We start from the raw sequence: 57671 nt of genomic DNA, 5'->3' as shown, positions 1-57671 counted from the left end.
GCAACGACAACGGGTCCGGGCCAGGCAGGTACGAGATGGACAGGCCGATCGACGCGGCGACGGCGACCGCCTCAGCGGTGCTCATGACTGAGGACGGACGCTCCACCTCCCAGCCCTCGACGGTGCTGCCGGTGCGCAGATCGCGGAAGGCGGTCACCAGGGTCTCCAGCACCGCCTCGTCCACCGTGTACGCGGCGCCGACCCGTTCCACGGCGGCGCGGGCCTGCCGGGTGACGAGGGCGACCTCGGCGTCGAAGTCGGCGATCGGAGGCACCACCTCGAAGTTGAGCCGCCGTTTCAACGCCGCGGACATCTCGGACACGCCCCGGTCCCGCAGGTTGGCCGTGGCGATGACGCAGAAGCCAGGAGCCGCGTAGGCGACGGAGTCGTCGGGGAGTTCGGGCAGGACCAACCGACGGTCGGACAGGATCGACACCAGCGCGTCCTGCACCTCGGGCAGGCAGCGGGTGATTTCCTCGACCCGGGCGACGGCACCGGTGGTCATCGCGGTGAGCACCGGCGAGGGCACCAGTGCCTCCCGGGACGGCCCCTTGGCCAGCAGGAGCGCGTAGTTCCAGCCGTAGCGCAGCTGTTCCTCGGTCGTGCCGGCCGTACCCTGCACGGCCAGGGCACTTGTGCCGCACACGGCGGCGGCGAGCAGCTCGGACAGCATCGACTTGGCGGTGCCCGGTTCGCCGACGAGCAGCAGGCCTCGCTCACCGGCCAGGGTCACGACACACCGCTCGATGAGGGCCCGCTCCCCCACGAACTTCGCCGCGATGGTGACCTGACGACCGTCGGGGCCTTGGACGGGGCGGCCGGCGGAGCCGGCGATGAACGTGACTACCGCCTGGGGGGTCAGCTTCCAGCCGGGCGGGCGGGGACCACGGTCGGCGGCAGTCAGGAACGCCAGCTCGTCGGCGTACAGGTGCTCCGGCGGGTCGATCTGTCGGACGTTCACGCCTTCTCCTGCAGGTCGAGGTAGCGAGGTTTGTCACCGGCGGTCACGCGATCCCAGGCGAGGCGGAACAGCTCCGGCGTCGCGTGGGTGACCAGGGTCAACCCGTTGAGGAACAGGTACAGCGGCCGCTTCCAGCTCTCCATGGGCGGGTTGGGGTTCTTCGCCGCAAGCCAGCCACCGGGCAGGAAGACGCCGCGGCCGGCGCGTTCCCGCTTGCCTGCCACCACCAGTCCGGAGTCGAGCAGCGCCGCCTGGGCGTGCTTGAGGGTGGCGGGCTTCCACGCGTTCCAGGTGCGCACGTTGACATCGGTGGGGTTCGGCAGGGCAAGCAGCTGCAGATAGTGGCTGGCCGAATCCCGGTCGAGGCCGGTGTGAGCTGCGACGGTGTCGACCAGGTCGGGTGCGCTGACCCGAGGGTCGCGGTGTTCGCCGCTGGCACCCTCAGGGGTGGACAGCACGGCGGCGATGTCCGGTGAGAGCACCAGCCGCAGCGTGTCCGCGACCGGGCCAGAGATGAAGCCGACCGCCGGGTCCTGCGGTCCGCTGAGCCGGGCAGGGGCGAGGTGGTGCGCGACCATGTCCCGGAAGGAATGCCCGACCACGAGCGCCGGTCCCACCTGGGGTGGCTCATCCACCTCGTGTCGTCCGGCGCCGATCAGCAGCCGCGGGTTACGCAACCGCTGCCGCAACAGCTCCAACGCCCGAGGCAGAGCATCGCGCATCGGTTCGCCCCACGGCAGCTGGTAGGCCAGCCACAGCAGTGCCACCGTGCATCCGTACAGGTGGTTGCCGTCGAACGGGGTTCCGTCAGTGGCGGTGGTCTCCAGTCGGCCCCAGTCACCGGGCTGGCTTTCCCCGTCGGTGGTCAACCAGTTTCCGGGTGCGGGGTCGGCGATCGTCTGCAGGATGTCGGCCGCTCGGTTTGTGGGCAGGATCCGGGTGGCGTCGGCGAGCAGTTGCTCGCCGATGACGACGCGGGCGCCGCGCAGTGCCAGCCAGGCCTTTGCGACACGGTCGACGTCCGGGCCTGTCCGCCACAGATCGGCCGGGTCCTGCGGCATCGCCGCGTCCACCAGCGCGATGCGGTGCCCGTATGACAGGGATTTCAACGCGTCGCGGGCGGTGCGCGCCTGGGTGCTGTTCACCCCGAGGATGCGCCGCTGGTCGGCGGTGAGGAAGTTCGCCTGCCAGTCGTCGATGCCGGGAAGACCGGCCAGCAGCAGGGCGGCCTCGGCTCGCGTCATGCCGGTGGGCTGCACCAGGTCGTCGACGCATTCCGCGCGCCACGGGGCCGGGCCCTGCTCGGTGAGCAGCCGGCAGAACGCGCTGATGCGATCGGCGCCCCGCCAGCCGCCCGCGACGGTCTCCGCCTCGACGGTGGCACCGGGCGGCGGGGTGAACCCTCCGTTCGGGGACCACTGCACGGCCGTGCGTCGCCACTGCTTGCCTCGCCCGGCGTACCAGGTGGGGCCGCTTTCTGGCAGCAACACCGTGACCTGGGCCCCGTCGCGCTGAATGACCCGGTGGCTTTCCAGGGGCGCCTCGTCCCACGTCGCGGTGATCACACGCACCGGCTGTGCCGGGTCTGTCAGAACGGTACCGGCCAGGGTGGACAGCAACTGGGTCAGCGCAAGGCGCTCCTGCTCAGTGGTGACCGGCGCGGCGGCGCGGACTGCCAGGGCGCCGAGTCCGCCGAGCGCGTCCACCCACGTCGGGCTGGCCTGCGGTACGTCCTCGATCGTCCCGGCCGTGAGGAGGTCGGCGACCGCGCTGATCTGGCGAAGGATCTCTCGCCGCGTCTGGGCGCTACCGCTGTAGTAGGTGAATCGTGCCGCCGGCAACAGCCCGGACCAGGCGGTGCGCAGTAGATCGTCGGCGACGGCGTTGACAGTGGTCTCGTCGACCGGTTCGGTCGCCAACAGCTGCGGCACCCCTTCCAGCCGCCGGCGTAGCCGTACCGCGCGCACCACCTTCTCTGCCAGGGCGGTACGGAGCACCGGGTCGGTCACCTCCGTCAGCACCTCGGTGACGAGGGCCAGCGCCACCGCGTTGATCTCGGTGGACTTCGTGACGGTGTCGTCGATTGCCATCAGCCGGGCCGCGTCGGCGGCGTCGATCCGCCGCAGCCGGGCCGAGCCCGGCACATCGCGCGGGGCCAGTGCGTGCCACCAGGCCAGCGGCGGAAGGTGCCGGGATGGTCGGCACCGGTCGACCGGTTCTCGGCCGTCGGCACTCCAGACGGTCAGCTCCAACTCGGCCCGGTGATGGGGCCGCCCGGTCACCGGTAGCACGGCGTCGCTGCCCGGTAGCCGGAGGCCGGCAACCAGCGCGTCGCCGTGGAACGGGTTGCGGCTGGCCCGGACCGCGCTCGAATGCCAGGACACCCGCCGTCCGTCAACGCCCTCCCCTACCTGCGTTCCGTCCGGCAGGCGGGTCACCCGCCACCCGACCAGCCCGTCGCGCCAGCCCAGTGGCGACGAGGCGAACTGTGCCGGCGCCGGCCGCAACTCGCACAAATCAGCGACGAGGGTCGTACCCGGGGGCAGATCGGCGGCGAAGAACGCGGGAAGGCTGTATCGGCCACCCTCGCCCGTCGCCGGGTCGTACTCCCGCCAGCGCCGCTCCACGGCCGTCGGGTCGGCGGGCTGTTCGCAGCGCCAGAACGAGACGCCGTCACCAGCGACCGGATACGTCGCGGCCGGACTGCCGGTGTCCCCGGCGTGCCAGGGCCGACTGCCCGTGGTCGTCGCGCCATTAGGCAACGGCATCGGCAGCGACCGGCGGCCCCACGGGGTGTGGTCGGTCGGTTGGCCGGGGTCGATCAGCTCGTCCGGGTCGGCCGACCAGTAGCCGACGAGCCGGCCGCCAGTGCTGTACCAGGTGACCAGGAGTTGTCCGTTGACCAGCCGGCAGGTGGTGTCGGCGTGGGAGTTGCGCGCGTACGGGCTGTCCGAGGGCGGATACCGGAAGATGTGTTCATTGGTCGGGACGTCGACGTCGACGACGTGTGCCGTCCGGTTGTCGTGCACCACCAGTTGGGGCCAACCGTCGCCGAAGCGTCGGCTGAGCTTGTCCTCGGCCACCTGCTCGTAGGCCGGCCAGGACAGCTCCGCGACCAGGCCGGCCCGCAGCGACCGGGCGAGTACCGCAGGCACGTCGACCTTCGCCAGGGCGGTGAATGCGTCCGGGGCCAACGCCACACCGGCGGGCGACCACACGGCCGCGAGCTGGGACAGCGCCTCGTCCAAGCCGATCAGGGTACCCTCCCGCACCCGGGCAGCCCGTTCGACGAGCAATTCGGCCAGCACCTCCCGCAGGCCGGCCGCTCCCAGCGTCTCAGTGACCAGCTGCGCCGGCAGTGGCCCCGACCCCTGCCTGCTGTGCAGCTCCGACAGTGCGTCGGCGGCCCCCCGCGTCAGCAGCACCCGACACCTGGAGTCGGCGGCCACGGCATGCAGGTCCCGCCGGCCGGGGCCGACGTCGTGCACCCAGGCAGACACGTTGAACGCACCGCTGTCGCTGTCAATCACCACCGGTACCCCGCCAGCCAGGCACACGTCAAGGACGTCCAGGTCGGCCCGGTGAGCGAAGCCGCTCCACAACGTCACCGGCCGGCCCTCCGCCCGCAGCCGCGGCACCAAGTCCGCCACGACGCGGATGAGCCGCTCACAACGACGCCGGCTGCGCCGTTCCCGCAGCGCCATCAGCCGCTCCAACCACCGCGCCGCGGACACCGTCGCCGCCTCGTCGCGCAGCAGATCGAGCGTGCCCGCCGCGTCCAGCAGCTCCAGCCAGAAGTCGGTGACATCCGTGGACCAACCGGGCGGCTCGGGAAAAATATCCACCAACCGCGAGCGCACCGCCGGGTCATCCTTGGCCAGCCGCATCAGGGATTTGCGGTACGCCTTCCACACCGCCTCGCTCGAGCGCGTCATCGCGGGGAACGCCAGCAACTGCCGGACCACCGCCTCGGCCTGCTCCTCAACGTCCACGCCGGCCGCCTTTGCCAGCCGCCGCAGATCCTCCGCCATCCCGGCGTACGGCGGCAGCCCGCCAGCGACGCGACGAATGGCAAGGGTCCGCACCAGCTCGTACGCCTCGGGTGCTGGCCGCCGCGTCGCGACCGCGCGGGAGTACTCGGTCAGCATCTTCGCCGTCAGCGCACCCGCGAAGGCGAACTCCAGATGCACCTCCCGCAGCCGCTCCTCGTCCACTGGCAGCCCGTGCACCTGCTCGGCCCGCCGGGCTTCGGCGAAGCAGCCGCCGGCCATCCGCGGGTTGTCGGCGGCGCGGAACGCCCGCCCGGCCTCCTCCCAGAACGTCGGCAGGAAATGCGGCGCCGCCGCACCCAACCGGGCGGCAAGCTGCTGGTAACCCTCGCGGGCGTTACCCGGCTTGGAGGCGGCGGTTCGCGCAAGCCGGGCCATGTCCTTGACCATTGCCAGCGCGTGCCGACCATTCGCCGGATCATTGATCAACGCCCAGGCCGGGAAGCCGAGCGACTGCCGCCGGGCCGTGCCCACCGGCGTCGGTTCGGCGGTACGGCTGAAGCCGAGGAACTCCATCGACAGGTCCTCGGCCTCGCCCAGCGTCGCCCCGGCCAGACGGACGACGGTCCGACCTGTGAGCGCCGGATGGGTGTAGCGACGCGCGGCCATCACGTCACGTCCGGTCTGCGCCTCACCGCCAGGCAGGATCGCCCCCGCCTCCAACAGCGTCTCACTCACGCACGCTCACCGTCCTCGTCGACAACCCGTCCGGCGTGAAGATTCGCCGCCATCCGCATCCCTTCCGACCACGCCACTGGCCCCACAGCCGCCAACGCCACCGCCTCCCCCTCCGGGTCGGTGAAATAGAGCGGGCCGGTCTCGGTTTCGTACAGCGGATCGCCCTCGCCGATCCACACCGACGCGACCATAGAGACGCCGTCCTCCCACACCCGCACCGACGCGGCGCCACCCTGCACGCGGTAGCCCGCCGACGTCGCCCGCGCCTGCACGTGGCGCAACTCCTTGTAGCGGGCCCCGGCGTATCGGGGCAGGTCACGCCGCCGGTCGTCGAGTGACTCCGGCAGCGCCCACACCTCCCGGAACAGCTGCAGCGTCTCCTGCCGCACCCCCAGGTCTGCGGCGAACTCCCGCAGATCTGCCAGATCAGGCAGACGAACCGGGTGCGGCAGAACAACCTGCACGGCGGTGATCCGGCCGCTCTCGCCGTCCAGGTCCACCACACCCAGACCCTTCTCGGGGTCCGCGTCACGCAGCAGCCCCGCGCGGTCGGTGTCCCATCGCCCCGCGCCGTCGATCGGCACCACGACCAGATCACGCAGCGACGTCCGCCATGCCTCGTCTGCCCATACCTCGCAGATGACGGTGGTCGGCACGGGCAGCGACCGCACCATCCACTGCTCGACCTCCCGCCGGCAGGAAACCTCGTGCCGCTTCAACCACTCCGAGAGCTGCCGCAAGCCGACGACCACGTCGGTGTCACGCAACGCCTTCGGTAGGCCTTTGAGCAGCCTGCCCTGGCGGTTACGCGCGATCACCTTCCCGCGTTCCAGGCTCACCTCGTAGTCGGCACCGGCCGTCAGCCAGCCCATGTTGATCTCCTCCCGCCGCGCAGTGAGCGGGATTCTGCCATCCGCGACCGACACTCGAGATCACCGTGCCCCGATGGGTGCAGCAGGAGTTCGCGTGCGCAGGTCACCGTCTTCGATGGCGGTAACGCCACCTTCTACGGATACATGCCGGCAGAGCATCTCCACAGTCTGATGGCCAACTGCTTCTCCCTCGACGGACGCTTGACTGGATGCTCGAAGAAGCCGAACGCACCGACGCGGTCGCGATCTATCGGACTGCCCCAACTTAATGACCAACCAGAACAATGCAGGGCAGGGCGACGGGTCACGGAACTGGCGGGCGGAGCTCGGGAAAACTCTTGAAGCTCGACGATCTGCGGCAGGACCTCGCAACCGAGTTCATCCGGTTAGTGAGCGGCTCGCCGTCGGCGGTCGGCAACACGAAGTTGCGCCCAGAAGAGCCGACCGCGGCACAGGCCGGGAACAATGTCCTGCCTGTCCGAAATCGCCTGCTGTTAAGGTCCAGCAGCGACCACAACGACGCCGATGCAGAACGCCTACCAGGCGATTCACTGCGGGGGCAACCAAGATCGGCTCGCAAAACCACCCGAGTTAAGGGTTCCAGCAGCGCCTTACACGCCATTTCATCGAGCCGCAACAATAAACTGAGGGTTTCCGCGAGTCACTGACCTGCGGAAACCCTCTTGCTGTCGGGACGGCCGGATTCGAACCGACGACCCCTTGACCCCCAGAGATCGGCAATGGGGTGTGGTTCGGCTCGCACGACTGGTCGACGGTTTGATGGTGGTTGCCGTGGTCCCACTCGGTGTCGTCGGTTGCTGTACTTCGCTGCTGTACAACCGAGCGGAGCCCAACGATCTTCAGAATGGCTCAGGAGGACGGCTTTCCAACTTTGCTGCAAGCTTAGAGCGCAGTTTGCGATGGAGGCGGTTGATTCGAATTGAGATGAACGCTCTTGGGTATCTGATTATCCTTGGGATTCGGAGGTAATCAGCTACGAGCGCTGGAGTGGAACGCGAAATCTGATCGAGGGTTAGATCCTCGTCTCGCGCCCTACGCGGACTCTGCAGCTTGAAGCGCCTCCACTGCGTCCCTGAACTGTCGGTGAACTGGATCTCGATGTCCGGAGGGCCATACCGTTCCATAACCTCATCCTCAGTCATGGGGCGGGGCATACGAGGGCTGTATGTGATGAATTCCCTCGAAGAGTTTCCACTCTGTATCGAAGGATCCGAAACAACCATCCATGAACTACGTTCCATCTCCGGACCGGCATAGAAATCCGCTTTGATTAAAACATTATAGATTGGGTCGGAACTTGCGTTATGGATAGTGACTACCTGCCCACGATAGCTGCCATGGTCATCCACAGCCGACCCCTTCGGTTCCGCCCAGACGAGGCGAGCCTGCCGAGCTTCGGTCTCGGCTCGCTCTTGTCGCCACCTCCGCAATTCGAGGACGAGTAGCAGACCTGTCACCAGAACGGCGATGGCCGATAGGACGGCGCTGGCGATGTTCCCCCATGCCTGCATCCAGTCGGTAACCTTCGGGGCCTCGGTCGCGAGCACCGAGTCAGGGTAGCGACCAGTGTCCAAAAAGTTGCCGATGCGCAGGTCGGCTCGCGGACGGCAACTTGGGTTTTCCCGGCTCGGCAACCCTCGTCGCTGCTAGCCATCCCGTCGGCCTTCGTCCGCACTCCGTGGAGTGGGTGGGGCCTGCCCGGTCAAGGTGGAGCACCCCACTGGCTGAACGACCTTGACCGGGCAGGCCCCACCTGCTCGGCTCTGTCCGGACGAAGGTTGTCGGGATGGGCGCCAACCATCCCAGAGCGCCCGAGCGCCCCGCCGGCGGCGTGTTCGACACGGATCGCTTCTATGCCTTGGCCCGTGATGTACGCGAAGCTGGTGGCGTGACAGCCTCCCACGAGCTTCTGGCCTTCCTGGATCAAGTTACGCAGGAAATGGAGGCCGAGTATCAGAGGATCTACAGGCGCTCTACAGAGGACCCTGGCACGGCAGGCGACGAGGGAGAGTCGAACTGGGCGGGTCTGCTCTCCGACTGGCTGCCCGCAGACCTGCACGTCGCAACCAAGGGAAGAATCCTGGCCGCAGATGGAACGGCTAGCCCACAAGTCGATGTTGTCGTCCTATCTGGGGATTATCCGCGCAAACTGCGCGACAAAAAGCTGTACCTCGCCCCTGGCGTGGTTGCGGCTTTCGAATGCAAGAACACGTTGAGAAGGTCCCATCTAAAGAAATTCTTTGCGAATGCCGCCGCAATAAGCAAGCTGACAAATGACTACAGAACAAATCTGTACGCCAATACGTGCAGTCCCATCCTTTACGGGCTACTAGCCCACAGCCATGAATGGGAGAGCAGCACCGAAGGGTTGGAGAAAATCGACTCCGAGATTCAGCGACAGCACCAGCTTGCTGGACATCCAAGAGATCTGCCTTCCCTTATATGCGTGAGCGACCTCCATACCTGGGAGAACCACATTCGCAGTCTTTCTATGAAGAAGATGCCGCGAGGCTTTCATGTAGATTCCAGGAGCATCGAATCACGCAACGTTGAGGCAGTTAGCCTCTTCATGCGCTGGAAGTCCGAGATCGGACGTCCAAACTCGCCCGCCACACCACCGATCCCAATAGGCGCGATGCTATTCTTCGTTTTGAGCCGCATGGCAGTCGTCAACCCACAAAACGCCTCTATGGCCGACTACTACTGGAAGGCCGGAATAAGCGCGTCACGGAGTGTCATTTCGGCTCACAGGTGGGACATCAACGACATATATAGCGAATATATGTTGCGCTCACTCAAGTCGGGCGACTGGGAGCTGAAGTCTGATCGCCGGAATAGCCCGCTGATCCCTTGACGCGTGTGCAGCGTCAGCTTGCAGCCAGCGACGCCCCGGAACTGCCATCGACCATGGCGGCCCGGGGCTTCTTCGCATGTCGCGCCGCCGGCGGGGCTGCAACCGTTCGGGGTGCGCCCGTGCGCTTGCGCTAAGGGCGCGGGCCCCCGATCGGCGACCGGTGTTGGTCGGCCCCTGGTCGGCGGCGCGAGCGGCCTGCGAAGCGGGCCGCCTTGATCTCGTACAGAAAGTTCTCACAACCAATGGGCCACAACAGGTGTCCTCCGTCGACTGATGTGCGACACATCTCCGCCGCGTGATGTGCGTCATGCCTTCAAGTTGGGCGCAGCAGGGCGCGGAACCCGCACCCACGGAGCTGCGTAGGTGAGTCAGTCGAGCCTGAGCTAGCGTTGCCGGTCATGAGCGGAGACGACTGGTTGACCGACACACGGACGTCCTACGACACGGTCGCCATCAGCTACGCCGACCAAGTGCGCGGGGCCATTGCCGAGCTCCGGTACCTACGTGCGGCTCTGACGCTGCTCGCAGACAGCGTGCGGGACGCCGGTGGCGGTCCGGTGGCGGATGTCGGCTGCGGTCCCGGACATGTCACCGCTTACCTGCGCGAACTTGGTGTCGATGCCTTCGGTGTCGACCTGTCTCCAGGAATGATCAACGTTGCCCGCCGCGACCACCCCCACGTGCGGTTTGAAGTGTGTTCGATGACGGACCTGGACCTTCCTGCCGGTTCATTGGCAGGCATCCTTGCCTGGCAGTCGTTGATCCACATTCCCGACGGCGACGTGCCCACCATATTGCAGCACTTTCACCGTGCCTTGCAGTCAGGCGGATCGCTGCAGCTGCTATTTCACGTGGGCGAGGAGTCGCAGCTGATGACTGAGGGCTACGGCGGTCACCCAATGAAGTTGTATGTCCACCGCCGGCAGCCGGAGCGCGTGGGCGCGTGGCTGCGTGACGCCGGGTTCGAAGTCGAGGCCCAGATGCTGCTCAAGCCGAACAGTCAGACCCCGCAAGCGTTTCTCTTCGCCCGCCGCTCGCCTTAACGGTAGGCCGGAGAAGATTCGGGCATATGCGCCGGTGTCGCAGATCAGCTGGCGGACGAGTGCCGCACATCAGTCGACCGAGGACAATGGGCCACAACAGGTGTCCTCCGTCGGCTGATGTGTGACACGCGTCCGCCAGATGATCTGCGAACGCCAGTGCACCGATCGCGAGACGCCAGAGCTGCCTGACTGCAGGCCTCCGCTACGAGGAAGCGCCGACAGAGGGAGAAGCTTCGTATCGGTATTCGACAACTGCAGACACTGCCCGCGATGCAATCCGCACCGTGTAGTCGGCGAAGTGCTGCAGGTACTGCCAGTTCGGGCGGATAAGATAGCCCTCGTCTGTCGCCGTCTCGACTTCAGCGGCATTTGCCACTACCGCCCACCTCCGACCATGCGCTAAGCCGGAAAGAATCCGGTAACGCCACTCCGCCTTGCGGCCCGGGATCTCTGGGCCATCGTAGTCGTTGAATAAGTCGACCATGTTCCGCACTGGGACCGTTAGCCTTCTTGCACCGTTTTCATCTAGCGTCACGAATCCGTCCGAAGCCGCCCCGTCCAGCACCCGATCAATGAGGGCTTGAGCGTTGGCTTCGGATGGCTTGGCCGCCTTTTGGAAGTTCCGCATGTCGCGCAATGACTGCAGTTCCATGGCGTAGCCACGACCGATCCGTTCCCGACTAGTGGAAGTGGCGTCGAGTAACCAGAGGGTGTGCAAGCTCGGTTCATAGACGGCGCGGGCAAGAGTGTAATGCGCGAGGATTGGCATAGGGAACTTGACGAGATCGCACGCTAGCATGTTGTACCAGGTGCGTAGGTGGTCGATGGCTGCCCCTACGGCGTTACTGGCGTAGTTGTAAGCGAACGCGGCGTTGCCGACGGCCAGATCCCGGTTCAGCTGGGACTCGGCGGGCACAGGGCGGACATGGCTGGCCATCAGGCGTTCTTCGAGATCTTTCACGGTCCCAAGTGCATGTAGGAGGCGGTTCGCCGCCGCAGGGTCGAGCGACCGAACGGTCTGGGGCTTGAAGGCGTCGTCCACGATGTCCTCGTCCTGCACTGGTCGGGGCAGCCATCGTCCCACCTGGCGGATGAACTAAGAAGCGTGTGCCCCTCTCAGCATGTCCGGACCTGGCGTCAGCGGCCATCCTGCGCCATGGCGCCCTCTGGCTCGCCGCGTCCGTCGCCCGCCAAGACGCCATACCCGACATGTCCCAACGGCTCATCCTTGACGCTCGCCAGTGGGGCCGCCCGTAGTCTTGGCTGGGTGGCAAAGTCAGGCTGACTTGGCATAATGCAGGCGTGACGACACCTGACCCAAGCGCTGAGTGGTGGACGACCTCCGACGTTGCCGCCTATCTCGGCGTCCAGATCGGAACGGTCAGCTCTTACCGGAATCGCAATCAGATGCCCGAGCCTGACCGAACTCTTGGACGCACTCACCTTTGGCGACCGGAGACCATCACCACGTGGAACGAAGGACGGCCAAGGCTCGGGATTGGCGGAAGAACTGCCGACGCCGACCCGCGTGGCACGTTCCTGCAGGTGTCTACGGCGTTAGAATCCCGTGAAGCCGCCGAGAAGCTGGCTCGCGAGGTTGTCGAGGCGAAGCTGTCAGCGGGAGCCCAGATCATCGGACCCGTAACATCGGCCTTCTGGCACCTAGGCGAGTTCGGTACGGGCGAAGAATGGCAACTCCTACTCAAGACCCATTCCGACCGGTTCGAAGATCTTCAGGCGTATCTCACGGAGCATCATCCCTGGAACAATCCAGAGATTGTTGCAGTTCCGATCGTCGCGGGATCTGACGCCTATTTGTCGTGGGTACGGAAGACAGTCGAGTCAGGCGAGGAAAGCTAGCGGATCAAGACCTGGCCTTCTCTAGCAAGTCAGCCACCATCGGCACGCTGTGGTGACTTGCGAGCTGCCGCAAGATGGGTTGCAACCTTTGACGCGGACGAACGGATGCAACCCCTGCTGAGAGGTTGAGGACTCGGTCCGCGATCCCTGCTGCCGCCTCGATCTCGCCCGCCGTCAGGTACGCGTCTGCGAGCCAACACGAATACAAGGCTTTGTCCCGAGCATGGGCGTCATCGAAGCCGCGGAGCGCATCCTCCAGGAGCGGAACGGCTCGCAGCGGTCGACGCAACTCGGTCCAGCACCTGCCCGCCATGATCTGTAGTTCCTGCTCATCTACCCAGCTCGACCAGTCCGGCTGGGGCCTGCCTAGGTTGCTCGCCAGGGCAGCCTGGGCAGCGGCCAGCGCCTCGTCTGCTTCCCTGGCGTTCCCTGCCACCGCGTGTGCCCAGGCTCGCCGCTCATGCAACAACGCCCCGACGGTGGCCGGCACTCCCCCGTCGGCTGCCGCACATGAGGCTTCCGCGACCTCCACGGCCGCCTTTGGATTACTACCGATCGTCTGGTAGGCCAGGAAAGCTAGCGCGTTTCCAGCAAGCGCGGGATCCGATATCCGCGTCGACACATTGTGACTCTCCTTGTACAGGTGTTCGGCGGCGACGTGGTCACCAGCATCGAAAGCCGCCCATCCAGCCTGCTGGGCCTGCTCCGCAAGAATTGCTAGGAGCTTGCTCTCGGTAGCCGCCGAATAGCTACTGCCACGCAAGATCGCCTTGGTTGCCTTGTACTCGGCGAGATAGATACCTGACGTATCGCCGCCGCCCAGGACGTCGTCCAGGCGACGCAGACGAGCGGTTCGCCGTGCGAGCATCGCTGGCACATCGGAACCGATCCGGCCTCGTGGGAATTCCTCCAGCAGGGAAGGAATACCGAGAGCCGTTCCGGCACCAATAGCCGAAACACGCAGGAAGTCTCTTCTTTTCACGGCTTCATCTCCGCTCGACCTAACCGCCTCCAACGTGGAGGGCGCCTCCCAGCCTCGGGGAGATAGACCCAGCATATGGCCGGGAATCCGTAGGGCATCAGAAATGGCAGCGATTTTTTCGTATGTCGCTATACTTCCCTGCCCCCGTGCGAGAGTCCCGACGCGCTCGGGCTTTATTGCGCAAGCCTCGGCGATCTTCGAATAGCTAATGCCTGCCCATTTGCGGGCAAGGACGAAGACTGCGCCAAAATCGTGGCGGGCAATTGCATCCTGCATATCCGCGCGTTGCAGCACGTGCGGGGGGATAGCAGTTGGTGAGGCCTGAGGATGCATCAACCCTCCACGTCCTGACAGCTCACGCATTCGTACCACTCGCTCCCGACCATACCCACCGTGGGTACCCCCACGCGAGGCAAGAAACAGCCCACCGTCGGAGCCCATGCTGATGCACATGGATCGGTCAGGTCCAGCGAAGGACCGAGAGGATCGATGCTTGACGCGTGCTGAGTCAGTCAGTACGTTGTAGTCAGTACCGAGTAGGTACTTGGTCTGAGCCAAGGGGCGTCTGCCCCCAGTCGAGAAGGAGTCAGTCATGGGACGTCTGCTGCTGGACACCTCGCGGGTGTCGTACGAGGTCGCGGTGAACCCGGTTCCGAAGCTGGACCAGACGGGTCAGCAGAAGTTCGACCGGGAGACGAAGCAGCCGATGTGGGCGGTGCAGCTCTACGCCCTCTCGGAGGGAAGCGCGGAGGTCATCAACGTGACGGTGGTCAGCCCGGTGATGCCGGCGGTGGCCGTTCGTCAGCCGGTGGTGCCGATGGACCTGGAGGCGCTGCCCTGGGTCAACGACCGGGACGGCAAGGTCCGCTCCGGTGTCGCGTTCCGGGCTTCGGCGCTGACCGCGATGGAGACCGCCGCCGTCTAGCGGCCGGGGTTCCTGTTCGGCTCCACAAGAGGTGAAGAGGTGGACACGGGGTCGCCGTTGATTGGCGTCGTCTGCGACCCCGCGTCCTGTCCAACAAGGTCCCTAGGTAGGGAGGACTTGTCGTGTCCAAGTCTAGCCAGAGGTCCCCGTTCGGCTGGTCGAACCGTGGGGGCCAAGTCACTGTCATCGAAGCGCCGGTTGCCCGCTCGTACCGTCGTCGGGCCACTATCGCGTTCTGGGTCACCCTCGGTGTGGTCGGCCTGCTGGCCGCCACGGTGGCCTCTGAGTACATGCACCCGATCCTGGGTGGTCTGCTCGGCGTCGTCCTCGGCGCGATGCTCGGCGCGGTGCTGTTCGCGCTGATCGTGGCGTGGCCGGTCCTACGGGTCTTCTGGCACTGGCTGCCGGAAATCCTGCTCGGCCTGGCCGGCGTCTACGGCTGGACCTCGCTGATGCAGTCGACCCCGCTGTGGGGCTCGCTGCTCATCGTCGCCCTGGTCGTCGGTGTCCCCGCCGCCATCAGCCCGGTTCGTCGTCGTGTCATGGCCTGGATGTGGTGCCTGATCGTGCGGCACCGGCTGCGGTTGTGCTTCGCGGCGTTCATCGCCACCAACCGGCACGGTTCACTCCCGCTGATCCTGCTCGCCAAGCCGACCCCGGCCGGTGAACGGGTCTGGGTGTGGCTGCGTCCCGGCCTGTCCCTGCGGGATCTGGAGCAGGACGGCCAGATGCAGAAACTCGCCGTGGCGTGCTGGGCCAACGAGGTCCGCGTCATGCGCGCCGGCCGCAAGTACGCCGCACTGATCCGCATCGACATCACCCGCCGCGAACCCCTCGCGGGCAAGGTCGTGTCGCCGCTGCCGGACTACGTCCCCACGGACATCCCGGCCAACGCCCCCACCTCACCGGGCATGCCGCCTGTCGGCCTGGACCTGCCCGACGTACCCGACGTGCAGGTCATCGCATCGGCTGATACCCCCCGCCAGCGCAAGCCGCGCAACCCCACCACCAACACCGCGAGCCCGAACGGGTTCGACCCCTCCGACTACGCCTAACCACCGGGACGGCGCGGACCAAGCACCCCTGACGGGTCGAGCGTCCGCGCCCCTTCCCTCCCCCACCCGCCTTTGACACGTAGGTGTCAACCGACCCCGGGAGCCCCCTGTTATGGACCTCACGGACACCATCGAGCTGCCCCCGCAGCCAGACGCGCCGCAGACGGTGCCGGTCGGCGCGGGCCTGTCCATCTTCGACCCGGTCTTCCTCGGCATCGACGAGTTCGGCCACCCGGCCTACCTGCCGATGATCTACCGCAACATCCTTATCGGCGGTGAACCCGGCGCGGGCAAATCGTCGCTGCTCAACACCATCGTTGGGCACGCGGCCCTGTGCCCGGACGTGCGGCTGTGCCTGCTCGATGGCAAGCAGGTCGAGCTGGGTTTGTGGAAGGCCGCTGCCGACGTGTTCGTCGGCCCGGACATCGACCACGCCATCCGCACGTTGCGTCGGGTGCAGACGGTGATGGACAACCGGTATGCGTTCCTGCTGTCGCACCGCCGTCGGAAGATCGGCCCTAACGATCTGTTCGGTCAGATCCTCGTGGCCTGCGACGAGATCGCCTACTTCTCCGCCACCGCCGGGGACAAGAAAGACCAGGACCTGTTCGCCGCGCTGCTGCGCGACATTGTCGCCCGGGGCCGCGCCGTCGGCATCATCGTCGCCGCCGCGACTCAGCGCCCGTCGTCGGACATCATCCCGCCGTCACTGCGGGACCTGTTCGCGTGGCGGTTCGCTGGCCGCTGTACCAACGACGTGTCCTCCGACATCGTCCTCGGCCACGGCTGGTACGCCCGCGGCTTCTCCTCCAACAGCATCGACCCGAACAACCAGGGCGAGGGCTACCTCATCGCCGAAGGCGGCATCCCCAACCGCGTGAAGGCCGCCTACATGACCGACGCCGACATCATCCGCGTCGCCGACTACGCCACCTGGACCCGCCGCCGCTCCGGCCTCGTCGCGGCTGCTGACCTGCGGACAGCGGCATGAGCACCACGACCGCTACCCCGACCCGCGTCCTGGACCTCGTGCTCGTCGGGACCGGCGAGGACATCGCCGCCCTGACCGCGATCGCCCGACACGCGGGCGCCCTGGTCTTCCGCTCCGCACCCGCTCTTGTCAGCGACGGCAGGCAACGGGTGATTCTCCGGCTCCACCTGCACCACCGATAGAAGACGGCCGACAGACCGGCCAAAGCCCTGGAAAAGCTGCCCGGTCTGCCGACCCAACCACCGCCCACGAAAGGACGTGGCCGCCATGAACCCTACCCAAAAACAGCCCACCACCTCCGCCGCGCTGGCCGACCTGACCCCGGCCGACACCCTGCGCTGCGCCGCCCGCTACCTCGAAATCCGAGGTTGGACCCAGGGCACCTACTACGCCTCGACCGAGGACAACCCCTACCCGCCGGCCTGCGTGTCCGGCGCCATCGGCATGGCCGCACACGGCCACCGCCTCTCGATCCCGCACCACTGCACGACGCGCGGCGGAGCCCGCGACTACACCCGCGCCATCGACGCCTTGGCCGCCTACCTCGACTTCCACCAGCCTCAGCCACGGGCCACCGAGGACGACGACCCCACCTGCCCACTGGCCTGGAACGACCGCCCCGGGCAGACCGCCGAGCAAATCATCTCCACGCTGCGCGACGCGGCGGACGAGTGGGACTGGACCCACGCCACCGAGGACGACATCGAGACCTACGCCGAACACGAGTACAGCCAAGAGCGGCTGCCCACCCGCGCCGGGTTCCTCGTCTGGCGGGCTACCCGATGAGCACCGTCGCCGCGTTGCCGACTGGCAACGTTCACGCCGTCCTCGACCGCGCCGCCCTCTACCTGGGCCGCTACGGCTGGACCCCGGCCGGCCTCTATGACGCCCACGACGCCTGCCCGGCCAATTGCGGCTGTCACCGCACCGGCATCTACCCGGCGTCGATCCTGGGCGCGATCCGGGCCGCCGTGTTCGGCCGGCCGCGCTGGTACCTGACCGGCATCACCGACGCCGACCAGCGCTCCTACAGCGCCGCCGTCGAGTGGTTCAACACCTACCTCATCGCCGTCGGCCACGCCGGCCTTCACGCCCCGGTCTTCGACTGGGAAACCCTGCCCGGCCGCAGACCGGCCGACGTCATCGAGGCGCTGTGCACCGCCGCCATCGCCTACCGCCGACACACCATCCGGAGGGCCGCATGAGCACCGCCGCCCAGATCACCGACGTGACACGTACGTGTCAAAACGACATCTCCACCGCCGCACTCGTCGGCGCGCTTGAAGCCGCCTGGTCCGCGATCCGCGCCCAGCACACCGAAGTCCCGGCCGCCGTCCTCGTGGTCGGCTCCGGCTCCCCCACGAAGGTGAACCAGGGCATGAAGTGGGGCCACTTCGCCGCCCTGCGCTGGCAAGCCGGCGAGCAGCAGTTGCCCGAAATCCTCATCTCCGGTGAAGGGCTCTCCCGCGAACCGGAAGCCGTGTTCACCACGCTCCTGCACGAAGCAACCCACGCCCTCGCCGACGTGCGAGGCATCCAGGACACCTCTCGGCAGGGCCGCTGGCACAACAAGAAGTTCGCCACCCTCGCCGCCGAGCTCGGCCTGTCCACGACCAAGGACGACAAGCTCGGCTACTCGCCCTGCACCCTGACCGACCTCACCCGCGCCCGCTACAAGGCCACCATCACCGGCCTGGCCGTGGCGCTGCGCTTCTACCGCCACCCCGAACCGACCGGGGAAGGCAAGCAACGGACGAACAACAACAACGGCGTCTCGTGCGAGTGCGAGTGCCCCCGCAAGCTGCGCATCTCCACCACGGCCTTCGAGGAAGGCCCGATCGTCTGCGCCCTGTGCTCGGCGGCGTTCCTGCCCGAGGACATCGACCGCGACACCTACGAACACCCCACCTTCGCCACCGGCACCCCTGCCGGCGACGACGACCAGGCCGACGACGACTCGGAGGACCCGATGGTCTTTTACGACCCGACCGGCGAGCGCTACGGCCTGCCGACCTACCCGTTCAAGTTCGCCCCCGACGGGCTCCTGACCCGCCGGCAACTACGCACCCGCAACCTGCGCCCCGGCGGCCAAGACCCCGCCGCGCAAATCATGTGGCGTCGCGGCAAGCGCGTCGCCTACCTCTTCCGCCTCGACCTCGCGATGCCCAAGCGCACCGCCACCCCCGCCCAACTGGCGGCCATCGACAAAGCGCTCAACGCGCGGCGCACCTGCTCCGACTGCGGCCAAGTCCAGCCCTACTACATCCCCCGCCGTACCGGCTCCTGCCTCGACTGCAACCCGGAGGTAACCCGATGAACCCCGCACTCGTCTTCGCGGTCATCACCGCCGTCCTGATCCCGGCGCACCAACTCGCCGACCACATCGTGCAAACCGACGCTGACGCGTCCCACAAAGCCGAGCCCGGCTGGACCGGCTGGCGTCACCTCCTGATCCACGTGACCACCTACCACCTCACGGTCGCGGCCATGCTCGCCGTCACCGTCGCCCTGCTCAACCTGCCGGTGTCCGCCCTCGGACTCACCGCCGGCCTGGCCTTCTCGGCCATCACCCACGCACTCCTGGACCGCCGCTGGACGGTCCGCCTCATCCTGCACGCCACCGGCTCCGCCGCCTTCGCCGACCGACAGACCCCGGTCTGCGGCATGTACCTCGCCGACCAATCCCTTCACTACGCCTGCCTCTGGGTCTCCGCCCTCCTCATCGCCTGCCTCTGAAAGGGGACAACCTATGTACCGGTACCTGCTCACCTTCACCCACACCACCAACGGCAGCACCGAAATGACCGGCATCGACTTCCCCACCGCCCGGCCCATCAGCTCGGCCAAAGACCTCCCCGCCATCACCCTGCTGCTGCGCTCCCAGGGCTACACCGAGCCCTTCATCATCGCCTTCTCCTTGTTCACCCCCGCCCCCACCTCGCAGGCGGCACAATGACCACCTCCAAGAACGGCCGCGTCTACGCCTACATCGGCGCGTTCTCCGGCGGACTCGTGTCCGTCGCCGCGAACATCGCTCACTCGTTCATCGCCCCGACCAACGCCCCGGCCAACTGGTCGCCGGAGCCCGGCGCGGTCATCTCCGCGATCGTCTGGCCGCTGTTCCTGTTCATCGCCATCGAGATCCTTGCCCGTACCCCCTGGCCGACCGGCTGGGGTTGGAACGTGCTGCGCTGGGTCGGGCTGCCGCCCGTCGCCCTGGTCGCCGCGTTCGTGTCCTACCGGCACCTGTCCGGACTGCTCGATCACTACAACGAGGAAACCCTCGTCGTCTGGTTCGGTCCCCTCGCCGTGGATGGCCTGATGCTCATGGCCACCGCTGCTCTACTCGCCACCGGAAACCGCACCACCCGGCCCATCGAATTCGTCCCGGCACTGGTGCCGGCCACCACCGGAGAGGCGTCGTCACTCGACATCCCCGCCTCACCGCTGGTCCGCCCGGCCGCCGCGACTTCGGCCATCAAACCCGCACCCGACACCGACACACAGCCGAACGCCCCTGTCGCCCTGCCCACCTCTGGCGAGGAAACCGCAACCAGAACAACCGTCGAGCCCACCCCGGACAGCACCGACACCGACACGACGCCGGCACCTTCGGCACCGGTCACGGCCGGTCCACCGCCCGCGCTGCTCTCCAACGCCCGCATCGTCGCCACGGCCCACGCCAAGGCCCACGGTGAACCGATCACCGCAGGACAACTCGCCGTCAGACTGCGAGTCCCGACCGCCAAGGCCGCCGACATCCTGACGGCCCTGGACAACCCAACCCCGATCAACGACAAGACCCACAACGGCACCGCCGTCGGAGCCACCGCGTGACGTCCTCGACGTTGCCTCTCGCGCCCGAAACCACCACGGTTTCGGGCACGGGAGCCTCCGCTGAGTCCGCCGGCTACTGGCCCTGGGCTACACCCACCCGCACCACCCGCAACCTGACCGCCGACGGGTGGGTACGCGGCCACGACCCCCGCACCGTCGCCTCCGGCCGTGCCCGCGCCCAGGACCCCGACTACCCCGAATGGCTCGGCCACGTCCGCGCCGCCTCCGCCTGCAAGCACCCGATCCGCCTCGCCGGGCAGATCCATGTCAACGACGCCGACGGCAACCGGATGGCCACCGTCGACACCGAAGACATGCCCGACGGTGCGATCTACACCCCCTGCGGCAACCGCCGCGCCGCCGTCTGCCCGTCCTGCGCCGAGCTGTACCGCCGCGACACCTACCACCTGATCAAAGCCGGCCTGCAAGGCGACCGATGGGGACTACCGCCGCTCAACGAGCACATCGCCATCTTCCTGACCGCCACCGCACCGTCGTTCGGACCGGTGCACCACCGGGTGGTCAAGGTTCACGCGGCGGACTGCCGCAAGAAGGACGGCTGCACCTGCCGCGCCTCGGTCTGCCACCCGTTCGGCCGCACTTGCCCCCACGGCCAGGAGCTGCGCTGCGGGCAGCGGCACAAGGCCGCCGACACCCAGCTCGGGCAGCCGCTGTGCCTGGACTGCTACGACCACACCGGCCAGGTCGTGTGGAACCACGAGGCACCCGAGCTGTGGCGCCGCACCATCCAACAAGCCGACCGGGAGCTACGCCGTCTTGGGCGCACCCACGGCGTCGACCTGCGCCGCCGCTACATCAAGGTCTACGAATTCCAGGTACGCGGCGTCATCCACTACCACGCCCTGATCCGCCTCGACGGCTACAACCCCGACTGCCCCGAGGCGATCGTCCCGCCGCCGGCTGCCATCACCCGGGACATGTTCGAGCAAGCCGTCCGGGCCGCGTTCGTGAAGACCGCCTACACCTCCGCGCCGCACCCCGCCAACGGGCGGCAGGGCTGGCACATCGCGTGGGGCGACAAGGGCCTGGACCTCAAGCACGTCAACGCACCCGGACATGAGGTCAACCTCGCCCAGATCACCGGGTACATCGCCAAGTACGTCACCAAGAGCACCGAGGTAACCGGCCTGAGCCTGCGCCGCGTCGACGACCTCTCCGTCGAAATCCACGGCGACCCGAGCACCCACCTCGGCCGGCTCATCCGGGCGTGCTGGGACCTCGGAGAGCACCCCGACTACGCCCGGCTTCGGCGGTGGGCGCACCAGTTCGGCTACGGCGGACACATCGCCACCAAGAGCCGCGCCTTCTCCGTCACCCTCGGCTTCCTGCGCCTCCAACGCACCATCTGGCGACGCACCGAAGGCCACCCCCACACCTGGGACGACGAGCAAACCGAGCGGGTCATCTACGAACTCGGCTACCAAGCCACTGGCTGGATCACCACCGGAGATGCCCTGCTCGCCAACACCGCTGCCGCCATGGCCCGCGCACAGCACCTGGCCGGCATCGACGCCCTGGCCGACGAACTCGCCGCCGCTCGCGCGGTCCAACCCCTGGCCGCTTGACACGTACGTGTCAACGCCCGTGAAGCCGTTCCTTGACAACTCCACAGCGCACGCAACACCCCGCCCCGCCCGACCTGGAAGGAGCACGCCATCCCCGCACGTCCCCGCCCCCTGGTCGCGGTCCGCCTCATCGGCCCGACCGCCACCGTCACCACCCACGCCGCCACCATCGCGGCCCAACTCACCGCCCACTACGGCCGCGACCGGGTCACCTGCCGCACCAGCACCCGACCCGCCGGCTACAGCGGCGAAAGCCGCACCTACATCACCATCACTTCGAAGGAGGCACCACATGGTTAGGAGCCCGGTCCCGATCGTTCCGAAGTGGCATTCCCCGGCCGAGGTCGCCGCGATCCTCGGCTATGGCTTGTCCAAGGTGAAGATGAAGATAGCCACCGGGGAACTGCGTTCGGTCAAGGACGGCAAGTACCGCCGCATCCTGCCGGAATGGATCGATGAATACATTCAGCTCCAAATCGAGCGCCAGGGCGCGGCCTGATGCCTGGCAAACGCGCCAACGGCGAAGGCTCGATCTTCCCGTACCGCAACGGGTTCGCCGCCTACGTCTGGGTCACCAAGCCCGATGGCAAACGGGACCGCAAGTACGTCTACGGAAAGACCCGCGACGAGGTCCACGACAAGTGGGTGAGGCTGCACCAACAAGCCAAGGCCGGTCCTGTCGCTACGAACGTCCCCACCGTGGCGAGCTATATGACGTACTGGCTAGCAGAGGTCGTAGAGCCAAATCTCGCCCCGCTGACCTACGCCACGTACGAGACGCTGAGCCGCCTCTACATCGTTCCCGGCATCGGCGCCAAGCGACTCGACGGGCGGCTGTCGGTACGAGACGTTCAGACCTGGCTCAACAAGGTCGCGAAGACCTGCCAGTGCTGCGCGCAGGGGAAAGACGAACGCCGGCCACCGAAGAACCGCAAGTGCTGCGCGGTCGGCCGATGCTGCCACGACCTCCCCGCGGCTCGCACCGTCAAGGGAATCCGCGCCGTCCTCCGCTCGGCGCTCTCCCAAGCCGAAGTGGAGGAACTGGTCGCAAAGAACGTCGCGGCCCTGGTGAAGCTCCCACCGATCCGCAGCCGCAAGGGCAAATCGTGGAGCAGTGAGGAAGCTCGGGCATTCTTGGAAGCCTCCCGCGACGACGACGATTACCTCTACGCCGCCTACGTCCTGGTCCTCGTGCTCGGCTTACGCAAGGGAGAAGTCCTCGGGCTCACCTGGGACCACATCAACTGGGACGGCTGGCAGAAGCCATGCACCACCCACGGCGAGACCTTCTGCGAGCACTGCCGCGACAACCACGACATCAGCCTCGTCATCGACAAGCAGCTCCAGCGGGTACGCGGCCAACTGCTACACCGGGCCACCAAGACCGAGGAATCCGACGCTCCCCTACCGCTACCGGCGATCTGCGTGGCCGCACTGCGGCACCGCCACCAACAACAGCAGGCCGCACGACAGAAGGCGGGCGACGCCTGGCACGACACCGGCATGATCTTCACGACCCGCTACGGACTGCCGGTCGAACCCCGCAACTTCAACCGCTCCTACGACAGCCGCATAGCCCGCACCGGCATCCCAAAGATCACCGTTCACGACGCCCGACGCACCTGCGGTTCGCTGCTCGTCGACCTGGACGTGCACCCCCGGGTCGCGATGGCGATCCTCAGGCACGCGGACTTCTCGATCACGATGGAGATCTACAGCCAGGTCTCGTCCAAGACGACCCGCGAGGCTCTGCGGAGACTCGGCGAAAGCCTCGATCAATGAGCCGTTGCTGTACTTCGCTGCTGTACAAGATCAGAAATGGCCACCCGGAAGAATCCGAATGGCCTCTGACCTGCGTCGGGACGGCCGGATTCGAACCGACGACCCCTTGACCCCCAGTCAAGTGCGCTACCAAGCTGCGCCACGTCCCGCCCTCGCGTGGTTTCCCACCGCGACAGCCGGTACAGCTTAGCGCAGCAGCTCCGGCTCGTTCGCACAGGCCCCACCCGCGCCGCGAGTCAACCGCACCACCGCACACCCCCTAAAGCGTCCTAGGAGGGTGGGGTTGTAGAAATGCCGGACGGGCGAGGACCGCCCATCCGGCATTTCGAGAGAACAGCGCAGGTCAGCCGTGTGCCTTGCCTCGGCCGCCGGGGCCGAGCTTCTTGCGGGGGCGGACCGAGATTTCGATCGGGCTGCCCTCGTACCCGAATTCCTCGCGGAGCTTGCGCTCGACGAAGCGCTGGTATCCGGCGTCCAGCGGACCGGTGGTGAAGAGCACGAACCGCGGCGGTGCCACGCCGGCCTGCGTGGCGAACAGGATCCGTGGCGCGCGACCGCCGCGCACCGGGTGCGGGGTGGCCTGCACCAGCGCGGTCAACCACTGGTTGAGCTGCGCGGTCGGCACCCGGGTTTCCCAGCTGGCCAGGGCCTTGTTCAGGGCCGGGGCCAGCTTGTCCACCGCTCGGCCGGTCATCGCGGACAGGTTCAGGCGGATCGCCCAGGGGATGCGGCGCAGCTCCCGGTCGATTTCCTTGTCCAGGTAGTACCGACGGTCGGCGTCGACCAGGTCCCACTTGTTGAAGGCGATGACCAGGGCCCGGCCGGCTTCGGTCACCATCGTCAGGATCCGCTGGTCCTGCTCGCTGATCGGCTCGCTGGAGTCCAGCAGCACGACGGCCACCTCGGCGGCCTCGATGGCGCCGGCGGTGCGCAGGCTGGCGTAGTACTCGGTGCCGCTGGCCTTGCCGACCCGCTTGCGCAGCCCGGCGGTGTCGACCAGTTGCCAGGTCTGGCCGCCGATGTCGACGAGGCTGTCGACCGGGTCCACGGTGGTGCCGGCGACCGAGTCGACGACTGCCCGCTCCTCACCGGAGAACCGGTTGAGCAGGCTGGACTTGCCCACGTTCGGTCGACCGACCAGCGCCACCCGCCGGGGTCCGCGCGGCCGGTTCTCCACGATCGCCGGGGCTTCCGGCAGCGCGGCGAGGATGGCGTCCAGCAGGTCGCCGGAGCCTCGCCCGTGCAGCGCGGAGACCGGGAACGGCTCGCCGAGGCCGAGCGACCACAGCGACACGGCCTCCATCTCGATGGAGGTGTTGTCGGCCTTGTTGGCTACCAGGATCACCGGCTTGGCGCTGCGCCGCAGCATCTTCACCGCGGCCTCGTCCACGTCGGTGGAGCCCACCATCGCGTCGACCACGAAGAGGACCACGTCGGCGGTGACGACCGCCGTCTCGGCCTGCGCCGCGATGGCCGCGGCGCGGTCCTTCGCGTCCGGCTCCCAACCGCCGGTGTCCACCACGGTGAACGCCCGGCCGTTCCACTGCGCGTCGTACGGCACCCGGTCCCGGGTCACACCGGGAACGTCCTCGACGACCGCCTGGCGACGGCCGATGATCCGGTTGACCAGAGTGGACTTACCCACGTTGGGGCGACCGACCACGGCCACCACCGGCTGCGGGCCGCTCGGTTCCTCGACGGCGACGTCGGGCTCCCGCAGCTCGACCCAGCCACCAGCATCGCTACTCATGCCGTTCCTCCGCTTCGCTCCGGACCGTCATGAGCCACAACAGCGCTGTTCATGCCACGCCCCGCTCGGTGAGCAGGTCACGCAGTCGCGCCACGACCTCGTCGATGCCCAGCTCGGTGGTGTCCAGCACCACGGCGTCGGGCGCCTGCGCCAGTGGGTTGACCTTGCGGGTCGAGTCGAGCCGGTCCCGTCGCGCCAGGTCGGCGGCGGTGGCCGCCACGTCGGCGGCGTCCTCCGCGCTGCGCCGGGCGGCACGGGCCGCCTCGGAGGCGGTCAGGAAGACCTTCAGGTCGGCGTCCGGCGCCACGACCGATCCGATGTCACGACCCTCGACCACCATCCGGCCAGCGTTGGCGATCATCTCGCGTTGGCGGGCGACCAGCAGCTCGCGGACCGCGGGAACCGCTGCGACGGCGGAGACCGCCCCGGTCACCTCCGGGCCCCGGATCTCGGCGTCCACGCCGACTCCGTCGATCGTCACGGCGTACCCCTGCGGGTGGGTGCCGATGCGCAGGTTGACCTCGCCGGCGACCTTGGCCACCGACGCGGTGTCGGTAAGATCCACGCCGGAGCGCAGCACGGCCAACGTGATAGCCCGGTACATCGCCCCGGTGTCCAGGTAGCGGGCACCGATGCCGGCGGCTAGCCGCCGCGACACGGTGGACTTACCCGAACCGGACGGCCCGTCCACAGCGACCACACATCGCCCGGCCCGTACGTTTTCCTCCACCGTGTCCTCCTCAGCCCGTACCTCACGGATCGCCCGGTGATCTGGCGCCGCAAGCGGTTGTCAATCGTCATCAATCATGCCCAGGTCCGCTGACGGACCCGCGCGCGACGCCGCCGGAGGCGACCCACGCCACCCGGGCGGCCGCGCTTCCGGCCATCGGTGGAGCCTACCGGTTGCCGTACCCCGAACTCGGGGGTCAGTCACCCACCGCGTTGAACAGGGCGGCGACCTCGGCGTTGGTCAACCGCCGGATCCGCCCGGTGCGCAGGTCACCCAGCCGGATCGGACCGATCGAGGTACGCACCAGCCGGGTGACCGGGTGGCCGACCTCCTCCATCAGCCGCCGGACGATGTGCTTGCGGCCCTCGTGCAGGCTCAGCTCCACCTGGGCGGATTTGCCCAGAGTGTCCACCACCTTGAACGAGTCGACCTTTACCGGCCCGTCCTCCAGCTCGACGCCGGCCAACAGCCGCTTGCTCAGGTTGCGCGGAATCGGCCCGACCACCTCGGCGAGGTAGGTCTTCAGCACCTGGTACGAGGGGTGCATGAGCTTGTGCGCGAGGGTGCCGTCGTTGGTGAGCAGCAGCAGGCCCTCGCTGTCCGCGTCGAGCCGCCCGACGTGGTAGACCCGCTGCTCCAGCCGGGCGCCGATGAAGTCGGACAGCTCGTTGCGTCCCTTTTCGTCCGCCATGGTGGTGACCACCCCGCGCGGCTTGTTCATCGCCACGTAGACCAGGCGGACGTCGACCTGGAGGCGCTCGCCGTCCACGTGGATCACGGCGGTGGCCGGGTCGACCTTGTCGCCCAGCTTGGCGACCCGCCCGTCCACGGTGACCCGGCGGCGGAAGATCAGGTCCTCGCAGGCACGCCGGGAACCCACGCCGGCGGCGGCGAGCACCTTCTGCAGGCGCTCAGCCCCCTCGAAGACAGGGGCGTCGGGTTTGGGGGAACGGTTATCGGGTCGCATCAGCAAGCTCTTCTACGTCGTCGGGCAGGAAGGGTGCGAGGGGCGGCAGCTCGTCAACGGTGTTCAGCCCGAGCTTCTCCAGGAACAGCGTGGTGGTCTTGTACAGGAACGCCCCGCTGTCCGTTTCGGTGCCGCACTCCTCGACGAGGCCGCGGGTGACCAGCGTACGGATGACCCCGTCGCAGTTCACACCCCGGATGGCTGAGATTCGCGAACGGGTCACCGGCTGCTTGTAGGCGACCACGGCGAGCGTCTCCAACGCCGCCTGGGTCAGCCGTACGGACTGCCCGTCCAACACGAACCGCTCAACGTAGGTAGCGTATTCCGGCCGGGTGTACAGCCGCCACCCGCCGGCCGCCCGGCGCAGCTCGAACCCGTGCCCGGCGGCGGTGTAGCCGGCGGCGATCTCGTCCAGCATCGGCCCGACCCGTTCCGCCGGCTGCTCGAGCACCTGGGCCAGGACCAGCTCACTGACCGGCTCGTCGACCACCAGCAGGATCGCCTCCAGAGCGCCGCGCAACTCGGTGTCGGACAGCTCCGGCGCGGGCTCCGGCGCGGCCGTCACCCGCCGCCGCTGCGCCGCCTGCCGCCGGGGTACGCCCGCAGCCTCGGGCGACTCCCCCACGACGGGCTCGCCGGGCGCGACGTCTGCGTTGTCCGGTTCGGCGGCGGGCGGACGGGGCCGTTCCCACGGGGGGACCCAGGCGGCGGCCTGGTCGGCCAGGGAGTCCCGGCGATCCTCGTCACTCATCGCGCCCATCCTCCGTCGTTTCCGTCCCGTCCGGCCCAGAGGACTCCCCCGGCAACTCCGGTGCCTCCGGTCCCCCGGTCTGCGCCACCGGCTCCGGGTCGGCCGGGCTGCCCGCGTACTCGTCGACGTGCACCTCGGTGTCACCGTCGGCCGGGCCGGTCCAGCGCACGGTCAACTCCTCCAGTGCCTGCTCCTGCACGAAGGACACCAGGCCCTCGCGGTACAGCTCCAGCAGCGCGAGGAACCGCGCCACCACCTCCAGGGTCGCCTCACAGTCCGCGCAGAGCAGCGAGAACGTGGCCGTGCCGGCCCGGCGCAGCCGGGCGGTGAGGATCGCCGCGTGTTCCCGGACACTGACCCGGACCATGTGCACGTGGGCGATGGAGACCTCCGGCACCGGTTTCGGGGTCATCGCCTTCACGGCCAGCTTCAGCAACCGCTGCGGGCCGATGCCGAGCACCAGGTCGGGCAGCGCGTCGGCGTAGCGGGCCTCCAGGCTGACCGCCCGCGGGTACCGTCGGCCGCCGACGGCCTCCAACTCGGCGATGTACGCCGCCGCTTCCTTGTAGGCCTTGTACTGCAGCAGCCGGGCGAAGAGCAGGTCCCGGGCTTCCAGCAGGGCGAGGTCCGCCTCGTCCTCCACCTCGGCGGAGGGCAGCAGCCGGGCCGCCTTCAGGTCGAGCAGCGTCGCGGCGATCAGCAGGAACTCGCTGGCCTCGTCCAGGTCCCACTTGTCACCCATGGCCCGGATGTAGGCGATGAACTCGTCGGTGACCGTGTGCAGGGCCACCTCGGTGACGTCGAGCTTGTGCTTGCCGATCAGTTGCAGCAGCAGGTCGAACGGGCCGGTGAAGTTGGCCAGCCGCACCGTGAAGCCGGTGGAAGCCGGCTCGGCAGGCGCGTCGGCGGGCGGCACACCATCGACCACCGCCGTGGCAGCGGCCTCGGGCGGGTCAAGGGGTGGCGCGGTCACCGCACGACCGTAGTCCACGAGGCGGGCACCGGGCGTTCCGGCTACCGCTCCGACTGGGCGGCGATCACCTCGCGGGCCAGCTGACGGTAGTTGCGCGCCCCGGAGGACGCCGGGTCCATCGTCGTGATCGGCGCACCGGCCACGGTGGACTCGGGGAACTTCACCGTCTTGGTGATGACCGTCTGGTAGACCTTGTCGCCGAACGCCTCCACCACCCGCTGCAACACCTGACGGCAGTGCGTGGTGCGGCTGTCGTACATGGTGGCGAGGATGCCTTCCAGCTCCAGGTCGAAGTTGAGTCGCTCCCGCACCTTGTCGATGGTGTCCAGCAGCAGCGCCACACCGCGCAGGCTGAAGAACTCGCACTCCAGCGGGATGAGCACACCGTGCGCGACGGTCAGCGCGTTGATCGCCAGCAGGCCGAGCGACGGCTGGCAGTCGATCAGGATGTAGTCGTACTCCTTGCGGACCGTGCGCAGCACCCGCGCCAGGGCCATCTCCCGGGCCACCTCGTTGACGAGCTGGATCTCGGCGGCGGAGAGGTCGATGTTGGCCGGCAGCAGGTGCAGCCCCGCGACGTCGGTCTTGATGACGACGTCCTCGGCGATGATGTCGTCCTGCATGAGCAGGTTGTAGATGGACAGGTCGAGGTTGTGCGGGTTGACGCCCAACCCCACCGAGAGCGCCCCCTGCGGGTCGAAGTCGACCAGCAGCACCTTGCGGCCATATTCCGCGAGCGCCGCGCCCAGGTTGATGGTGGTCGTGGTCTTACCGACGCCACCCTTCTGGTTGGCCATCGCGATGATGCGCGCGGGGCCGTGCCGATCGGTGGGCATCGGCTCCGGAATGGGCTTGCGCATCGTGTAGGCAGCCGGGTCCGCGGGACCGAGGTCCGCGCCGAGCGTGGCCTGCTGCTCGCGGAGCTCCGACGTCCAGGTCTCGGCACGGTCACCGTTGCCAGCCATGTGCTCGTTGCCCCCTCCCGACGACCCCACCCGGCGTCGGAGCCGTCCGACGTCCTTCGCGGCGCCGCTGCGCACCCCGGTCGTGTCGCCCCAGGAGGTCCGCGCCGATGCCGACTGTACGCCACCGACCAGCAGGGGGTTCGGCACCGGCCCGGCGTGTCGGAGCCGACCGCGACCTGTTCAGCCCCGGGCGCGCGGATGCGCGGTGGCGTACACCTCGCGCAGCCGCTCCACGGTGACCAACGTGTAGACCTGGGTGGTGGTCACCGATGCGTGCCCGAGCAGCTCCTGGACCACCCGGACGTCGGCGCCGCCGTCGAGCAGATGCGTGGCGTACGAGTGGCGCAGGGTGTGCGGGGAGACGGCGGCGGGCCCGTCGACGGGCAGCCCGGCCCGCTCGGCGGCGCGGCGCAGGATGCCCCAGGCGCCCTGGCGGGACAGTGCGCCACCGCGGGCGTTGAGGAAGACCGCCGGTGTTCCCCGGCCGGAGGCGGCCAGCCCGGGGCGGGCACGGACCAGGTAGGCGCGGACGGCGTCGACGGCGTACCCGCCGATCGGCACCAGCCGGACCCGGCCGCCCTTGCCGCGCAGCAGGACGGTGCCCTCGTCGGTGTCGAGGTCGTCCGCGGCGGCGCCGACCGCCTCGGAGATCCGCGCGCCGGTGCCGTACAGGAACTCCAGCAGCGCCCGGTCGCGCAGCGCGAGGGGCGCGTCCTCGCCGGTGGCGGTGACCGGGCCGGCGATGTCCAACAGCCGGACCACGTCGTCGACCGGCAGGGCCCGGGGCAGCCTGCGCGGTGGGGTGGGCGGGCGGACGTCGCGGCTGGGGTCGGCGCCGGTCAGCCCCTCACGCAGCGCGAAGCGGTGCAGGCCGCGGACCGCGCTGGCCGCCCGCGCGGCGGAGGAGACCGCCAGCGGCGGGTGAGCGTCGTCGCCCGCGCGCAGCCGCGCCAGGTGCGCCTCGACCAGGCCGGCGCCGACCGACGCGAGGTCGGTGACGCCGGCGTCGACCAGGGTCGCGAGATAGCGGTCCAGATCCCGACGGTACGAGGTGAGCGTGTTCGCCGACAGGCCACGCTCGACGGTCAGGTGGTCGAGGTAGCCGCGCACGGCACGGCGCAGGGCCGGCGCGGGCTGTTCGCCCACGCCGGCGCTGGCTACGCCGTCGGTCAGTGCTCTGCCCCTCGGCTCGCTACCGCTCGCCCGCCACCGCTCAGGCCAGCGCGTCGGCCAGCGGGAGCACGTCCATGCCGTGCGCCTCGGCGACCGGGCCGTAGGTGACCTGCCCGTCGTGGGTGTTCAGGCCCAGCGCCAGCGCCGGGTCGTTGCGCAGCGCCTCGCGCCAGCCCTGGTTGGCCAGCTCCAGGGCGTACGGCAGGGTGACGTTGGTGAGCGCGTAGGTGCTGGTGTTCGGCACCGCGCCGGGCATGTTCGCGACGCAGTAGAAGATCGACTCGTGCACCTTGTAGACCGGGTCGGCGTGCGTGGTGGGGCGCGAGTCCTCGAAGCAACCGCCCTGGTCGATGGCGATGTCGACGAGCACACTGCCCGGCTTCATCCGGGAGACCAGCTCGTTGGAGATCAGCGTCGGCGCCTTCGCGCCGGGCACCAGCACCGCGCCGATGACCAGGTCGGCGTCGAGCACGGCCCGCTCGACCTCGTACGCGTTGGACGCGACGGTCTGCAGGTGACCCCGGTAGATGGCGTCGGCCGCCCGCAGCCGGGCGACGTTCTTGTCCAGCAGCAGCACCTCGGACTGCAGGCCCAGCGCGATGGCGGCGGCGTTCATGCCGGAGACGCCGGCGCCGATGACCACGGTCTTGGCCGCGTACACCCCGGAGACACCGCCGGGCAGCACACCGCGACCCCCGCCGGTACGCATCATGTAGAAGGCGCCCACCTGCGGGGCGAGCCGGCCGGCCACCTCGGACATCGGGGCGAGCAGCGGCAGCGACCGGTCGGGCAGCTCGACCGTCTCGTACGCGATGCCGGTGACCTTGCGGTCGATCAGCGCGTCGGTGCACTCCTTGGAGGCGGCCAGGTGCAGGTAGGTGAAGAGCACCTGCCCCTCGCGCATCCGGTGGTACTCCTCGGCGATCGGCTCCTTGACCTTGAGCACCAGCTCGGCGGTCTCCCACACCTCGTCGGCGGTGCCGAGGATCTTCGCGCCGGCGGCGGCGAACTCCTCGTCGGTGATGCTGGAGCCGACGCCGGCGCCGGACTCGACGAAGACCTGGTGGCCGCTGCGGGTGAACTCGTTGACGCCCGCTGGCGTGATCGCCACGCGGTACTCGTGGTTCTTGACCTCGCGTGGGATTCCGACCTTCACGATGCAGACACCTCTCTTCGGGGCTGCTCTCCCCCGACTGCTCGGTGCCGCGACGGCCCCTTTGCCACCGCGGTCCACCGGTCCCGCCGGCGGCAGTCTAGGCGCGCCCGGTGCCGCCGCGAGCCAGCACAGTGGCATCCGGTGCCCGGATGGCCTGACGGAGTGTCAGGGCGCCGCCCGGACTCGCCGGTGCTCCACCGACTCCGCCGTCGAGACAGTGTTCGACCATTATCGCCTGATCTGCCGGATGCCGCTGAGGACAGCCGGCAAGGGCCCCGCGGCTGACCGCGGGGCCCTTCTCACGCGTACCCCCGTCGCGGGGGTGACCGGCGACGACGCTCAGCGTGGCAGCGGCGCGTCCGACCGGCGCAGCGTCGACCAACCGGTGTCCCGGGCGCGGGCGGCGGCGAGCAGCCCGGCCACCGCGGACGCGTTGGTGATGTCACCGGCTCCGACCATGGCGACGGCCTCGTCCAGGTCGATCCGGACGATCTGGAGGTCGGCCTCCTCGTCACGGCGCTCGTGACGCTCGTCGGCGGGCACCTCGGCGAGGTCCCTGGCGAGGAAGACCCGCACCACCTCGTTGGTGAACCCGGGCGAGCTGTGCAGGTCGACCAGCACGTCGACCTGCCCGGCGGTGAGGTCGGCCTCCTCGGCCAGCTCCCGCAGCGCGGCAGCCGGCAACTCCTCGCCGGAGACGTCCATCAGCCCGGCGGGCAGCTCCCACAGGTGCCGCCCGACCGCGTGCCGGTACTGCCGGATCAGCACCACCTGGCCGGCGTCGTCGAGCGCCACCACTGCCACCGCCCCGACGTGCCGGACGAGGTCACGCACCCCGGTGCCGCCGCCCGGCATGGTCACCTCCTCGGTGACCACGTCGAAGATCCGCCCCCGGTACCGCTCCTCGCGGGAGCGCACCTCGTAGCGGTGCTCAAGATTGCTCACGAGGAGGACGCGGCCTTCGTCGCGGCGCCGTTGCGGGCGGCCTTGCGCGTCGTCGGGGCCTCCGACGCCGCGTCCAGGTCGACCGGCAGCTGATCGGCCTGCGAGTACGCCACAGCGGCCTTGACGAACGACGCGAACAGCGGGTGCGGTCGGGTGGGGCGGCTCTTCAGCTCCGGGTGCGCCTGGGTGGCCACGAAGAACGGGTGCAGGCTGCGGTCCAGCTCGACGAACTCGACCAGCCGGCCGTCCGGCGAGGTGCCGGAGATGTGCAGACCCGCCTTGGTCAGCGCGTCCCGGTAGGCGTTGTTCACCTCGTAACGGTGCCGGTGCCGCTCGCTGATCTCGGTGCTGCCGTACGCCTCGGCGACGATCGAGCCCTCGGTCAGCGTCGCCGGGTACGCCCCGAGCCGCATCGTGCCGCCCAGGTCGCCCTTGCCGGCGACGATGTCCTCCTGGTCGGCCATGGTGGCGATGACCGGGTGCGCGGCCTGCTCGTCGAACTCCAACGAGTTGGCGCCGTCCAGGCTGGCCAGGTGCCGGGCCACCTCGATCGTCATGCACTGCAGGCCGAGGCAGAGGCCGAGCAGCGGGATGCCGTTCTCGCGGGCGTACCGGGCGGTGCCGATCTTGCCCTCGATGCCTCGCACGCCGAAGCCGCCGGGGATGAGGATGCCGTCCACGCCGGCCAACGCCGCCGCGGCACCGGCCGGGGTGACGCACTCGTCGCTGGGCACCCACCGCAGCTGCACCCGGGCCCGGTGGCCGAACCCGGCCGCCCGGATCGCCTCGCTGACCGACAGGTACGCGTCGGGCAGGTCGACGTACTTGCCGACCACCGCGACGGTGACCGTGTGCCGGGGCCGGTGCACCCGCTCCAGCAGGTCGTCCCAGCTGGTCCAGTCCACGTCCCGGAAGGAGAGGCCGAGCCGGCGCACCACGTACGCGTCGAGCCCCTCACGGTGCAGCACCTTCGGGATGTCGTAGATGCTCGGGGCGTCCGGGGCGGCGACGACCGCCTCGGTGTCCACGTCGCAGTAGAGCGACAGCTTCTCCTTGAGCTTCACCGGGATCTCCCGGTCGCAGCGCAGCACTATCGCGTCCGGCTGGATGCCGATGTTGCGCAGCTGCGCCACCGAGTGCTGGGTCGGTTTGGTCTTCAGCTCACCCGACGGCGCCAGGTACGGCACCAGGGAGACGTGCAGGTAGAAGCAGTTGTCCCGGCCCAGGTCGTGGCGGACCTGGCGGATCGCCTCCAGAAACGGCAGCGACTCGATGTCGCCGACCGTGCCGCCGACCTCGGTGATCACCACGTCGGGGAGGTGGCCGTCCTCGTCCGGGTCGGCCATCGCCAGGATCCGCGACTTGATCTCGTTGGTGATGTGCGGGATGACCTGGACGGTGTCGCCCAGGTATTCCCCGCGCCGCTCCTTGGCGATCACGTCGGAGTAGATCTGGCCGGTGGTGACGTTCGCCTTGCCGGACAGCGCCCGGTCGAGGAAGCGCTCGTAGTGCCCGACGTCGAGGTCGGTCTCCGCACCGTCCTCGGTGACGAAGACCTCACCGTGCTGGAACGGGTTCATCGTCCCCGGGTCGACGTTCAGGTAGGGGTCGAGCTTCTGCATCACCACCCGCAACCCGCGGGCGGTCAGCAGGTTGCCGAGGCTGGAGGCGGTGAGGCCCTTACCCAGCGAGGAGGCGACGCCCCCGGTGACGAAAATGTGCCTGGTCGTCCGTGCTGATGGGGCCAAGGCCTGCTCCCGTGTCGTCTGTCGCGGTCATGCAGACCGCCGTGCTTGATCAGCAGAGTGATCACGCGATCCACGGGATTCGACGGTAACACCTCCCGGGCGGGTACCCGCAGGCCGCACCCCGGCTGCGACACCTGCGGGTCATCCGGAGGCGGCCCGGCGCTCAGGAAGCGGCAACCTCGGTCGATGACCGGGTGACCTGCCGGGGCGGCACGGCGGCCCCGGCACCGGTCGGCTCCGCCGGGGCGTCGCTGGGCTCGGCCGGGGCGTCTACGCCGGCGCTGGGCTCGGCCGGGGCGTCCTTGGTTGGGGCGTCCGGGGTCGGGGTCACCGGCGGTGGTGCGCTCGCGGGCGGGCCGCTGATCGGACGGGGGTGGACCGCGCCCAATGGTCCGCCGCCACCGGTCGGGCCGTCACCGCCACCGGTCGGGCCGACCCCGCCGGAGCCCGAGTCGTCGTCGGCGCCGTCGGCGAAGGAGCGGGCCGGGACCGGGCGGGTCCGGTCGGCGGCGTGCCCGAGGACCCGCAGCGACGCCAGAGCGGCCATCGGCACCACCATCGCGGCGGCGGCGCCCATCACGTCCAGCGCCGCGCCGTCGAGCACACCACCGAGCACCGCGGCGACCACCGTGCCGGCCAGCGCGGCCCGGACCGCAGGGTAGATACCGAACAGCCGCCTCAGCCCACCCCACGGCTGCAACAGGGCGAACCACACCAGCAACCCGCCGGTCAGCGCCAGCACGGTCAGCGGGCTGTTGACCAACGTCTCGAAGTTCTCCGTGCTGGAGCGGTGCACGGCGAACCCGCCGGTGCCGTCGCCGAGCGCGGACAGGAACCGGCCCAGGCTGCCCCGCTCCGCCGACGGGCGACGCAGGTCCACCACGGCGAAGCCGATACCGACCGCCAGGGCGGCCATGGTGGCCCAGGCCAACCGGCTGATCGTCAACCACCCGCCGGCGCTGATCACGGCGGCGACGCTCACGCCGGCGGTGAGCGCGATCGCGCCGACCGGGTCGGCACCCAGGAAGGGACTGCCGACCACCACCACGGCGAGGCCACCCACGGCCACCATCACCGCCGGCCGCCAGCCGCGGTGCACCCGTTGGGCCAGCCAGCCGCCAGTGAGCAACGCGCCGGCGAGGAACACTCCCAGCCCCACAGTGCTCAGCCCGGAGTACCGGCCACCCTGCAACGCGGAGTAGCCGACCACGCCGTTGAGCTGAAGGCGGGCTCCGGTGAGGACGTCCAACCCGACGACGAGGGTGGTGAGGCCGGCCACCGCGCCGACCGGGCCGAGGGTGCCCGCGTACCCGGGGGTGAACCGCACCGCGGCGGTGCCCGCGGCCACCAGGAACGCGGTGACCCCCGCGAAGATCCACCCGGGGTGCTCGCCCTGCCACCACGGCACCGCGTCGGCCAGCAACGCCGCCGGCACCGTCAGCGCCGCGGCGACGAGCAGCAGCTCCACCACCGCCACGACCCGCGCGGAGACGGGCGTCGGGCCGCTCGGCCCGGCGTGCGGGCGGGCCCGGCGCAGCAGCGGCAGGATGCCGATCGCCAGCAGCACCTGCACACCGGCCAGCAGCGTGAAGAACACACCGGAGACGTCGCGCTGGGCGGCCGCCTCCCGATCGGCGTCCGCCGGGGCGCTGATCGCGTCGGCCAGGTCGGCCGGACGGCCGCCGGTGCTGACCGCCGGACGACCGAGGAAGAGCCGCTCCGGCATCGGCCGGCCCAGCGCCGCCAGCGCCGTCGGCGCGAGGTCGACAAGTTGCAGGTAGCCGTCCCGGCCGGTGCTCGCCGAGGTGAGCCACCCCCGCTCCCAGCCCGGACCGTCGGCGACCGCCACGTGCAGCCGCGACGGCTGTGCGGTGTCGGAGATCCCCGCGACCAGCACCAACGACCGCGGTGGGCGGGCCGCCAGCACCCGGGCCAGTTGCGCGTCCGCCTCCCGGGCCTCCTCCGCGCGGGTCGCCGGGTCGGTCCCCTCGACGGTGCCGAGGTCGACGATGCTCAGCACGCAGGAGCCCAGCAGCGTCCGCGGATCAGCCGGCAACGCCGAGGCGTACCGGTCGACGCGGCCGAACGGTCGCGCGGCGGCCACTGCCGCACCCGGGCCCACGGCGACGGAGCAACGCACCGACTCCGACAACGATCCGGGCGTCGCGTTCCACGGCAGGCGCTGCTGGTTGTACTGGACCACGCTCTCCTGGTCCGGCAGGTTCGCGCCGATCCCGTCGGGTTGCTCGACCGCCACCCCGGCCGCCGGGCAGCCACCGGGCAACCGGCTGCCGTTCCACCCGGCGAAGCTGCCCGCGCCGAGCGTCAGCCAGCCGTCCACCGGGCAGGTGGGTTGGTGGGCCGAACGCACCGAGAGCGAGCCGATCGACCCCTCCTGGGCCATCCGCCACAGCGTCGGGGTGCTCTGCGGATCCACGTCCTCCCAGCGCAGCCCCGCGACCCCGGCGAGCACCACGAAGTCGGCGGTGCGTCGCGGGCTGTCCTGCGTCGGGCGCGTGGCGAGCGCGGTGACACCCAGCGCCACCACGAGCACGGTCAGCAGGGCGGGGGCGATTCGGCGCAACATCACCGGTGTCCCGTTCTGGGGGCGTCGGAGCCCGGGGTGGCTGCCGGGCCGGTGTGGTCGGCGGCCAGCTCGGCGTAGAGGGCGGCCAGCACGGCGACGGTGTCCGTCTCGGTCGGCCACGTCGCCGCCCGTTCGGCGCCACGCCGACCCAGCTCGGCCCGGGCCGCCGGGTCGTCCAGCAGCGCGCGCACCGCCGCGTCCACCGCGTCGACGTCACCGGCGGGGATCAGCGTGGCGGCATCACCGACCAGCTCCGGCAACCCGCCGACCGCGGTGGCGACCAGCGGTACACCGGCGCGCAGCGCCTCCTGGGCGAAGAGCTGCCGGGCCTCCCAGTCGCTGGTCACCACCGCCAGGTCGGCGCCGGCCAGCAGATCCGCCACGTCGGTGCGGTGCCCCAGCAGGGTGACCGGGGCGCGGGCCGCGGACGTCCGGGCCGCCAGCGGCAGGTACGCGGGCCCACTGCCGGCGATAACCACGACCGGCGGTGGGGTACGCGTACGCCAGCGGGCGGCGGCGTCGATCAGCACGTCGTAGCGCTTCTGCGGGTGCAACCGACCCACCGACAGGATCAGCGGCTGGTCCGGGCGAACCCCGAACTCGGCGCGTACGGCCGCCGGGCGTCGACGGGGCGCGGGCAGCGTGGGTGCGGCGACCGGGGCGAGTCGGGCGTCGGTGGCGCCCAGCGCGGTGACGCGTCGCACCAGGTCCGTGGAGGCGCCCAGGGCCACCCGGGCACCACGGACCACCACGCGCTCCGCGAGTCGGGACATGCCGCCGCGCAGTCCACCGGCGAGCACCGCGTTGTGCCAGGTGACGATCAGCGGCGCGGCGGGACGGGCCAGCACCGCGACCAACCCGGCCCGCAGGCCGTGCGCGTGCACCACGTCGACGCGGGAGCCGGCGAGCGCCCGACGCAGGGCCAGCACCGCCCGCGCGTCGGCCGGCGTCGGGCTGGCGGGGATCTCCACCGGCGCGAACCGCGCACCGACCCCGGTGAAGTCGAACTGCTCCTGGGTGGCGGCCGGCCCGCAGACCACGACGGTGGCGCCACCGGCGACGAGGCCACGCGCCACCGAACGGACGTGCTGGCCGACGCCACCGGTGCTGGACGCGAGCACCAACGCGACGCCGCCCGAAAAGCCGGCAGGCAGAGCTTGCTCACTCATCGCGCGGCCGTCTCCTTCCCGTCGCCCCGTTCCGGGGAGACAGCGCCCGACGTCGGCCCGCCGCCCCGGCCCCGTGGCCCCCGCCGAGGCAGACGCCGCAACACCCGGCTGAGCATTGGCTGCACGTCCTGCCGGTCGACGAACCAGACCACGGCGAGGAACACCACCCCGACCAGAACCCCGGACAGCATGCCCTGACCGAACGCCACCGCCATCGTCGGGGTGCCGCCCCCGGGCGTGTCGAGCCATCGGGTCAGGCCCAGCCCGGCGAGCGCCGCGAGCACACCGGCGAGGCCACCGGCCGCCCCGGCCCGCGCCGCTCCGGCCAGCGCGGGACGACCGGCGCTGCGCAGCACCGCCGCAAGCAGCAGCGCCCCGAGCACCAGCATCCCCACCGAGTTGGCGGACGTCACCGCGAGCACCCGGTCGGCGGTGGGAAGCAGCACCGTCAACGGCAACGCCACGGCCGGAACGACCAGCCAGCCAAGGGTGATCGCCACGGTCGCCGGCCGGGTGTCGCCCCGCGCGTACAGCGCGCGGGACAGAATCGCGAACAGCCCGTAGCCGAGCAGACCCGGTGCGAACCCGGTGATCGCCGCAGCGGTCGACGACGGGTTGTCCGGGTAGAACAGCGCGGCGACCGGCTGCGCGGTACCGATCAGCGCCGCGACGCCCAGGCAACTGAACAGCAGCACGCCCCGCACCGTCCCGGAGAGGGTCCGCCGGTAACCGTCCTCGTCGCCTGCGGCGCTGGCAGCCGCGAGGGTGGGATAGGACGCCACCGCCAGCGGCACGGCCAGGACCGCCCACGGCAGCAGGAAGATCGCCTGGGCCAGGTTGAACACCTGTGGGGAGCCGGTGGGACCACCGGAGACGCGGTTCAGAATCACCAGGAGCGCGACCTGCTGCGCCGCCACCGTCACCGCACCGGCCGTGGCGAGCCCACCGATGCGCGCCCGCACGTCGCCGGTGAAGGCGTACCCGAAGCGGGGTCTCAGCCGCAGTCGACGCAACGGGATCACCAGCGACAACGACAGCACGACCACACCCAGGGTGGTGCCCGCGGAGAGGAGCAACTCGCCGCTGCGACCGACCTGCGCCACGGACACGCCCCGTCCCTGCGCCGCGCCGAACGCCACGTAGACGACGGCCACGGTGAGGCTGGACAGCAGCGGCGCGATGACGGGCCAGGCGAAGCGCCGGTGCGCCTGGAGCACGCCGGTGAGCACGATCCCGATCCCGTAGAGCGGCAACTGCGGGGCGAACACGCGCAGCATCCGGGCCCCGGCGGCGAGCTCCGCCGCCGAGCGTCCCTCGCTGATCAGCGAGATGATCGGATCGGCGAACAGCACGACGAGCACGGCGAGGGGAACCAGCAGGCTCACCGTCCAGGTCAGCAGGGCGCCCGTGGTCGCCGCCACCGCCCGCCGGTCGTCCGCCGCCACGGCCCCGGCCAGCAGCGGCACAACCAGGCTGGCCAGCGCCCCGCCGGCGACGATCTCGAAGACGATGTTCGGCACCGTGTTGGCGATGACGTACATGCCGCCGAGGTCGCTCTGCTGGACCACCCAGGTGAACACGGCGGTGCGACCGAAGCCGGCGAGGCGGCTGGCCACGGTGAGGACGGCGATGAGCGCGGCTGCCCCGGCCAGCCGGCCGGCGCCGGCGAGGGGGGCCGGTCGGGTCACGTCAGTCGGCGCGCCGGCCCAGTGCGTCGAGCTCACGCAGCCCCGGCGTCCGCTGGATCACCGACGTGAAGCTGACCTTCTCGCTCGCGGCGGTCAGCCCGGCGAGCACGGCGAGCAGCCCGGCCCGGCCGAGCGGGCCGGTGCGGGCGGCGAGCGCGACGCCGAGCAGCGCCCCGAGCGCGTTCGCCCCGCTGTCGCCGAGCATCACGTCCTCGCCCAGGTCGTCGCGGAGCAGGCCGGCGGCGGCTCCGGCCGCGCCCGCGGCGATGCCGCCGTGCGGGCCACCGGTCAGCGGCGCGGCGAGCAGCAGCCCGGACTTGATCGCCCGACCCGGCCGCAGGTCGAGCAGGTTGAGCAGGTTGGCGGTGCCGGCGATCACACCGGCGCCGAGCAGCACGTCGACGCCCCGCCCGAACGCGCCGTGGCGCTGCCGGCGCGGGTGCGCGGCGACCCGGTGGTCGGCGGCCAGGAGCGCGGCGGCGCCCAGCCCGGCGGCGCCCACCCCGACGACCTTCACCAGGCCCGCGGTGACCCGCCCCTCGCGCAGCGCGGCGAGGTGACCGGCGAAACCCTTGGCCGCCTTCTGCTCCGGCCGCGCGCCGACCACGTCGTCGTACAGCCCGACCCCACCGGCACCGAGGCCGGCGACCAGGGCCGCCCCACCGGAGGCGCCGCTGGTGGCACCGAACGCGCCCGCGGCGGCAGCACCGGCGGCCAGCGCCGGACCGGCGGCCAGGCTCACGGTGCGACCACGGAAGTTGGTGCGGTCCAACGCGGGCCCGGCCGGCGAGGTGCGCACCTCGCGCAGCGCGTACCGGGCCGCCGCGGTGCCAGCGCCGGCGATCAGCAGCCGGCCCAGCGCCCTCACGCCACCCTCCGGTGCGCTCGCGCCGCCTCGTCGATTACGGACACGGGGGTACGTCGTTCGCTCACTGGGGCAGTCTAGGCAGCAGGGATGCGGCGTTGTCGCCGACGCCGTACTGTCCGGCCTTCTTCTCGGTGAGTTGCTGCACCAGGGCGAGGCTGGTGACCAGCTGACCCTGCCCGGTGTTGGCGTTGTCGACAGTCGAGATGGTCTGGGCGAGCACCGGGTCACCGCGGACCACCGACACCAGGTTGCCGCCGACGGAGCCATTGCCGGCAACCACGATCGACCCGGTGCGGTCGAACTGCTCGGCGATCTTGACGACCGACTCGTCCCGCTTCTCGGAGTCCTTGTCGACGTACGGCTGGCCGCTGACCACGACGACCGCCTCCGCCGACCCGGTGACCTTGTTGCTGTCGGTGGTCAGGTAGCCCGCGTTGTTGTACGCGGCGAGCACCGCCCGCCGATCGGCGTCGCTGACCGGCGCGATGCCCTGGGACCGGTCCAGCAGGACGCTGGCCAGCAGCGCGCTGGAGGTCTCCACACCGTGCGCGTTGCCCGGCAGGCCGGTGGTCTGCGCGGTCGGGCGGGCGGCGGTGGCGGCCAACTCCAGCAGGTTGGAGTTGTTGTCCGGGTTGATGAACTTGTCCTGCAGGTCGACGCGGCCGGTGATGGTGGCCCCGCCGAGCTGGAGCTTCTTGAGCACACCCTCGGTGTGGTCGCGCCCGTTCGGCAGGCTGAGCACCACCACCCGACGCCCGGTGAGGGTGCCGGGCAGGACGACCTGCGACATCTCCTCGGCGAACTTCTCCTCCATGCCGAGCTGCTTCTCCATGTTGCTGACCGTCTGGCGCCAGTTCTGGTTGTCCTTGCGCAGACCGGTGACCTGCCCCTCGAGGGAGTCGGCGACGGGGCCGTTGAGGGCGGCTGTGCCGACCACCAGGCCGATCGCCAGAGCCAGGAAGACCGCGGTGAGGGACACCACGTGGTAGCGGAAGTTGATCACGCTTGCAGCCTCTTGATCGGTCGGGAACTAGAAGAGCCGGTACAGCTGGAACACGAAATTGTCCCACCATTCGGCGACCACGCCCAGGTACGCCTTCCCGACGGTCGAAACGGCCACCGCGGACGCCATCGCCGCGATCGCCGACAGCACCAGCAGGAGCAACGACGAGCCGGAGATGTTCTGCCGGTAGAGCCGGCTCACACCCTTGGCGTCGACCAGCTTGCCGCCGACCTTGAGCCGGGTCAGAAAGGTCGAGGCCATCCCGCCGCGCCCCTTGTCGAGGAACTCGACGAGGGTGGCGTGGGTGCCCACCGCGACCAGCAGCGAGGCGCCCTTCTCGTCGGCGAGCAGCATGGCCAGATCCTCGCTGGTCGCCGCGGCCGGGAAGGTCACCGCCGGGACGCCGAGGCCGTTGACCCGGGGCAGGCCGGGGGCGCGCCCGTCCGGGTACGCGTGCACGATCACCTCGGCGCCGCACCGCAGCACGTCGTCGGTGACGGAATCCATGTCCCCGATGATCATGTCGGGGGTGTAGCCCGCCTCGACCAGGGCGTCCGCGCCCCCGTCGACGCCGATCAGCACCGGCTTGAACTCCCGGATGTACGGGCGCAGCACGTCCAGGTCGGCCTTGTAGTCGTAGCCGCGCACCACGATCAGGCAGTGCCGACCCTGGATCTGGGTGTCGATGTCCGGCACGCCCACACCGTCGAGCAGCAGGTCGCGTTCCTGGCGCAGGTAGTCCATCGTGTTGGCGGCGAACGCCTCCAACTGCACCGACAGACCCTCCCGGGCGTCGGCCATGGCCTTGGCGACCGTCTCGGCGTCCTGCAGACTGCCGTGGGCCACCGGCTCGTCACCGGCGAAGACCGTGTTGCCCTCGATGCGCACCTGGTCGCCTTCGCGGATCCGTTCGAAGACGCCCTCGCCGAGGTCGTCGAGGAGCGGGATGCCGGCGGCGATCAGGACCTCGGGGCCGAGGTTCGGGTAGCGACCGGAGACCGACGGCTTGGCGTTGAGCACCGCCGCGACACCGACAGCTACCAACGAATCCGCCGCCACCCGGTCCAGGTCGACGTGGTCGATGATCGCGATGTCACCAGGGCGCAGCCGACCGACCAGGCGTTTCGTCCGGCGATCAAGGCGCGCGGTGCCGAGGACTCTGCCCGGTTCGGAGCTTCTGTTTCGGCGCAACGTGGGTAGACGCATCGTGACCATCCTGGCATGTGAGGCAGGCTTTTCTGTCGCGACATGCCTGAGCAGGGCCGCCTACCCAGGGAAGCACACGTCGGCACAAGCCGGTGTGCTTGCGCTCACAATACGCGGCGTCACAACCGCCTTTCCTTGGCGGCCACGGCCAGAAGCTCCTCGGCGTGGGCGATACCCAGATCGGAGTCGGGCAAACCTGCCAGCATCCGGGCCAGCTCCCGGGCCCGCTCGGTGTCCTCCACGACCCGCACCCCGCTGGTCGTCACCGCGCCCCCGGTGTCCTTCGCCACCACCAGGTGCCGGTCGGCGAACGCGGCAACCTGCGGCAGGTGCGTGACGACCAGCACCTGGTGGCTGCGGGCCAGCCGGGCCAGCCGCCGGCCGATCTCCACCGCCGCCTGACCGCCGACACCCGCGTCGACCTCGTCGAAGACCAGCGTGGGCGGGCCACCCGAGCCCGCGAAGACCACCTCGATGGCGAGCATCACCCGGGACAGCTCACCGCCGGAGGCGCCGCGCTGCAACGGCAACGACGGCGCGCCCGGGTGGGCCAGCAATCGCAGCTCCACCTCGTCGCCGCCATCGGGGGTGACACCCACCTCGACACCGTTGACCGACAGCGTCGGCTCGGCGCGCCCGGCCGGGCGAGGAAGCACCGCCACCTCGATGCGCGCGTGTGGCATGGCCAGCCCGGCCAGCTCCACGGTGACCTGGTCGGCGAACCGGACCGCCGCCTCCTGCCGGGAGGCCGACACCCGCCCGGCCAGGTCGGCCACCTCGACGGCGAGCCGCTGACCCTCCCGCTCCAACTCGTCGAGCAGATCGTCGGAGGTGTCCAGATCGGACAGTCGGGTCCGCGCCCGATCGGCCCAGGCGATCACACCGTCGACGTCGTCGGCGTACTTGCGGGTCAGGGCGCGCAGCGCCGCCCGCCGCTCGTAGACGTGCTGCAACCGGGCCGGGTCCGCGTCGAGCGTCGCCAGGTACGACGACAGCTCCGCCGACACGTCGGTGACCAGCGTGGCCGCCTCCTCCAGGCGCGACGCCAACTCACCCAGCGCCGGGTCGGTGCCGGCCTGCGCCTCGAGGGTCCGTCGGGCGGTCCCGAGCAACGCCGCCGCGTCGGGCGCCTCCTCGGCGGCCTCGGCGCCACCCGCCACACACTGCTGGGCGATCTGCGCGGCCGTGCGCAGCCCCTCGGCGTGCTCCAGCCGCTGCGCCTCGGTCTTCAGCTCGTCGTCCTCACCGGGCTGCGGATCGACCCGGGTGATCTCGTCCAGGCCCAGCCGCAGCAGATCGGCCTCCTGGCTGCGCTCGCGGGCGTTGCGCCGCCGGTCGGCCAGGTCGTCGACCACCCGCCGCCACCCCGTGTACGCCTCGCGCAGCGCGTCGAGCAGCTTCTCGTGTGCCGGGCCGGCGAAGCGGTCCAGTGCGGCCCGCTGCTCGGCCGGGCGCAGCAGCCGCAGCTGGTCGGACTGCCCGTGCACGGCCACCGCCTGCTCGCCGACCTCACCGAGCATCGACACCGGCATGCTGCGGCCGCCGACGTGGGCGCGTGAGCGCCCCTCCACCGTCACCGTGCGGCTCAGCAGCACCGAGCCGTCCTCGTCGGGCTCCCCACCGGCCTCGGTGATCCGCGCGTGCACGGCGTCGGCGACCCGCCCGGTCAGGCGCAACCGCCCCTCGACCACCGCCCGGCCGGGTTGGGCGCGAACCCGCCCGGCGTCGGCCCGACCGCCGAAGAGCAGGCCGAGGCCGGTGACGACCATCGTCTTGCCCGCACCGGTCTCGCCGGTGATGACGTTCATCCCGCCGGTCAACGGCAGCGTGGTGTCGTCGATGACGCCCAGTCCGGTGATGCGCAGCTCTTCCAGCACAGCCACCGACAGTAGACGCGAGGCCCGACAGTTGACCAGCCGACGGGCCCGGGAGGGGCCGGCACCCGGCCGACGTACAGTTCTGCCCCGTGTTGGACGTGATCGGCCTGACCTCGGCTGAAGAGGAGCTCTACCGCTGCCTGCTACAGCTCACGGTGGCGCGCGTCGACGACCTGGTCGCTCGTCTGCAACGCCCCCGTGAGCAGGTCGTCGCCCAGGTCGAGGCCCTGCGCGCCAAGGGTCTGGTGCAGCCCACCGACACCGACCCCGACGCGCCACTGCGCCCGACCGCCCCGGATGTCGCCCTCGGCGGGGCGCTGCTGCGTCGTCAGGAGGACCTGGAGGCGGCCCGCCGCCGGGTCACCCAACTGGCCGAGGAGTACCGGTCCGGGCTACGCCGGCACCACGTGGACCACCTCGTCGAGGTGATCACCGGCGCCCGGGTCCTGCGGGACCGTTTGCGCGATCTGCAGAATGCGGCGCGTACCGAGGTGCTCTGGTTCTGCCGGGCCAACCCCCTGGCGATGGCCGGCCCGGAGAACGTCGAGGAGTTCGACGCGCTGGCCCGCGGGGTGACCTACCGGGCCATCTACGAGCGTGACCTGCTGCTGGAACCGGGCGCGCTGGCCGACCTGGCCAAGGGCGTCGCCGCCGGCGAGCAGGCCCGGGTGCTGGACCGGCTGCCGGTCCGACTGGCCATCGTGGACGCCAGCACCGCCATCTGCCCGTTGGTGCCTGACCGCGACGGTGGGGAGCCGAGCGCCGCCGTGATCGGTCGCAGTCAACTGCTCGACGCCCTGCTCGCCCTCTTCGAGAGCCACTGGCGGGTGGCCACCCGACTGCGGCTCGACGACCCCCTCACCGTCGCGGCGGCCGAGAACCGGCGGCCGGACCCCGAGGACCACCCGAGCGACGGTTACCAGCCGGATGCCGACGAGGCACGGCTGTTGTCGCTGTTCGTGGCCGGCGTACCGGACAAGTCCATCGCCTCCCAGCTCGGCGTGAGCCGGCGGACCGTGCAGCGGCGGATCGCCGACCTGATGGCCGCCGCCGGCGTGGACACCCGGCCCGGGCTGGCGTTCCAGGTCGCCCGACGCGGCTGGCTCTGACGCCGGAGGGGCCCACCGTCGGAAAACGGTGGACCCCTCCGGCGGGTGGGCGGGACGGCGTGACCGCCCCGCCCTCCCGGATCAGCGCAGCCCGTACGCCTGGAGCACCGTCTGGTCGACGGTGTTCCCGGCCCGGTCGGCGGCGTGCACCCGCAACGACACCGTTCCCCGGCCAGCGGGCACGGTCGTGGTGTACCGGGTGCCCGATCCTCTGGTGGGGGCGTTCCGCCAGCTGACGCCCCCGTCGAAGGAGACCTGCACCCGGACGCTGGTGCCGGTCGGCGCGGCCACCCCGGCCGGCTGGCGCAGGGTCACCCCCAGCTGGTGGGGGCGGTTGCCGCGTACCGTGCCGAGCAGGTCGGCCGGCACCTGGTAGTCCACCTGCAACAGCGACAACGGTTTGGCGTCGCCCGTCGGTCGGGCCGAGGTGAACTCCCAGGCCGTGTCGGTCCGGGTGCCGTAGCGCCACTCGGCCGAGGACCGCTTCGTCGTCAGGTCCAGTCGGTAGCGGGCCCGCTGCGCCGTGGTGGGCACCGGGGCCCACCCGCCGGACAGGTCGGCGATCTGCTTCCCGTCCCGGCTGACCCGCGCCTCGACGGTGTCCGACTCCTCACTGTTCCCGGCGACGCTGTAGTGGCCGTCCGCGTCGACGAACTCCGGCACCCGCAGGTCCAGGCTGTCACCGGTACGCGTGGGCACCGGCGCCCCGCTGGCCGGTACGGCCGGCCGGATCACCGGGGCGTGCCAGGTCTCGGTCTCCCGGTCGTCGGCGTCGTAGCGCCGGGGCTCCTCGGTCAGGCCGCCGGTCAACTGCCCCCACTGCATGAACATGAGCTTGTGCTGGACCCGGTGCTGCCACCAGTTGTCCCCGGCACTGACGAACTCCTGCCGGGTGGTGCCGGTGCGGACCATGCGCTGGTCGTCGTTCCAGGAGTACTCCTGCCACGGACGCCAGCCGAACCGCTCCTCGCTGGCCCAAGCGGCACCCGTGTCGCCGTAGCTCGCGGTCACCTCGGCCGTGTTCTTCGCGGTCACGGTGTGCACGATGCGCTCCGGCACCCGGCCCTTCGACACCTGCCACACGTCATACAGGTACGGGCTGTCCACGGTGAGCGTCAGGTCGAGCGTCGCCCGGCCCTTGCGCGCCGCTGCGATCAACCGCTGCCCGTCGTCGTACGCGACCACCATCGACGGGATCGGCAGCCGGTCCCCGATCGGGCGCCACACCGTCCACGCCGAGAAGTCCGCCGGCCGAACGATCAGCACCATTGCGGCGCCAGCGGCCGCCGCGGCGGCAACCTGCTCGTCCTCGGAACGGTCCGGGTCGGTGGCGAGCAGCGCCGCGGCGCCCCGCACCCGGGTCAGCTCGGCGGGCGTCCCGGTGCCGGCCCAGACCAGGGGCAGCTTGCGCCGGCCGGTCGGTGCCGGTGACGTACCCAGCAGGTTGATGTCCAGTGGAGCGGGCACCCCGCTGACCTTCGCGTCCACCATCGGTGCGACGAGCTGCCAGCGCGAGGCGAACTCGAACTCACCCTGGCGCACCTGGCGGGTCGGCGTGACGTTGACCTGCTGCACGGTGCTGTAGGCCATCACGCCGTGGTCGATCTGCCGGCCGTTGGCCAACACCCGGTGCACGTAGTAGCTGAGCGTGGCCCGCTGCTCGCTGGGCTTCGGTGTCTCGATCCGCACCGGTGTGCCCTTGCGCGCGTCGAGGACCACTGTCAGGTCCCGGTCGACGACCAGCTCCGGCTCGACGGCCTCGGTCAACTGCTCATCCAGGGGAGCGCCGTGCTCGATCATCGCGGTCAGCAGGTAGGTGCCCTCCTCGACCTGGAGGGTGCCCTCGCCCGGCCACCAGCCCCAGAAGTCCGACTCGGTCTGCTCACCGAAGAGGGTCAACCCCGGCGAGAGGGTCAGCTGACCCTGCCGGTCCAACACCTTGATGGTGACCTGGTGCAACGGGCCGCTGACGGTGAGCCCGACCGGCGTGCGCACGGCGACGCCGTCCGTACCGGTCGCCACCAGCCAGCCACCGTGCGGGCCCCGGGCCAGCTTCGCCGGGTCGGCACGCAGCGGCACGGCGACGCTTCCGCCCGCCGGCACTGTCACCGCGCCGGAGGCCACCGAGACCCCGTCGGTCTCGGCCGCGCCGCTGTCCAGGTTGCGCAGCTCCAGGACCGGCCGCAGGGTCTGCGCGACCTTCGTGCCGTTGGTGTACGTCACGGTCCGCTCGACCGGCGCGGTGCCGGTCTGGATCCGTCCGAAGTCAGCGGTGGCCGAGGCGTACACCTGCTGCTTGAGCGCCCGAGCCACGTCGACCCGGCCGCCACCCTGCTCGAAGACGGTCAGCGCCGGGTTGGCCTTCGTGGTGCTCACCAGCGCGTCCTTGAGCGTCCCGGCGGCCCAGTCCGGGTGTTCCTGGGCGAGGATCGCCGCCGCGCCGGCCACGTGCGGAGTGGCCATCGAGGTCCCGGACGCGGTCGTGTAGGCGTCGCCCACCGGCGTACCCATTGTGGTGCCGGCGGCCCGCGCGGCGACGATCCCGACGCCCGGGGCGGTGATCTCCGGCTTGAGTCCGTTGTCGCCGAGTCGCGGACCACGGCTGGAGAACTCCGCCAGGTTGTCGGCGCGGTCGACCGCGCCGACGGTGAGCGCCGCCGCGGCCGCGCCCGGCGAACCGACGGTACGCGCCTCGCCCGCGTTGCCGGCGGCGACCACGAAGAGCGCGCCGGTCTCGGCGGTCAGGTCGTTGACGGCCTGGCTCATCGGGTCGGTGCCGTCGGTCGGATCGCCGCCGAGGCTCATGCTGACGACCTTCGCGCCGGAGTGGGCGGCCCACTCCATGCCGGCGATGATGGACGAGTCGTAGCCGGAGCCACCGTCGTCGAGCACCTTGCCGACCAGCAGCCGCGCGCCGGGCGCAACACCCTTGCGCAGCCCCGCGGACGCGTTGCCACTGCCGGCGATGGTGGCCGCGACGTGCGTGCCATGGCCGTGACCGTCACGGGCGCTGCCGCTGGCGGAGAAGTCCCGCGCCTCGGCGATCCGTCCGGCCAGGTCGGGGTGGGTGGCGTCGACGCCGGTGTCCAGGACGGCCACCGTCACGCCAGTGCCGTCCCGGCCGGCCGCCCAGGCCTGCGGGGCGCCGATCTGCGGCACGCTGTGCTCCAGCGTCGGGCGGACCTTCCCGTCCAGCCAGATCCGGGCGATGCCGCCGCCCAACCGGGGCGCGGCGGCCGTGGTCCGGGTGGTCGGCGTGCCGGCGAGCGTGCTCCACAGGCCGCCGAGGTCACCCTTGCCGACCCGCAGCGCCGCGCCGTTGATGCTCTCCAGGGGGCGGGCGTCCGCGGCGACGGCGAGCGGCCGGACCCGGCCGGCGGCCGGCTCCTGGTAGCGCACGATCAGCGGCAGGTTGCCCTGCGCGGCGTCGCCGTAGCCGTCGGCGGCCAACTTCTGCACGTCGAACAGCTTGGCGTCGAGAACCCCGCTGGAGACGTAGGGCAGGGCGTCGCTGGGAAGCACCCGCAGCGCGCCGTCGACCTCCATGGTCTGGAACACGATCCGCTCGCGCCCGGGTCCCGGGCGGACGGTGGCGGCGACCCGGCCAGGTGCGGCCCGCACCAGGTCGACCTGGTCGCCGGTGATCAGCGTGAGACGAACGGGCGCGGCGCCCGGGACGGGTGTGCCCGCCGTCGGGCCGGTGGGCCGGGCGGGCGGGTCGGCGGACGCCGGTGCGGCGAGGCCGACCACCAACGCGCCGACCGCACCGACGGCGAGCCAGCGTGGGGACCAGTGCATGCGATGTGCTCCTCTACTCCTCCAGGCCCGCCATCCGTAGATGAGGGCCGATCGGAGTCTGCGTCGGAGCCTGTCACCAGGTCACTAGTCATCAGCCGCCGCAGCGGCGACATGTCGTCAGGTGGACAACCGACCTCCACCGACCGTATGCGCCACGGTCACCGGCGGCTGCCGCGCCAACCGTGCACGGGCAGAGCGAACTTGGCGACCAGCCGGTCGGTGAACGGGCGGGGCCGCAACCGCACGATGCGCACCGGCAGGGCGCCCCGACGCACCGTCACCCGGGCACCGGGCGGCAGGTCGTAGACCCGACGCCCGTCGCAGGAGAGCACCGCGAGGGTGGTGAACGGGTCAACGGTGATCACGAAGGTGGACGTCGGGGCCGTGACCAGCGGGCGGCTGAACAACGCGTGCGCGCTGATCGGCACCAGCAGCAACGCCTCCACCTCCGGCCAGACCACCGGGCCACCACCTGAGAACGCGTACGCGGTGGAGCCGGTGGGCGTGGCGCAGACGACACCGTCACAGCCGTAGCGGGACAGCGGGCGCCCGTCCACGTCGACGAGCAGTTCGAGCATCTGGGCCCGCTCGCCCTTCTCGATGCTGATCTCGTTGAGCGCCCAGGACTCGATGGTCGGCCCACCGTCGAACTCGGCGGTGACGTCCAGGGTGAGCCGCTCGTCGACCGTGTAGTTGCGACTGACGACGTCCCGCACCGCGACGTCCAGGTCGTCGATCTCCGCCTCGGCCAGGAAACCGACCTTGCCGAGGTTGATGCCGAGCAGCGGCACCTTCGCCGGGCGGGCCAGCTCGGCGGCACGCAGGAAGGTGCCGTCGCCCCCGAGCGCGAAGACGATCTCGGCGCCCTCGGCGGCCTGCTGGCCGGCGACCGGCACCACGCCGGGCAGGTCCAGGTCGTCGGCCTCGTCGGCGACCACCCGTACCTCGAAACCCGCGGCGATCAGGTCGGCCGCGACCGACCGGGCGTGCTCGGTGCTACGCCGACGGCCGGTGTGCGTCACCAGCAGCGCGGTCCGGCTCATCGGGCCACCCGCCCGACCGGGCGGCGGTGCGCCACCGTCGCACCGGCACAACCGTGTGTCGTGCCAGTGCCCTCGCTGCGCGCGTTCACCCTGCGACCTCCTCCGCCGCCGCCACGTCCGGCACGTCGCCGGCCGTCGTCGGGCCATCCGGCCCAGCCGCCACCACGGCCCGCACCCGTTGCGGGTCGGCCGGCGGTGCGCCCCGGCGCAACCATACGAAGAACTCCACGTTGCCGCTCGGCCCGGGCAGCGGGCTGGCCGCCACGTCCGCCAACCCGAGACCGAGCCGCTCGGCCGCCGCGGCCACGTCCAGCACCGCTTCGGCGCGCAGCTCCGGATCGCGCACCACACCACCGGCGCCGACCCGGTCCTTGCCGACCTCGAACTGCGGCTTCACCATCAACGCCAGGTCACCGTCGTCGCGGGTGCAGCCGGCCAGCGCCGGCAGCACCAGCCGCAGCGAGATGAACGACAGGTCGGCCACCGTGAGGTCGACAGGCCCGCCGATCGTCTCGGCGTCGAGGGTACGAACATTGGTGCGTTCCAGGACGCGCACCCGCTCGTTCGTGCGCAGCGGCCAGGCGAGCTGCCCGTAGCCGACGTCCACGGCCACCACCTCGGCGGCGTCGGCGCGCAGCAGCACGTCGGTGAAGCCACCGGTGGAGGCGCCGGCGTCCAGGCAGCGCCGTCCGGCGACGCGCAGCCCACCGGCGCCGAACGCGGCCAGCGCGCCGGCGAGCTTGTGCCCGCCCCGGGAGACGTACTCCTCGGCCGGGTCCGCACCGGTCACCAGGAGGGGATCGGCGGGGTCGACCATCGCGGCGGCCTTGCGCGCGACCACCCCGCGCAGCTGGACCCGGCCGGCCTCCACCAACGCGGCGGCCTGCTCCCGGGAGCGGGCCAGACCGCGGCGGACGAGTTCGGCGTCCAGCCGGTTACGACGTGCCATGGGTGGTTCTCCGGTCTCCTCAGCCCTGGTCGTCCGGCTCAGGTCTGGTCGATGGTGGCGAGGGTTTCCCGCAGCGTCTCGTAGGCCGCTTCGTACTGCGCGATCTGGTCGGCCGGGGCGAGCGTCGCCGCATTGGTCATGGCCTGCACGGCGGCGTCCACCGCCGGGTGCCGCGCCTCGTCGTCCCCGACGTCCAGCAGCGGCCCGGGGCGGGCGCCCGCGGGAGGGCCGGGTCGGGCGCCTGCGGGAGGGCCGGGTCGGGCGGCGAACGACCCGCCAGCCGGCGGACCGGGCCGGGCCGGGAGCGACCCGCCCGTCGGCGGATGGGGCCGGCTCATTCGGCGGCGTCCGGCGGCTGCGGACGGGCCGCCTTCTTGGCCGGCATGACCGCCGGGGTCGGGGTGTCGTCGTCGGTCCGGCTGATCGTCGCCGGCGGCTTCCTCGCGATGGCCTTCTTGGCTATCGCCTTCTTCGCCACGGCCTTCTTTGCCACGGGCTTCTTCGCCACGGCCTTCTCGGCCGTCGGCGCGGAGACCGGGGCACCGGCCGGGCCGTCGGACGGCACGAGACGGTCGCCGGGCGGCGCGGCGAGGGTCGGATCGGGTTGCTCCCGGGGGCCGGCGGTCGGCGCGTGCGCCGGCTCGACGGCACGCGCCTCGCGGAGTTGCCGCTCCAGGTCGTGCACCCGTCGGGTCAGCTCGGCCACCTCGTCGGCGGTGGCCAGCCCGACCGCGCCGAGGGCCCGGTCGACCTCGAAGCGGACCAGCTTGGTCAGCGCCTCCCGGTTGGCGGCGCCGGTGGTGACCAGTTCCTCGCCGAGCGCCTGGAGTTGGGCGGCGGTCGCGCCGCCGGAGCCGACGAGGCGACGTGCCACGTCCTGGGCCTTCTTCCGGGGCGCCTCCGCGAGGCCCATGGCCAGTTCGAGGTAGGCGCGCCACGCGTCCTGCATGCCTGAGTCCTTCCACGGGGCGGGGTGTGCAGGTGTCACGCTACCGGGCACCCCGGACCGTGCCGTGCGGTACGGTGCCGAGGACGGCGTGGCGATCAGCGAGGGGGAGATGTGGCCAGCGTGGACGAGTGCCGGCAGGCATTGCAGGAGCTGGCCGCCCGGCTGGACCGCAACGCGGAGACGGTGCGCGAACGGATCGACCTGGACCGGACGCTGGCCTGCCGGATCACCGACCTGGACACCGCGTTCCACGGCCGGATCACCGGCGGTCGGCTGGTCGAGTTGACCGACGGCGACGACCCCAAAGCCAAGATCGCGCTGAGCACGTCCAGCGACGACCTGCTCGCCCTGGTCCGCGGCGACCTCGACGTCACCAGCGCGGTGACCTCCCGCCGGGTGTCGATCAAGGCCAACCCGTTCGACCTGCTGAAGCTGCGCAAACTGCTCTGACGAACCCGTTCGCCCGACCCGGTCAGGCAGTGGCGGTCAGACCGAAGCTCTCCAGCGTGTGGGCCGCGTCCGGGCCGATCGGGCGGATCTTCGGCAGCGCCGGCTCCGACGTCGACCAGGCCACCGCGCAGAGCGCGGCCAACGCATCCAGCGGACGACCCGACCCGGCCAGTTCCAGCAGCCCGTCGCGGTCGGTCACGGACCAGCCGCCGGCGTCCGCCGGGCCCGGGACCCGCACGGCGGCAGCCGGGTCGAAGAGCCCCGCCAGGTCCCTCGCGACGTACGTGGGACGCCGCCGCGGTTCGGCGGCCAGCAGATCCGGTACGCCGCTGACGCCGGTGAGCACCAGCAGGCTGTCCAGGTCGGCACGCCGGGCGCCCTCGATGTCGGTGTCCAGTCGGTCGCCCACCACCAGGCTCCGGCCACCGCCCGCGCGCCGGGCGGCGGTCTCGAACAGCGCCGACTCCGGCTTGCCGACCACCACGTCGGGGTCCCGCTCCAACGCCGTACGCAGCACGGCCACCAGCGACCCGTTGCCGGGCAGCGGTCCCCGCCCACTGGGCAGGGTCCGGTCGGTGTTCGTGGCGATCCAGAGCGCCCCGTCCCGCACAGCGACCGAGGCCTCGGCCAGTTCGGCCCAGCCGACCTGCGGCCCGTACCCCTGCACCACAGCGGCCGGGTTCTCGTCGGCCTTGGTGACCGGGGTCAGGCCGACCGCACGCAGTTCGGCGCGCAGGGCCTCCGCGCCGACCACCAGCACCGGCGCGCCGGCGGGTAGCCGGTCCCGCAACAGTTCGGCCGAGGCCGCGGCGGAGGTGAGCACCTCCTCCGGTCGAGCCGGCACGCCCATCCCGGTGAGCAGGTCGGCGACCTCGCTGGAGCGCCGGGAGGCGTTGTTGGTGGCGTACGCCACCGCCCGCCCCTCGTCGTGCAGCCGGGCCACCGCCTCGACGGCGCCGGGGATCGGCCGGTCGATCAGGTAGATCACGCCGTCCAGGTCGAAGACGACCAGGGTGTACCCGTCGACCAGCCGCTCCCCCGCACCCGCGCTCACCGCTGCGTCGGCTCCGACTCGTCACCCCGGGCGGGGGTGGTGTCGTCGGCGTTCACCGCGTCGCCGGACGTCACGCTGCCGTCGGCAGCGGTGTCGCCGTTGCCGGCCTCGTCCGGGTGACGGTCCTCGTCCTCGTCGACGGAATCCTCGTCGTCGTCAGGGCGGCCGACAGCACCGTCCTGCTCGTCGTCGTCGAAGTCCTCGTCTTCGTCGTCGTCCTCGCGGTCGTCGTCGTCCTCGCGGTCGTCGCCGTCCTCGTCGCGGTCGTCGTCGTCCTCGTCGCGGTCGTCGTCGTCCTCGTCGCGGTCGTCGTCGTCCTCGTCGCGGTCGTCGCCGGTCAGGTCGGCGTCCGGCTGGGCCGGAACCGCGCCCGGAGTGCCCGGGCCTGCGGCGATCTCCTCAGCGGCCTCGTCCTCGTCGTCGCCCTCAATGACCACGCCGTCGAGTTCCAGCAGCCGCTCGGCGGCGTCGGTCTCGCCCTCGGTGTCCACGTCGGCCGCACGGGAGAACCACTCGCGGGCTTCCTCGCGCCGGCCCACGGCGAGCAGCGCATCGGCGTACGCGTACCGCAGCCGAGCCGTCCACGGCACCGTGGCCTCACTGGTGAGGTCCGGGACCTGGAGCATCGCGACCGCGGCGTCCTTCTGCCCGAGGTCACCCCGAGCGCCCGCGGCGACGATGAGCAACTCGATCGCGACGGCCTGGTCCAACTTCTCCCGGTCGGCGCCACGGAACAGGTCGATGGCCCGCTCCGGGCGGCCAAGAGCCCGCTCACAGTCCGCGAGCACGGCCAGGTGGCTCTGCAGACCACTCATCCGGTGGTACGTGCGCAGCTCGGCGATCGCCGACTGCCACTCCCCCGCGTGGTACGCGGCGAGGCCGACCGCCTCACGGACCGCCGAGATGCGCGACGCGAGCCGCCGGGCAGCCAGCGCGTGCGCCAACGCCTCGGCCGGGTCCTCGTCGATCAGCTGACCGGTCGCGACCAGGTGCCGGGCCACCGTCTCGGCGACCGGCTTGTTCAACGAGAGCAGCTCAGCGCGAACGTCCTTGTCGAGGTCGGTCGCGACGATGTCGTCCGGCAGCGCCGGGCCAGAGCTACGCCCACCCTCGTACGACTCGGAGCCGCCAGCGCGGTCGTCGCGGCGGAACTCGCCCTCACGACGCGGCCGGTCGTCGGCCCGGGGAGCACCCGTCCGGTCGCCGCCACGGTAGCCACCCTCGCGGTCGCCGCCACGGTAGCCACCACCCTCACGCGGCCCGCTCGGCCGAGAGCTGTCACGGAAGCCGCCCTCGCGGGGAGCGCCACGGAAACCACCTTCGCGAGGCGCACCGCCCTCACGACGGTCACCACCTCGGAAGCCACTCTCACGGCGGTCACCGCCACGGGGACCACCGTCGCGGTCGCCGCCACGGAAGCCGCCCTCGCGGGGCGCGCCGCCGTCACGCGGTCCACTCGGCCGGTCACCGCCGCGGAAACCGCCCTCACGACGCTCACCGCCGCGGAAACCACCGTCACGGTCGCCGCCCCGGTAACCGCCCTCACGCGGAGCACTGGAACGCGAGCCGTCCCGGTCGCCACCACGGAAACCACCTTCACGACGGTCACCGCCCCGGAAACCACCGTCGCGGTCGCCGCCACGGAAGCCGCCCTCGCGGGGCGCGCCGCCGTCACGCGGTCCACTCGGCCGGTCACCGCCGCGGAAACCACCCTCACGACGGTCGCCACCGCGGAAACCACCGTCACGGTCGCCACCACGGAAGCCGCCCTCACGCGGAGCACTGGAACGCGAGCCGTCCCGGTCGCCACCACGGAAACCACCCTCACGACGGTCACCGCCACGGAAACCACCGTCACGGTCGCCACCACGGAAACCGCCCTCACGACGGTCGCCACCACGGAAACCACCGTCGCGATCGCCGCCACGGAAGCCACCGTCGCGGTCGCCGCCACGGAAGCCACCCTCACGGGGCGCGCCGCCGTCACGCGGTCCACTCGGCCGGTCACCGCCGCGGAAACCACCCTCACGACGGTCACTGCCACGGAAGCCGCCGCCCTCGCGGGGGGCACCAGGCCGGGAACCTTCGCGGAAGCCACCCTCACGACGGTCGCCGCCACGGAAGCCACCCTCGCGGTCACCACCAGGGAAGCCGCCCTCACGGGACGGACCGGAGCGGGTGCGGTCGCCACCCTGATAGCCGCCCTCGCGGCGGTCGCCACCACGGAAGCCACCGTCGCGGTCACCACCACGGAAGCCGCCCTCGCGCGGGCCGCTGGAACGCGAGCCGTCACGGTCGCCGCCACGGAAGCCACCCTCACGGGGAGCACCGGAACGCGAGCCATCGCGGTCGCCGCCTCGGTAACCACCCTCACGCGGGCCGCTGGAACGCGAAGCGTCACGGTCGCCACCGCGGAACCCACCCTCACGGCGGTCACCACCCCGGAAGCCGCCTTCACGGGGAGCACCGGAACGCGAACCGTCGCGGTCGCCGCCTCGGTAACCACCCTCGCGGGGGCCGCTGGAGCGCGAAGCATCACGGTCACCACCGCGGAAGCCACCCTCACGACGGTCGCCGCCGCGGAAGCCACCCTCACGGGGAGCACCGGAGCGCGAACCGTCGCGGTCACCGCCACGGTAACCACCCTCACGGGGGGCACTGGAACGCGAACCGTCGCGGTCGCCGCCACGGTAACCACCCTCGCGGGGGGCGCTGGAGCGCGAGCTGTCCCGGTCGCCGCCACGGGAACCAGAGTCGCGGCCGCCGGCGTAGCCGCCGCGGGCGCCACCAGCGTTGTCACGGTCTCCCCGGTACGGGGGCCGGTCTCGGTCATCGCGGCGCGGGCCGCGGTCGCGTCCGCCCGCGCCGTCAGTACGGTCTTCGTAGCGACGGGGACGGTCTCCGCCCTGCGGTCCTGAACTCACAGGTACATCCTTCCTGATTGCGCCACCAATGGCGCTACGCAGTCGAGGGCCGACCCGGATGGGGCGGCCCTCGACTGGAAGATTGTCCGGCGGCGTCCTACTCTCCCACACCCTCACGAGTGCAGTACCATCGGCGCTGGAGGGCTTAGCTTCCGGGTTCGGAATGTAACCGGGCGTTTCCCCTCCGCCATGACCGCCGTAACTCTATCGACATGTCAAACAACACCAACACCAACAATGTGTGGTCTGTTGTTCGTTTATCGAGAGTTGCACAGTGGACGCGTAGCAGCTTAGTAGTCAAGTCCTCGGCCTATTAGTACCGGTCAACTGAACCCGTTACCGG

48 protein-coding genes, 1 tRNA gene and 1 rRNA gene (1 of these 50 running past the window's edge) are annotated in these 57671 nt (G+C 70.7%); 19 read left to right on the top strand and 31 right to left on the bottom strand.

Features of this window, described 5'->3' with window-relative positions:
- The 3 genes in view from HNR22_RS00255 to HNR22_RS00245 are tightly spaced (each overlapping or abutting the next) and all read right to left on the bottom strand, a layout consistent with a single transcriptional unit that may run on beyond the window.
- Nucleotides 1–961, bottom strand: partial view of an AAA family ATPase gene (locus HNR22_RS00255; protein ID WP_179778459.1) — the 5' portion only. It extends 155 nt beyond the left edge of the window; only the first 961 of its 1116 coding nucleotides appear in the window; its start codon is at nt 959–961; the stop codon falls past the left edge of the window.
- Nucleotides 958–5688 carry a hypothetical protein gene (locus HNR22_RS00250; protein WP_179778458.1) on the bottom strand — a complete coding sequence of 1577 codons (4731 nt, stop codon included), beginning with the start codon at nt 5686–5688 and terminating at the stop codon, nt 958–960. The genes HNR22_RS00255 and HNR22_RS00250 overlap by 4 nt, the downstream gene beginning before the upstream one ends.
- Nucleotides 5685–6560, bottom strand: coding sequence for a DUF4132 domain-containing protein (locus HNR22_RS00245; RefSeq protein WP_179778457.1), 876 nt, complete (start codon nt 6558–6560; stop codon nt 5685–5687). Before HNR22_RS00245 ends, HNR22_RS00250 begins: the two co-directional genes overlap by 4 nt.
- A 1807-nt stretch (nt 6561–8367) precedes the next feature.
- On the opposite strand from HNR22_RS00245, the gene HNR22_RS00240 reads away from it, so the two are divergent.
- On the top strand, nt 8368–9435 hold the full coding sequence (locus tag HNR22_RS00240) for a DUF6602 domain-containing protein (RefSeq protein ID WP_179778456.1): 1068 nt from the start codon (nt 8368–8370) through the stop codon (nt 9433–9435).
- A gap of 398 nt (nt 9436–9833) precedes the next feature.
- Complete coding sequence (locus tag HNR22_RS00235) at nt 9834–10478, top strand: class I SAM-dependent DNA methyltransferase (RefSeq protein WP_179778455.1); 645 nt, start codon at nt 9834–9836, stop codon at nt 10476–10478.
- 202 nt (nt 10479–10680) lie between these two features.
- Here the strand turns inward: HNR22_RS00235 and HNR22_RS00230 are convergent, their stop codons facing one another.
- Nucleotides 10681–11520 carry a hypothetical protein gene (locus tag HNR22_RS00230; RefSeq protein WP_179778454.1) on the bottom strand — a complete coding sequence of 280 codons (840 nt, stop codon included), beginning with the start codon at nt 11518–11520 and terminating at the stop codon, nt 10681–10683.
- A 455-nt stretch (nt 11521–11975) separates the two neighbouring features.
- Between HNR22_RS00230 and cutA the strand changes: the two genes are divergently transcribed.
- Nucleotides 11976–12338: a divalent-cation tolerance protein CutA gene (gene cutA / locus HNR22_RS00225; RefSeq protein WP_343060024.1), complete on the top strand. Its 363-nt coding sequence runs from the start codon at nt 11976–11978 to the stop codon at nt 12336–12338.
- A gap of 4 nt (nt 12339–12342) precedes the next feature.
- Here cutA and HNR22_RS00220 read toward each other — a convergent pair whose 3' ends face one another.
- Nucleotides 12343–13614, bottom strand: a complete 1272-nt coding sequence (locus tag HNR22_RS00220; RefSeq protein WP_218906089.1) for an NsdA family TPR-like regulatory protein — start codon at nt 13612–13614, stop codon at nt 12343–12345.
- Between the two features lie 298 nt (nt 13615–13912).
- Here HNR22_RS00220 and HNR22_RS00215 point away from each other — a divergent pair, with 298 nt between their 5' ends.
- The 13 genes from HNR22_RS00215 (at nt 13913) to HNR22_RS00155 (ending at nt 23496) form a co-directional block, all read left to right on the top strand.
- Entirely contained in the window at nt 13913–14245 is a 333-nt protein-coding gene (locus HNR22_RS00215) for a hypothetical protein (RefSeq protein ID WP_130406273.1), read from the top strand.
- Between the two features lie 122 nt (nt 14246–14367).
- Nucleotides 14368–15300: a hypothetical protein gene (locus HNR22_RS00210; protein WP_179778453.1), complete on the top strand. Its 933-nt coding sequence runs from the start codon at nt 14368–14370 to the stop codon at nt 15298–15300.
- 112 nt (nt 15301–15412) lie between these two features.
- Complete coding sequence (locus HNR22_RS00205; RefSeq protein WP_179778452.1) at nt 15413–16291, top strand: FtsK/SpoIIIE domain-containing protein; 879 nt, start codon at nt 15413–15415, stop codon at nt 16289–16291.
- Nucleotides 16288–16473: a hypothetical protein gene (locus tag HNR22_RS00200; protein WP_179778451.1), complete on the top strand. Its 186-nt coding sequence runs from the start codon at nt 16288–16290 to the stop codon at nt 16471–16473. Before HNR22_RS00205 ends, HNR22_RS00200 begins: the two co-directional genes overlap by 4 nt.
- 85 nt (nt 16474–16558) lie before the next feature.
- A complete protein-coding gene (locus HNR22_RS00195; protein ID WP_179778450.1) occupies nt 16559–17077 on the top strand; it encodes a DUF6197 family protein in 519 nt (172 codons plus the stop codon).
- Nucleotides 17074–17496, top strand: a complete 423-nt coding sequence (locus HNR22_RS00190) for a DUF6197 family protein (RefSeq protein WP_179778449.1) — start codon at nt 17074–17076, stop codon at nt 17494–17496. Before HNR22_RS00195 ends, HNR22_RS00190 begins: the two co-directional genes overlap by 4 nt.
- Nucleotides 17497–18260: 764 nt before the next feature.
- Entirely contained in the window at nt 18261–18608 is a 348-nt protein-coding gene (locus tag HNR22_RS00185) for an RRQRL motif-containing zinc-binding protein (protein ID WP_179783321.1), read from the top strand.
- The gene (locus tag HNR22_RS00180) at nt 18605–19027 is read left to right on the top strand and encodes a DUF3307 domain-containing protein (protein ID WP_141908908.1); all 423 of its coding nucleotides are present in this window, start codon (nt 18605–18607) and stop codon (nt 19025–19027) included. The genes HNR22_RS00185 and HNR22_RS00180 overlap by 4 nt, the downstream gene beginning before the upstream one ends.
- A gap of 13 nt (nt 19028–19040) precedes the next feature.
- Nucleotides 19041–19247: a hypothetical protein gene (locus tag HNR22_RS00175; RefSeq protein ID WP_179778448.1), complete on the top strand. Its 207-nt coding sequence runs from the start codon at nt 19041–19043 to the stop codon at nt 19245–19247.
- Nucleotides 19244–20128: a DUF2637 domain-containing protein gene (locus tag HNR22_RS00170; RefSeq protein ID WP_179778447.1), complete on the top strand. Its 885-nt coding sequence runs from the start codon at nt 19244–19246 to the stop codon at nt 20126–20128. Before HNR22_RS00175 ends, HNR22_RS00170 begins: the two co-directional genes overlap by 4 nt.
- Nucleotides 20125–21714: a replication initiator gene (locus tag HNR22_RS00165; RefSeq protein ID WP_179778446.1), complete on the top strand. Its 1590-nt coding sequence runs from the start codon at nt 20125–20127 to the stop codon at nt 21712–21714. Before HNR22_RS00170 ends, HNR22_RS00165 begins: the two co-directional genes overlap by 4 nt.
- Nucleotides 21715–22006: 292 nt before the next feature.
- A complete protein-coding gene (locus tag HNR22_RS00160; protein ID WP_179778445.1) occupies nt 22007–22213 on the top strand; it encodes an excisionase family DNA-binding protein in 207 nt (68 codons plus the stop codon).
- Nucleotides 22213–23496 (top strand): tyrosine-type recombinase/integrase, encoded by a 1284-nt coding sequence (locus HNR22_RS00155; RefSeq protein ID WP_179778444.1) that lies wholly within the window; start codon nt 22213–22215, stop codon nt 23494–23496. Before HNR22_RS00160 ends, HNR22_RS00155 begins: the two co-directional genes overlap by 1 nt.
- Nucleotides 23497–23571: 75 nt before the next feature.
- Here the strand turns inward: HNR22_RS00155 and HNR22_RS00150 are convergent.
- The 18 genes from HNR22_RS00150 to recN all read right to left on the bottom strand — a co-directional run bounded on the left by HNR22_RS00150 (nt 23572) and on the right by recN (nt 45052).
- Nucleotides 23572–23645, bottom strand: a tRNA-Pro gene (locus HNR22_RS00150).
- 194 nt (nt 23646–23839) lie between these two features.
- Nucleotides 23840–25246 (bottom strand): ribosome biogenesis GTPase Der, encoded by a 1407-nt coding sequence (gene der, locus HNR22_RS00145; RefSeq protein ID WP_246380538.1) that lies wholly within the window; start codon nt 25244–25246, stop codon nt 23840–23842.
- Nucleotides 25247–25295: 49 nt separating this feature from the next.
- Entirely contained in the window at nt 25296–25976 is a 681-nt protein-coding gene (gene cmk / locus HNR22_RS00140; RefSeq protein WP_179778443.1) for a (d)CMP kinase, read from the bottom strand.
- Nucleotides 25977–26172: 196 nt separating this feature from the next.
- Nucleotides 26173–26943, bottom strand: a complete 771-nt coding sequence (locus HNR22_RS00135) for a pseudouridine synthase (protein ID WP_179778442.1) — start codon at nt 26941–26943, stop codon at nt 26173–26175.
- The gene (gene scpB / locus HNR22_RS00130; RefSeq protein WP_179778441.1) at nt 26930–27694 is read right to left on the bottom strand and encodes an SMC-Scp complex subunit ScpB; all 765 of its coding nucleotides are present in this window, start codon (nt 27692–27694) and stop codon (nt 26930–26932) included. Before scpB ends, HNR22_RS00135 begins: the two co-directional genes overlap by 14 nt.
- Nucleotides 27687–28667 carry a segregation and condensation protein A gene (locus HNR22_RS00125; RefSeq protein ID WP_425488033.1) on the bottom strand — a complete coding sequence of 327 codons (981 nt, stop codon included), beginning with the start codon at nt 28665–28667 and terminating at the stop codon, nt 27687–27689. Before HNR22_RS00125 ends, scpB begins: the two co-directional genes overlap by 8 nt.
- Nucleotides 28668–28708: 41 nt before the next feature.
- Nucleotides 28709–29632 carry a ParA family protein gene (locus tag HNR22_RS00120; protein WP_030487987.1) on the bottom strand — a complete coding sequence of 308 codons (924 nt, stop codon included), beginning with the start codon at nt 29630–29632 and terminating at the stop codon, nt 28709–28711.
- A 180-nt stretch (nt 29633–29812) separates the two neighbouring features.
- On the bottom strand, nt 29813–30778 hold the full coding sequence (locus tag HNR22_RS00115; protein WP_179778439.1) for a tyrosine recombinase: 966 nt from the start codon (nt 30776–30778) through the stop codon (nt 29813–29815).
- 67 nt (nt 30779–30845) lie between these two features.
- Complete coding sequence (gene ald, locus HNR22_RS00110) at nt 30846–31961, bottom strand: alanine dehydrogenase (protein WP_179778438.1); 1116 nt, start codon at nt 31959–31961, stop codon at nt 30846–30848.
- A 339-nt stretch (nt 31962–32300) separates the two neighbouring features.
- The gene (locus HNR22_RS00105; protein WP_179778437.1) at nt 32301–32906 is read right to left on the bottom strand and encodes an NUDIX domain-containing protein; all 606 of its coding nucleotides are present in this window, start codon (nt 32904–32906) and stop codon (nt 32301–32303) included.
- Entirely contained in the window at nt 32903–34654 is a 1752-nt protein-coding gene (gene pyrG, locus HNR22_RS00100) for a CTP synthase (protein ID WP_088947528.1), read from the bottom strand. The genes HNR22_RS00105 and pyrG overlap by 4 nt, the downstream gene beginning before the upstream one ends.
- 163 nt (nt 34655–34817) lie before the next feature.
- Nucleotides 34818–37241: a hypothetical protein gene (locus HNR22_RS00095; protein WP_179783319.1), complete on the bottom strand. Its 2424-nt coding sequence runs from the start codon at nt 37239–37241 to the stop codon at nt 34818–34820.
- A complete protein-coding gene (locus HNR22_RS00090) occupies nt 37241–38410 on the bottom strand; it encodes a glycosyltransferase family 4 protein (RefSeq protein WP_179778436.1) in 1170 nt (389 codons plus the stop codon). Before HNR22_RS00090 ends, HNR22_RS00095 begins: the two co-directional genes overlap by 1 nt.
- Nucleotides 38407–40098, bottom strand: a complete 1692-nt coding sequence (gene murJ, locus HNR22_RS00085) for a lipid II flippase MurJ (protein ID WP_179783318.1) — start codon at nt 40096–40098, stop codon at nt 38407–38409. Before murJ ends, HNR22_RS00090 begins: the two co-directional genes overlap by 4 nt.
- A 1-nt stretch (nt 40099) precedes the next feature.
- Nucleotides 40100–40966 (bottom strand): hypothetical protein, encoded by an 867-nt coding sequence (locus HNR22_RS00080; protein ID WP_179778435.1) that lies wholly within the window; start codon nt 40964–40966, stop codon nt 40100–40102.
- 61 nt (nt 40967–41027) lie between these two features.
- On the bottom strand, nt 41028–41969 hold the full coding sequence (locus HNR22_RS00075) for a copper transporter (RefSeq protein ID WP_179778434.1): 942 nt from the start codon (nt 41967–41969) through the stop codon (nt 41028–41030).
- A gap of 27 nt (nt 41970–41996) precedes the next feature.
- Nucleotides 41997–43175 carry a putative cytokinetic ring protein SteA gene (steA, locus tag HNR22_RS00070; protein WP_179778433.1) on the bottom strand — a complete coding sequence of 393 codons (1179 nt, stop codon included), beginning with the start codon at nt 43173–43175 and terminating at the stop codon, nt 41997–41999.
- A 119-nt stretch (nt 43176–43294) separates the two neighbouring features.
- Nucleotides 43295–45052 (bottom strand): DNA repair protein RecN, encoded by a 1758-nt coding sequence (recN, locus tag HNR22_RS00065; RefSeq protein WP_179783317.1) that lies wholly within the window; start codon nt 45050–45052, stop codon nt 43295–43297.
- Nucleotides 45053–45141: 89 nt separating this feature from the next.
- On the opposite strand from recN, the gene HNR22_RS00060 reads away from it, so the two are divergent.
- Nucleotides 45142–46161, top strand: coding sequence for a helix-turn-helix domain-containing protein (locus tag HNR22_RS00060; protein WP_179778432.1), 1020 nt, complete (start codon nt 45142–45144; stop codon nt 46159–46161).
- 81 nt (nt 46162–46242) lie between these two features.
- Here the strand turns inward: HNR22_RS00060 and HNR22_RS00055 are convergent, their stop codons facing one another.
- The 5 genes from HNR22_RS00055 to HNR22_RS00035 all read right to left on the bottom strand — a co-directional run bounded on the left by HNR22_RS00055 (nt 46243) and on the right by HNR22_RS00035 (nt 52900).
- Nucleotides 46243–49959, bottom strand: coding sequence for a S8 family serine peptidase (locus HNR22_RS00055; RefSeq protein WP_179778431.1), 3717 nt, complete (start codon nt 49957–49959; stop codon nt 46243–46245).
- Nucleotides 49960–50117: 158 nt separating this feature from the next.
- Nucleotides 50118–51002: an NAD kinase gene (locus HNR22_RS00050; RefSeq protein WP_088947520.1), complete on the bottom strand. Its 885-nt coding sequence runs from the start codon at nt 51000–51002 to the stop codon at nt 50118–50120.
- A gap of 85 nt (nt 51003–51087) precedes the next feature.
- The gene (locus HNR22_RS00045; protein ID WP_179778430.1) at nt 51088–51951 is read right to left on the bottom strand and encodes a TlyA family RNA methyltransferase; all 864 of its coding nucleotides are present in this window, start codon (nt 51949–51951) and stop codon (nt 51088–51090) included.
- 38 nt (nt 51952–51989) lie between these two features.
- Entirely contained in the window at nt 51990–52289 is a 300-nt protein-coding gene (locus tag HNR22_RS00040) for a hypothetical protein (protein ID WP_179778429.1), read from the bottom strand.
- Complete coding sequence (locus HNR22_RS00035; RefSeq protein WP_179778428.1) at nt 52286–52900, bottom strand: phasin family protein; 615 nt, start codon at nt 52898–52900, stop codon at nt 52286–52288. Before HNR22_RS00035 ends, HNR22_RS00040 begins: the two co-directional genes overlap by 4 nt.
- Before the next feature lie 111 nt (nt 52901–53011).
- Here HNR22_RS00035 and HNR22_RS00030 point away from each other — a divergent pair, with 111 nt between their 5' ends.
- Nucleotides 53012–53350 (top strand): SCP2 sterol-binding domain-containing protein, encoded by a 339-nt coding sequence (locus HNR22_RS00030; RefSeq protein WP_088947517.1) that lies wholly within the window; start codon nt 53012–53014, stop codon nt 53348–53350.
- A 22-nt stretch (nt 53351–53372) separates the two neighbouring features.
- Here HNR22_RS00030 and HNR22_RS00025 read toward each other — a convergent pair whose 3' ends face one another.
- Both HNR22_RS00025 and HNR22_RS00020 read right to left on the bottom strand, forming a co-directional pair.
- Nucleotides 53373–54404: an HAD-IIA family hydrolase gene (locus HNR22_RS00025; protein WP_179778427.1), complete on the bottom strand. Its 1032-nt coding sequence runs from the start codon at nt 54402–54404 to the stop codon at nt 53373–53375.
- Complete coding sequence (locus tag HNR22_RS00020; RefSeq protein WP_343060023.1) at nt 54401–55405, bottom strand: tetratricopeptide repeat protein; 1005 nt, start codon at nt 55403–55405, stop codon at nt 54401–54403. The genes HNR22_RS00025 and HNR22_RS00020 overlap by 4 nt, the downstream gene beginning before the upstream one ends.
- Here HNR22_RS00020 and HNR22_RS00015 point away from each other — a divergent pair.
- On the top strand, nt 55394–57322 hold the full coding sequence (locus tag HNR22_RS00015; RefSeq protein ID WP_179778420.1) for a hypothetical protein: 1929 nt from the start codon (nt 55394–55396) through the stop codon (nt 57320–57322). The two genes, HNR22_RS00020 and HNR22_RS00015, sit on opposite strands and share 12 nt — an antisense overlap.
- Before the next feature lie 90 nt (nt 57323–57412).
- On the opposite strand, the gene rrf is transcribed toward HNR22_RS00015, so the two are convergent.
- Nucleotides 57413–57529, bottom strand: a 5S ribosomal RNA gene (gene rrf / locus HNR22_RS00010).
- Nucleotides 57530–57671: the final 142 nt, after the last annotated feature.

Source organism: Micromonospora jinlongensis (assembly GCF_013410645.1).
Classification (GTDB): domain Bacteria; phylum Actinomycetota; class Actinomycetes; order Mycobacteriales; family Micromonosporaceae; genus Micromonospora; species Micromonospora zamorensis.
The sequence above is the reverse complement of the archived record's forward strand: the minus strand, read 5'-3'. Positions and strand labels throughout refer to the sequence as shown.

Coding starts and splice junctions, on each gene's coding strand:
- HNR22_RS00135 (WP_179778442.1), bottom strand. CDS start 26,943: ATGCGACCCGATAACCGTTCCCCCAAACCCGACGCCCCTGTCTTCGAG.
- HNR22_RS00235 (WP_179778455.1), top strand. CDS start 9,834: ATGAGCGGAGACGACTGGTTGACCGACACACGGACGTCCTACGACACG.
- HNR22_RS00175 (WP_179778448.1), top strand. CDS start 19,041: ATGTACCGGTACCTGCTCACCTTCACCCACACCACCAACGGCAGCACC.
- HNR22_RS00205 (WP_179778452.1), top strand. CDS start 15,413: ATGGACCTCACGGACACCATCGAGCTGCCCCCGCAGCCAGACGCGCCG.
- HNR22_RS00155 (WP_179778444.1), top strand. CDS start 22,213: ATGCCTGGCAAACGCGCCAACGGCGAAGGCTCGATCTTCCCGTACCGC.
- HNR22_RS00240 (WP_179778456.1), top strand. CDS start 8,368: ATGGGCGCCAACCATCCCAGAGCGCCCGAGCGCCCCGCCGGCGGCGTG.
- steA (WP_179778433.1), bottom strand. CDS start 43,175: ATGCGTCTACCCACGTTGCGCCGAAACAGAAGCTCCGAACCGGGCAGA.
- der (WP_246380538.1), bottom strand. CDS start 25,246: ATGAGTAGCGATGCTGGTGGCTGGGTCGAGCTGCGGGAGCCCGACGTC.
- HNR22_RS00170 (WP_179778447.1), top strand. CDS start 19,244: ATGACCACCTCCAAGAACGGCCGCGTCTACGCCTACATCGGCGCGTTC.
- HNR22_RS00040 (WP_179778429.1), bottom strand. CDS start 52,289: ATGAGCCGGCCCCATCCGCCGACGGGCGGGTCGCTCCCGGCCCGGCCC.
- scpB (WP_179778441.1), bottom strand. CDS start 27,694: ATGAGTGACGAGGATCGCCGGGACTCCCTGGCCGACCAGGCCGCCGCC.
- HNR22_RS00095 (WP_179783319.1), bottom strand. CDS start 37,241: ATGTTGCGCCGAATCGCCCCCGCCCTGCTGACCGTGCTCGTGGTGGCG.
- HNR22_RS00185 (WP_179783321.1), top strand. CDS start 18,261: ATGGTCTTTTACGACCCGACCGGCGAGCGCTACGGCCTGCCGACCTAC.
- HNR22_RS00090 (WP_179778436.1), bottom strand. CDS start 38,410: ATGAGTGAGCAAGCTCTGCCTGCCGGCTTTTCGGGCGGCGTCGCGTTG.
- HNR22_RS00215 (WP_130406273.1), top strand. CDS start 13,913: ATGGGACGTCTGCTGCTGGACACCTCGCGGGTGTCGTACGAGGTCGCG.
- HNR22_RS00180 (WP_141908908.1), top strand. CDS start 18,605: ATGAACCCCGCACTCGTCTTCGCGGTCATCACCGCCGTCCTGATCCCG.
- HNR22_RS00245 (WP_179778457.1), bottom strand. CDS start 6,560: ATGGGCTGGCTGACGGCCGGTGCCGACTACGAGGTGAGCCTGGAACGC.
- HNR22_RS00190 (WP_179778449.1), top strand. CDS start 17,074: ATGAGCACCGTCGCCGCGTTGCCGACTGGCAACGTTCACGCCGTCCTC.
- HNR22_RS00160 (WP_179778445.1), top strand. CDS start 22,007: ATGGTTAGGAGCCCGGTCCCGATCGTTCCGAAGTGGCATTCCCCGGCC.
- HNR22_RS00035 (WP_179778428.1), bottom strand. CDS start 52,900: ATGCAGGACGCGTGGCGCGCCTACCTCGAACTGGCCATGGGCCTCGCG.
- HNR22_RS00050 (WP_088947520.1), bottom strand. CDS start 51,002: ATGAGCCGGACCGCGCTGCTGGTGACGCACACCGGCCGTCGGCGTAGC.
- HNR22_RS00195 (WP_179778450.1), top strand. CDS start 16,559: ATGAACCCTACCCAAAAACAGCCCACCACCTCCGCCGCGCTGGCCGAC.
- HNR22_RS00045 (WP_179778430.1), bottom strand. CDS start 51,951: ATGGCACGTCGTAACCGGCTGGACGCCGAACTCGTCCGCCGCGGTCTG.
- HNR22_RS00120 (WP_030487987.1), bottom strand. CDS start 29,632: ATGGCTGGCAACGGTGACCGTGCCGAGACCTGGACGTCGGAGCTCCGC.
- HNR22_RS00055 (WP_179778431.1), bottom strand. CDS start 49,959: ATGCACTGGTCCCCACGCTGGCTCGCCGTCGGTGCGGTCGGCGCGTTG.
- HNR22_RS00200 (WP_179778451.1), top strand. CDS start 16,288: ATGAGCACCACGACCGCTACCCCGACCCGCGTCCTGGACCTCGTGCTC.